The 55695-nt window shown below is 76.1% G+C and carries 46 protein-coding genes and 2 pseudogenes; 19 read left to right on the forward strand and 29 right to left on the reverse strand.

Translation table 11 applies throughout. The features are described 5' to 3' along the window. Positions 1-87: 87 nt before the first annotated feature. Together ACI78V_RS18670 and ACI78V_RS18675 are read right to left on the reverse strand one after the other, a co-directional pair. Positions 88-915 (reverse strand): annotated as a pseudogene (locus ACI78V_RS18670) (mycofactocin-coupled SDR family oxidoreductase). Further along, entirely contained in the window at positions 912-1544 is a 633-nt protein-coding gene (locus ACI78V_RS18675) for a TetR/AcrR family transcriptional regulator (protein WP_456853440.1), read from the reverse strand. The pseudogene ACI78V_RS18670 and the gene ACI78V_RS18675 overlap by 4 nt, the downstream one beginning before the upstream one ends. Before the next feature lie 128 nt (positions 1545-1672). On the opposite strand from ACI78V_RS18675, the gene mftD reads away from it, so the two are divergent. After that, on the forward strand, positions 1673-2902 hold the full coding sequence (gene mftD / locus ACI78V_RS18680; RefSeq protein WP_456853442.1) for a pre-mycofactocin synthase MftD: 1230 nt from the start codon (positions 1673-1675) through the stop codon (positions 2900-2902). A gap of 48 nt (positions 2903-2950) precedes the next feature. Here the strand turns inward: mftD and ACI78V_RS18685 are convergent, their stop codons facing one another. The 4 genes from ACI78V_RS18685 to ACI78V_RS18700 form a co-directional block, all read right to left on the reverse strand. Then, the gene (locus ACI78V_RS18685; RefSeq protein ID WP_456853444.1) at positions 2951-3760 is read right to left on the reverse strand and encodes an esterase/lipase family protein; all 810 of its coding nucleotides are present in this window, start codon (positions 3758-3760) and stop codon (positions 2951-2953) included. 62 nt (positions 3761-3822) lie between these two features. Then, complete coding sequence (locus ACI78V_RS18690) at positions 3823-6687, reverse strand: beta-ketoacyl synthase N-terminal-like domain-containing protein (RefSeq protein WP_456853446.1); 2865 nt, start codon at positions 6685-6687, stop codon at positions 3823-3825. Further along, entirely contained in the window at positions 6684-9932 is a 3249-nt protein-coding gene (locus ACI78V_RS18695) for a non-ribosomal peptide synthetase (RefSeq protein WP_456853448.1), read from the reverse strand. The genes ACI78V_RS18690 and ACI78V_RS18695 overlap by 4 nt, the downstream gene beginning before the upstream one ends. Positions 9933-9943: 11 nt before the next feature. After that, a complete protein-coding gene (locus ACI78V_RS18700) occupies positions 9944-10717 on the reverse strand; it encodes a 4'-phosphopantetheinyl transferase family protein (protein WP_456853450.1) in 774 nt (257 codons plus the stop codon). A 119-nt stretch (positions 10718-10836) separates the two neighbouring features. Here ACI78V_RS18700 and ACI78V_RS18705 point away from each other — a divergent pair. Next, positions 10837-11322: pseudogene (locus ACI78V_RS18705) on the forward strand (HXXEE domain-containing protein); the annotation flags it as partial. Positions 11323-11425: 103 nt separating this feature from the next. Here the strand turns inward: ACI78V_RS18705 and ACI78V_RS18710 are convergent. The 3 genes from ACI78V_RS18710 to ACI78V_RS18720 are packed head-to-tail and all read right to left on the reverse strand — an operon-like array spanning position 11426 to position 15532. Next, positions 11426-13066, reverse strand: coding sequence for a GMC family oxidoreductase (locus ACI78V_RS18710; RefSeq protein ID WP_456853452.1), 1641 nt, complete (start codon positions 13064-13066; stop codon positions 11426-11428). Then, positions 13063-14469, reverse strand: a complete 1407-nt coding sequence (locus tag ACI78V_RS18715; protein WP_456853454.1) for an NAD(P)/FAD-dependent oxidoreductase — start codon at positions 14467-14469, stop codon at positions 13063-13065. The genes ACI78V_RS18710 and ACI78V_RS18715 overlap by 4 nt, the downstream gene beginning before the upstream one ends. Position 14470: 1 nt before the next feature. Beyond that, positions 14471-15532, reverse strand: coding sequence for an SDR family oxidoreductase (locus ACI78V_RS18720; RefSeq protein ID WP_456853456.1), 1062 nt, complete (start codon positions 15530-15532; stop codon positions 14471-14473). 148 nt (positions 15533-15680) lie between these two features. On the opposite strand from ACI78V_RS18720, the gene ACI78V_RS18725 reads away from it, so the two are divergent. After that, positions 15681-16901: an NAD(P)/FAD-dependent oxidoreductase gene (locus ACI78V_RS18725; protein ID WP_456853458.1), complete on the forward strand. Its 1221-nt coding sequence runs from the start codon at positions 15681-15683 to the stop codon at positions 16899-16901. A gap of 159 nt (positions 16902-17060) precedes the next feature. Here ACI78V_RS18725 and ACI78V_RS18730 read toward each other — a convergent pair whose 3' ends face one another. The 3 genes from ACI78V_RS18730 to ACI78V_RS18740 are packed head-to-tail and all read right to left on the reverse strand — an operon-like array spanning position 17061 to position 19295. Beyond that, entirely contained in the window at positions 17061-17279 is a 219-nt protein-coding gene (locus tag ACI78V_RS18730; protein WP_456853460.1) for an acyl-CoA carboxylase subunit epsilon, read from the reverse strand. Next, a complete protein-coding gene (locus ACI78V_RS18735) occupies positions 17276-18994 on the reverse strand; it encodes an acyl-CoA carboxylase subunit beta (protein WP_456853462.1) in 1719 nt (572 codons plus the stop codon). The genes ACI78V_RS18730 and ACI78V_RS18735 overlap by 4 nt, the downstream gene beginning before the upstream one ends. A 40-nt stretch (positions 18995-19034) precedes the next feature. Continuing rightward, the gene (locus tag ACI78V_RS18740; RefSeq protein ID WP_456853464.1) at positions 19035-19295 is read right to left on the reverse strand and encodes a hypothetical protein; all 261 of its coding nucleotides are present in this window, start codon (positions 19293-19295) and stop codon (positions 19035-19037) included. A gap of 245 nt (positions 19296-19540) precedes the next feature. On the opposite strand from ACI78V_RS18740, the gene ACI78V_RS18745 reads away from it, so the two are divergent. The 4 genes from ACI78V_RS18745 (at position 19541) to ACI78V_RS18760 (ending at position 23817) form a co-directional block, all read left to right on the forward strand. After that, on the forward strand, positions 19541-19741 hold the full coding sequence (locus tag ACI78V_RS18745) for a hypothetical protein (RefSeq protein ID WP_456853466.1): 201 nt from the start codon (positions 19541-19543) through the stop codon (positions 19739-19741). Positions 19742-19775: 34 nt separating this feature from the next. Beyond that, complete coding sequence (locus tag ACI78V_RS18750) at positions 19776-19997, forward strand: hypothetical protein (protein WP_456853468.1); 222 nt, start codon at positions 19776-19778, stop codon at positions 19995-19997. 323 nt (positions 19998-20320) lie between these two features. Next, a complete protein-coding gene (locus ACI78V_RS18755) occupies positions 20321-21694 on the forward strand; it encodes a hypothetical protein (RefSeq protein WP_456853470.1) in 1374 nt (457 codons plus the stop codon). After that, positions 21691-23817 (forward strand): tetratricopeptide repeat protein, encoded by a 2127-nt coding sequence (locus ACI78V_RS18760; RefSeq protein WP_456853472.1) that lies wholly within the window; start codon positions 21691-21693, stop codon positions 23815-23817. Before ACI78V_RS18755 ends, ACI78V_RS18760 begins: the two co-directional genes overlap by 4 nt. Before the next feature lie 278 nt (positions 23818-24095). Here ACI78V_RS18760 and ACI78V_RS18765 read toward each other — a convergent pair whose 3' ends face one another. After that, the gene (locus tag ACI78V_RS18765; protein WP_456853474.1) at positions 24096-26420 is read right to left on the reverse strand and encodes an MMPL family transporter; all 2325 of its coding nucleotides are present in this window, start codon (positions 26418-26420) and stop codon (positions 24096-24098) included. Between the two features lie 246 nt (positions 26421-26666). On the opposite strand from ACI78V_RS18765, the gene ACI78V_RS18770 reads away from it, so the two are divergent. From ACI78V_RS18770 to ACI78V_RS18815, 10 genes are all read left to right on the forward strand, one after another. Next, on the forward strand, positions 26667-27695 hold the full coding sequence (locus ACI78V_RS18770) for an SDR family oxidoreductase (protein WP_456853476.1): 1029 nt from the start codon (positions 26667-26669) through the stop codon (positions 27693-27695). After that, positions 27695-28939, forward strand: a complete 1245-nt coding sequence (locus ACI78V_RS18775) for an aspartate aminotransferase family protein (protein ID WP_456853477.1) — start codon at positions 27695-27697, stop codon at positions 28937-28939. Before ACI78V_RS18770 ends, ACI78V_RS18775 begins: the two co-directional genes overlap by 1 nt. Before the next feature lie 51 nt (positions 28940-28990). Then, positions 28991-29494: a type II toxin-antitoxin system RatA family toxin gene (locus ACI78V_RS18780; protein ID WP_456853479.1), complete on the forward strand. Its 504-nt coding sequence runs from the start codon at positions 28991-28993 to the stop codon at positions 29492-29494. Further along, positions 29491-30645: a hypothetical protein gene (locus ACI78V_RS18785; RefSeq protein ID WP_456853481.1), complete on the forward strand. Its 1155-nt coding sequence runs from the start codon at positions 29491-29493 to the stop codon at positions 30643-30645. The genes ACI78V_RS18780 and ACI78V_RS18785 overlap by 4 nt, the downstream gene beginning before the upstream one ends. A gap of 21 nt (positions 30646-30666) precedes the next feature. After that, on the forward strand, positions 30667-31176 hold the full coding sequence (locus ACI78V_RS18790; protein WP_456853483.1) for a hypothetical protein: 510 nt from the start codon (positions 30667-30669) through the stop codon (positions 31174-31176). Between the two features lie 37 nt (positions 31177-31213). After that, positions 31214-32206 (forward strand): phosphatidylglycerol lysyltransferase domain-containing protein, encoded by a 993-nt coding sequence (locus ACI78V_RS18795; RefSeq protein WP_456853485.1) that lies wholly within the window; start codon positions 31214-31216, stop codon positions 32204-32206. Between the two features lie 3 nt (positions 32207-32209). Then, positions 32210-32716: a class I SAM-dependent methyltransferase gene (locus ACI78V_RS18800; RefSeq protein WP_456853486.1), complete on the forward strand. Its 507-nt coding sequence runs from the start codon at positions 32210-32212 to the stop codon at positions 32714-32716. 129 nt (positions 32717-32845) lie between these two features. Then, positions 32846-34435, forward strand: a complete 1590-nt coding sequence (locus ACI78V_RS18805) for a substrate-binding domain-containing protein (protein WP_456853488.1) — start codon at positions 32846-32848, stop codon at positions 34433-34435. A gap of 36 nt (positions 34436-34471) precedes the next feature. Next, positions 34472-34678: a hypothetical protein gene (locus tag ACI78V_RS18810; protein ID WP_456853490.1), complete on the forward strand. Its 207-nt coding sequence runs from the start codon at positions 34472-34474 to the stop codon at positions 34676-34678. 114 nt (positions 34679-34792) lie between these two features. After that, positions 34793-35347, forward strand: a complete 555-nt coding sequence (locus ACI78V_RS18815; RefSeq protein ID WP_456853492.1) for an RNA polymerase sigma factor — start codon at positions 34793-34795, stop codon at positions 35345-35347. A gap of 9 nt (positions 35348-35356) precedes the next feature. Here ACI78V_RS18815 and ACI78V_RS18820 read toward each other — a convergent pair whose 3' ends face one another. Beyond that, positions 35357-38029: a CHAT domain-containing protein gene (locus ACI78V_RS18820; RefSeq protein ID WP_456853493.1), complete on the reverse strand. Its 2673-nt coding sequence runs from the start codon at positions 38027-38029 to the stop codon at positions 35357-35359. A gap of 119 nt (positions 38030-38148) precedes the next feature. Here ACI78V_RS18820 and ACI78V_RS18825 point away from each other — a divergent pair, with 119 nt between their 5' ends. Further along, the gene (locus tag ACI78V_RS18825; RefSeq protein ID WP_456853495.1) at positions 38149-39504 is read left to right on the forward strand and encodes a S8 family peptidase; all 1356 of its coding nucleotides are present in this window, start codon (positions 38149-38151) and stop codon (positions 39502-39504) included. Here ACI78V_RS18825 and ACI78V_RS18830 read toward each other — a convergent pair. After that, entirely contained in the window at positions 39496-39948 is a 453-nt protein-coding gene (locus tag ACI78V_RS18830; protein WP_456853496.1) for a hypothetical protein, read from the reverse strand. The genes ACI78V_RS18825 and ACI78V_RS18830 overlap by 9 nt on opposite strands. A 238-nt stretch (positions 39949-40186) precedes the next feature. On the opposite strand from ACI78V_RS18830, the gene ACI78V_RS18835 reads away from it, so the two are divergent. Next, the gene (locus ACI78V_RS18835; RefSeq protein ID WP_456853498.1) at positions 40187-41221 is read left to right on the forward strand and encodes an alpha/beta fold hydrolase; all 1035 of its coding nucleotides are present in this window, start codon (positions 40187-40189) and stop codon (positions 41219-41221) included. A 177-nt stretch (positions 41222-41398) separates the two neighbouring features. Here ACI78V_RS18835 and ACI78V_RS18840 read toward each other — a convergent pair whose 3' ends face one another. From ACI78V_RS18840 to ACI78V_RS18905, 14 genes are all read right to left on the reverse strand, one after another. After that, entirely contained in the window at positions 41399-42391 is a 993-nt protein-coding gene (locus ACI78V_RS18840) for a helix-turn-helix domain-containing protein (protein ID WP_456853500.1), read from the reverse strand. Continuing rightward, on the reverse strand, positions 42388-43413 hold the full coding sequence (locus ACI78V_RS18845; protein ID WP_456853502.1) for a phosphotransferase family protein: 1026 nt from the start codon (positions 43411-43413) through the stop codon (positions 42388-42390). The genes ACI78V_RS18840 and ACI78V_RS18845 overlap by 4 nt, the downstream gene beginning before the upstream one ends. Then, on the reverse strand, positions 43410-44624 hold the full coding sequence (locus tag ACI78V_RS18850) for an acyl-CoA dehydrogenase family protein (protein ID WP_456853503.1): 1215 nt from the start codon (positions 44622-44624) through the stop codon (positions 43410-43412). The genes ACI78V_RS18845 and ACI78V_RS18850 overlap by 4 nt, the downstream gene beginning before the upstream one ends. Before the next feature lie 47 nt (positions 44625-44671). After that, on the reverse strand, positions 44672-45856 hold the full coding sequence (locus tag ACI78V_RS18855; protein ID WP_456853505.1) for a thiolase family protein: 1185 nt from the start codon (positions 45854-45856) through the stop codon (positions 44672-44674). 118 nt (positions 45857-45974) lie between these two features. Further along, positions 45975-46736, reverse strand: a complete 762-nt coding sequence (gene fabG, locus ACI78V_RS18860; RefSeq protein ID WP_456853507.1) for a 3-oxoacyl-ACP reductase FabG — start codon at positions 46734-46736, stop codon at positions 45975-45977. A 118-nt stretch (positions 46737-46854) separates the two neighbouring features. Next, entirely contained in the window at positions 46855-48096 is a 1242-nt protein-coding gene (locus tag ACI78V_RS18865; protein WP_456853509.1) for an LLM class flavin-dependent oxidoreductase, read from the reverse strand. A 28-nt stretch (positions 48097-48124) separates the two neighbouring features. After that, positions 48125-48430, reverse strand: a complete 306-nt coding sequence (locus ACI78V_RS18870) for an EthD family reductase (protein WP_456853511.1) — start codon at positions 48428-48430, stop codon at positions 48125-48127. A 68-nt stretch (positions 48431-48498) separates the two neighbouring features. After that, entirely contained in the window at positions 48499-49269 is a 771-nt protein-coding gene (locus tag ACI78V_RS18875) for an SDR family NAD(P)-dependent oxidoreductase (RefSeq protein ID WP_456853513.1), read from the reverse strand. Between the two features lie 25 nt (positions 49270-49294). Further along, the gene (locus ACI78V_RS18880) at positions 49295-50068 is read right to left on the reverse strand and encodes an alpha/beta fold hydrolase (RefSeq protein WP_456853515.1); all 774 of its coding nucleotides are present in this window, start codon (positions 50066-50068) and stop codon (positions 49295-49297) included. After that, on the reverse strand, positions 50065-50250 hold the full coding sequence (locus ACI78V_RS18885) for a hypothetical protein (RefSeq protein ID WP_456853517.1): 186 nt from the start codon (positions 50248-50250) through the stop codon (positions 50065-50067). The genes ACI78V_RS18880 and ACI78V_RS18885 overlap by 4 nt, the downstream gene beginning before the upstream one ends. Positions 50251-50283: 33 nt before the next feature. Next, entirely contained in the window at positions 50284-51075 is a 792-nt protein-coding gene (locus ACI78V_RS18890; protein WP_456853519.1) for an SDR family NAD(P)-dependent oxidoreductase, read from the reverse strand. Positions 51076-51214: 139 nt separating this feature from the next. Continuing rightward, complete coding sequence (locus ACI78V_RS18895; protein WP_456853521.1) at positions 51215-52792, reverse strand: ABC transporter substrate-binding protein; 1578 nt, start codon at positions 52790-52792, stop codon at positions 51215-51217. 36 nt (positions 52793-52828) lie between these two features. Continuing rightward, positions 52829-53620 (reverse strand): SDR family NAD(P)-dependent oxidoreductase, encoded by a 792-nt coding sequence (locus ACI78V_RS18900; protein WP_456853522.1) that lies wholly within the window; start codon positions 53618-53620, stop codon positions 52829-52831. A 299-nt stretch (positions 53621-53919) separates the two neighbouring features. After that, complete coding sequence (locus tag ACI78V_RS18905) at positions 53920-55491, reverse strand: ABC transporter substrate-binding protein (protein WP_456853524.1); 1572 nt, start codon at positions 55489-55491, stop codon at positions 53920-53922. Positions 55492-55695: the final 204 nt, after the last annotated feature.

Here is a 55695-nt window from a genome sequence, read left to right on the forward strand (position 1 = left end):
GCCGCCCGCCGGGGGGGCGGCGGGGGGCGGCGCGCCCGGGCCCCCCGGTCGTGCCCGGGTGGCCTCCGGGCACGACCGGGCGGTGGGTCAGAAGTACTGCGCGCCCGCGTCGATCGACAGGTGCTCGGCGGTGATGAACCGGGCCTCGTCGGAGACCAGGAACGCGACGGCGTTGGCGATCTCGTCGGCCTCGACCCAGCCCTGGCCGAGGAACGCGGTGCCCATCGCCGCCAGCTTCGGGTTGCTGGCGTTGGTGCGCTCGATCGCGCCGACCATGTCCCCGCTGCCCATGGGCGTGGCCACGCCACCGGGGTGCACGGAGTTGACCCGGATGTCGTGCTTGCCGAGCTCCGCGGCGAAGGCGCGGGTCATGCCCGTGACCGCGTGCTTGCTGGCCGTGTAGTGGATCATGAACGGCTGCATCTTCTTGCCCGCGTAGGAGCTGGTCAGCACGATCGCCCCGCCGCCGCCGCCGGCGACGAGGTGCGGAGCGGCGGCCATGACGGTGTTCCAGACCCCGGTGACGTTGATGTCGATGGTGTCCTTGAAGACCTGCGGGGTGGTCTCGTCCTAGGTCGCCGGGATGCAGATGCCCGCGTTGGCGACGACGACGTCGAGCCGCCCCAGCTCGGCCACCCCCGCGTCGACGAACGCCTTCATGTCCGCGAAGTCGCGCACGTCGCCCTGGTGCGTGACGATCCGCCGGTCCAGCGCCTCCACCAGCTCAGCGGTCTCGGCGAGGTCGTCGGGGGTGGCCGACTCGTACGGGACGCCGGGCAGCGGCCCGGCCAGGTCGAGGGCCAGGATGTCGGCCCCCTCGGCGGCCAGCCGCAGCGCGTGCGCGCGCCCCTGGCCGCGGGCGGCCCCGGTGATGAAGGCGACTCTGCCCTGCTGACGCTGCGGAACGGTGCTCATGCGGGTGCTCCTCGCTCGGTGGACGGGTCCGGGGAGCCCCGCCGCGGGGCGGCCGGCTCTCCGGGGTCGTGGGGTGGGGGGCGCAGGCCGTCGAGCAGCAGCGCGACGAACCGGTCGGAGGCCTCGACGGCACGGTCACCGGCCCGCCGGACCACGCCCGCGTTGGCGAGCAGCACCAGGGCGACGTCCTCGACGCCGAAGTCGCCGCGCAGCACCCCGGCGGTCCGCGCCCGCTCCAGCAGCTGCCGCAGGCGGGCGACGGCGGCCGGACGGTGGTCGTCGACGTGGTCGGAGGAGGTGACCAGGTCGGCCAGCGCCCGGTGCCCGGCCTGCAACGCGCAGATCTCCGACAGGTAGCCGCTCACGGCCCGCCACGGGTCGGCGACCGCCAGGGCCCGCTCGATCGCCGAGGCGTACCGGCGCATCTCGTCGGCGAAGACCGCCTGGACCAGACCTTCCCGGGTCGGGAACCGGCGGTACAGCGTGGCGTTGCCGACGCCGGCAGCCTGGGCGATCTCGTCCAGGGGCGCGTCCAGCCCGCGCCGGCCCATGACCTCGCGGGCCGCGGCGACGATCGCGTCGCGGTTGCGCTGCGCATCGGCGCGCAGCGGGCGAGGGTGGTCGGGCACGACCCGGACGGTACACCGGTAGTGGGGAGTTGTCCCCGTTTCGGCGGTACGCCGGGACACGGCGCCGGCCTGCGACACGGGGCGGGTACCCCGGGCGGGACGGCAGACGAGGACAGGAGAGTGCGGAGATGGCGAACGCCTGGTTCGAGTCGGTGGCCGAGGCGCAGCGGCGGGCGAAGCGCAGGCTGCCCAAGGGGGTGTACGGCGCCCTCGTGGCCGGTTCCGACCGCGGGATCACCGTCGACGACAACACCGCGGCCTTCGGCGAGCTCGGGTTCGCGCCGCACGTGGCGGGGCTGAGCAACGACCGCCGGCTGGCGACGTCGATCATGGGCCAGCCGGTGTCGATGCCGGTGATGATCAGCCCCACCGGCGTGCAGGCCGTGCACCCCGACGGCGAGGTGGCCGTCGCCCGGGCCGCGGCCGCCCGCGGCGTGGCCATGGGGCTGTCGTCGTTCGCCAGCAAGCCGATCGAGGAGGTCGTCGCGGCCAACCCGCAGACGTTCTTCCAGATGTACTGGGTGGGTGACCGCGACGCGATGGCCGCCCGCATGGAGCGGGCCCGGCGGGCCGGCGCGGTCGGCCTGATCGCCACGCTGGACTGGTCGTTCGCCTACGGCCGCGACTGGGGCAGCCCCTTCATCCCGGAGAAGATCAACCTGGAGGCGGCCCGGCGCTACGCACCGCAGGTCCTGACCAAGCCGCGGTGGCTGCTCGACTTCGCCCGGACCGGGAGGATCCCCGACCTCACCGTGCCGAACATGGTGGCCGACCCCGGCGACCCGGCACCGACCTTCTTCGGCGCCTACGGCCAGTGGAACGCCTCGCCCATGCCCTCGTGGGACGACGTCGCGTGGCTGCGCGAGCAGTGGGGCGGGCACTTCATGCTCAAGGGCGTCATGCGCGTCGACGACGCCCGGCGCGCCGTCGACGCCGGCGTCACCGCGATCTCGGTGTCCAACCACGGCGGCAACAACCTCGACGGCACCCCGGCCGCGGTCCGCGCCCTGCCGGCGATCGCGGAGGCCGTCGGCGACCAGGTCGAGGTGCTGATGGACGGCGGCATCCGCCGGGGCACCGACGTGGCCAAGGCGCTCGCGCTGGGCGCCCGGGCCGTGATGATCGGCCGCGCCTACCTGTGGGGGCTGGCCGCCAACGGCCAGGCCGGGGTGGAGAACGTGCTGGACCTGCTGCGCGACGGGCTCGGCTCGGCGCTGATCGGCCTCGGCCACACCTCGATCGAGGAGCTGGAGCCCGGCGACCTGGTCATCCCGCCGTTCTTCGAGCGGCACCTCGGCGCCCCCGGCGCGGACGCCCCGGCCGGTGCCCGGGCCTCGGGCAAGGCCGGGGGCGCCTGACCGGGGGCGCCCGACCGGGGGCGCCCGACCGGGGGCGCCCGACCGGGCCTAGGCCGCGGCGGGCACGGCCCGACCCGCCGTGGGGCGGGCCGGGTCGCCGGGGCCGTCCCGGTCCCGGGCGGCCACCTCGGCGCGGTGCAGCCGGTCGACCAGGTCGGCGTGCAGCACCGGCGAGCGGAGGATCGACAGGTGGCCCTCGTCCGGCACGAGGACGTTGGTCACCTGCTCCGCCGGCCCCGGGAGGAGCGCCGACCAGGGCCGCACGATGGGGTCGACGTCGGACCAGTAGGACACCCACCGCACCGGGTGCGGGCACTGCGCCCCGTTGACCTCCCGCAGCAGCGCCGAGCCCGGCCGCAGGTCGGCCGCGACCGCGCCGCGCCCCAGCCGCGCCACCGCGGAGCCCAGGTGCGGCGACGCCACGGTCACCCCCACGTCCAGCCAGGCGGCCAGCCCGAGCCGGGTCGCCGCGTAGCGCAGCACGACGCCGCCGAGGCTGTGGCCGACGACGTGCACCCGGCCCGAGCCGGTGTCCCGCATGGCCGCGTGGCACTCCCGGACCAGCCGGCCGGCGATCGCCGGGAGGTCGGTGGTCAGCGGGTTGTAGCGGGTGGCGTAGACGTTCGCGAAGCCGGCGCGGCCCAGGGCGACCTCCAGCGACAGCCAGTTCGACCGGTTGCCGCCGTAGCCGTGGACGAGGACGACGGGGGTCGCCGGCGCCCGGTCGGCCGGGAGGTCCGCGGCCGTGACCGCCAGCAGCCGCGCGAGGTCGGCGTCCCGGGCCGTCGTGAACCCGAACGGGGCCACGACCGCGGCCGAGGCCAGCGCGACCAGCTCCTTGAGGACCAGCGTCCGCACCGCCCGGGACACGCGGCCGGACGACCGGGAGGGCCCTGCCGGCCGCCGGTCGCCCGCCCCGGTCACGACGCCACTGCCGGGACGTCGGCCGGCGGGCCCTCCCGCAGCACCGCGTCGAACGCCCGCGCCACCGCACCGACGTGCCGGGGGTCCCGGAACATCGAGAAGTGGTCGCCGGGCACGGGCACGAGTCGGAGGTCCCCGGCGACGTGCCGGCGCCAGAGCTCCTTGCCGAGGCGCCGGATGCCGAGCCGCTCCAGGTCGGTGTCCTCCTCCTCGGAGGCCCGGAGCAGCACCACGTCGGCACGCACCCGCCCGTCGGGGTAGTGGCGCTTGAGCGCCTCGTGGTTGTGCCGCCAGACGGTGAAGAAGGACTCGAGCTCCCGCACGGTGGAGTCGCTCCACGAGGGGCGGCGGACGGCGTCGATCGCCTCCGCGAGGCTCCGCGGCTCCGGCCCGTCGGGGACCACGACGTCGGGGAACAGGGCTCGCAGCAGCACCGGGAACGCCGCGACGTACCCCGTTCCCTCGACGGCCCCGCCGACGTAGGCCTCCGGCGGGTGCGCGTCGAAGAGCACCACCTGCTCGACCTGCTCCCCCGCCGCCTCCAGCTGCAGCGCCATCTCGACGGCGACGTTGCCGCCGAAGGAGTAGCCCCCGATCAGGTACGGCCCGGACGGCTGGACACCCCGGACCAGGTCGACGTACCGACGGGCCAGCCGGCGGATGCTCGGGGCCTCCTCCGCCCCGGCGCCCAGCCCGATGGCGTACACCGTGTCGTCGCCGGTGAGGTGCCGGGCCAGGTCGGTGTAGCAGACCGTGGTGCCGCCGGCGGGGTGGACGAGGAACACCGTGCGCCGTCCGCTCCCCCGGCGGACGGGCACCAGGCTGCCGAGACGCTCGTCGGCGCGGTCCGGGCCGGCCGGCGGTGCCGCGACCGCCGGCCGGGAGGGCCCGTCCGGCGGCTCGGCCGGGGCGCCGAAGCGGGCGGCGAGCTCGGCGGCGGTGCGGGCCCGCTCGGCGTCCTCGAAGCGGATCGGGATGCCGAGCTCGTCGCGGAGGTCGGTCACGATCTCCACCAGGCTCATCGAGTCGGCACCCAGGTCGAAGACGTCGTCGTCGGCGCCCACCTCGGTCGCCAGGTGCCGGGACAGCACCGCCCGGATCCCGTCGAGCAGCGACGCCGGGGCCGGACCGGCCGCGGCCGGCTCGGCGGGCGCGGGCCGGTCCGGCGCCGGCGGGGCGTCGACCCAGTGCCGGGTGCGGCGGAACGCGCGGCCGGGCAGCGGCACCCGGCGGGCCCGGGAGAGGTCCCCGACGTCCGCGGCCGCCGCGTCGTCCCCTGCGGCCCAGGCCGCCTGGACGTCGTCCTGCGGCGCCGGCTCCCGCCCCTCGAGGAACGCTGCCAGCGCACTGCGCAGGCCGGTCGTGTCGGCGGCGACGAGTGACGTGCGGACGGCCGCGTGCGCCCGGCCCCGGGCCAGGGTCAGCGCGACGTCGTCGATGCGCAGCCCCGGATCGGCGGCGAGCCGTTCGTGCAGCCGGCGTGCGAGGTCCCGCAGCGCGTCCGGGTCGGGCGCCGACAGCAGGACCCGGTACGGCCCGGGCGGCGGCGCGGGCCGGTCGTCGGGGTCGGCCGGGACGAGGACGGCGTGCGCGTTGGTCCCGCCCAGCCCGAACGAGCTCACCGCGGCGGCCCGCAGGGGGAACGGGGCCGGCTCGGTCTGCCGGAGGACGACGTAGGGCGAGCCGTCGAGCTCCAGCGCGGGGCTGACCGTGCGCAGGGTCGGCTGCCCGGGGACCACCTGGTCGCGCAGGACCAGCGCGGTCTTGATCAGCCCGGTCACGCCGGCGGCCGCGTCGAGGTGGCCGAGGTTGGCCTTCGCGCTGCCCAGGAAGCACCGGCTCGGCGGCGCGCCGTCGGCACGGTGTGCGGCCGCGAGGGCGCGCACCTCGATCGGGTCGCCCAGGGCCGTCCCGGTGCCGTGGGCCTCGACGTAGCCGACGTCGGCCGCCGGGACGCCGGCGACCTGCAGGGCCTCCCGGATGACCTCCTGCTGGCCGGCCGGGCTGGGAGCGGTGAAGCCCACCTTGTCCGAGCCGTCGTTGTTGACGGCGGTGCCCCGGATGACCGCGTGGACGTGGTCCCCCGCGGCCAGGGCGTCGGCCAGCGGGCGGAGCACCACCACACCGCACCCGCTGCCCTTCACCGTCCCCGACGCCTCGGCGTCGAACACGCGGCAGTGCCCGTCGGCCGACAGGATGCCGCCCTCCCGGTACAGGTAGCCGCGGGCCTGCGGCACCGAGATGCTGACGCCCCCCGCGACGGCGAGTGAGCACTCGCCCTCCAGCAGCGACTGGCAGGCCAGGTGCACGGCGGTCAGCGACCCCGAGCACGCGGACTGCACCGTGACGCTCGGCCCGGTCAACCCCAGCTTGTAGCTGACCCGGGTGGCCAGGAAGTCCTTGTCGTTGCCCAGCAGCACCGGGTAGTCGACCTCGCCGGGCTCCATCCGCGTGGCCGGGGCGAGCACGTTGACCAGGTACGAGCTCACGCTGGTGCTGCCGAAGACCCCGGTGCGCACCGGGACGCCGGTCGGCGGGTACCCGGCGTCCTCGAGCGCGGCCCACACGCACTCGAGGAACAGCCGGTGCTGGGGGTCCATCAGGCGGGCCTCGTGGGCGGGGACGTCGAACAGGTCGGCGTCGAAGCAGTCGGCGTCCCGCAGCTCCGCGGCCACCGGCACGTAGCCGGGCCGGGTCAGCAGCTCCGGCGACACCCCCGCCGCCCGGAGCGCGTCCGGGTCCAGCGGCCGCACCGACTCGACGCCGTCGCGCAGGTTGCGCCACAACGTCTCGACGTCGTCCGCGCCGGGGAACCGGCCGCCGACGCCGATGACCGCGATCGCGGTGGAGTCCGTGCTCATCGTCCGGTCCCGCCTTCCCTGCCGAGGTCCGAGCCCGGGCCACGCCGGCTCCGGGGTGTGCGATCGGGTGCCGCCGGCCGCGCGGCGCGGACCGGCCGGGCGGCCGGTGCCGGCGGTGCCGTCCCGGCCGCGCCCGACCGCCGGATGCGGTCGGCGAGCGCCGTCGCGGTCGGGTGCTCGAACAGCTCGACCATGGTCAGGTCGTGCGCGCCGAGCTCGTCGGCCAGCCGGCGACGGACCTCCGCGACGTGCATCGACGTCCCGCCGACGTCGAAGAAGTTGTCGCCGGTGCCGACCCGCCCGGCCCCCACGGTCTCGGCCCAGATGCGGGCGACGGCCGCGGCCAGCTCGTCGCCGTCCTCCTCCGGGCCGGCCGGCTCGCTCTCGGGCCGCGGCAGCAGGTGTTCGGCGACCTTCCCGTTCACCGTCAGCGGCAGCCGCTCGAGCCGCACGAACCGCGCCGGGACCATGTAGCGCGGCAGCCGCCGCGCCAGCTCACCCCGGATGGTGGCGTCGTCCGGGACGTCGCCGACCAGGTGGGCGAGCAGCCGCGGCTCGGCCCCCTCCGGCTCGTCGAGGCCGACCACGGCCTCGCGGACGCCGGGCACCGCCAGCAGCGCGGCCTCCACCTCGCCGAGTTCGATGCGGTAGCCCCGGAGCTGCACCTGCTTGTCGATGCGGCCGAGGTAGACCAGCGTGCCGTCGGGGCGCTGGTAGCCCCGGTCGCCGGTGCGGTAGACGACCTCGCCGTACGGCGTGCCGCGCAGGAACCGCTCGGCGGTCAGGTCCGGCCGCCCCCGGTACCCGCGCGCCAGTCCCGCGCCCCCGACCAGGAGCTCCCCCGGGACGCCGAGGGGCGTGCGTCGGAGGGCGGGGTCGACGACGGTGACGGTGAGGTCGCCCAGCGGCCGGCCGATGACGCTCTCCCGCTCGACGCCGACCGTCTCCGGACGGACCTCGGAGAAGGTGACGTGGACGGTGGTCTCGGTGATCCCGTACATGTTCACCAGCCGGGCGGCGGTCCCCTGCGACGCCAGCCAGGGCCGCAGCGTGTCGAAGACCAGCGCCTCGCCCCCGAACACGACCCAGCGCACCGCCAGCCGCGTCCCGGGGTCCAGCACGGCGGTGAGCCGGCGGAACGCCGACGGCGTCTGGTTGAGCACGGTCACCCGTTCCCGCGCGAGCAGCTCGGCGAAGGCCTCGGGCGAGCGGATCGTCGCCTCCGGCACGACCACCAGGCGCCCTCCGTACAGCAGCGCGCCGAACAGCTCCCACACCGAGAAGTCGAAGGCGTAGGAGTGGAACAGGCACCAGGTGTCCTGCGGTCCGACGTCGAGGTGGTCCTCGGCCGACCGGAACAGCCGCATCACGTTCTCCTGGGTCACCTCCACGCCCTTGGGCACACCGGTCGACCCCGAGGTGAAGATGACGTAGGCGAGGTCGGCCCGGCGGTCCCCGGCGGGCGGCGCGGCGGCGTCGTCCGGCGGCTCGGCGAGCAGGTCCAGGACGCGGACGCGGGGCACCGCCACGTCCGGCAGGACGCCGGGGTCGGCGACCAGCAGCAGCCGGTCGAAGGCCCCCACGACGTGCGCGACCCGCTGCGGCGGTGCGGTCGGGTCGATGGGGACGTAGTGGCCCCCGGCGCGCAGCACGCCGAGCAGGACCGCGACCAGGCGGCGGTCGCGGCGCATCGAGACGGCCACCGCCGGCCCCGCGCCCCGGGCCCGCAGGTTGCGCGCCACCCGGTCGGCGGCGGCGTCGAGCTCGGCGTAGGAGCAGTCGCCGTCCTCGTCGGTGACCGCCACCGCGCTGCCCCGCTCGGCGGCGACCGCCCGGAACCACGCGTCCAGGGACTCCGGGGTGTCGTACCGCCGCGGCGCACCGGCCAGCGCGTCCAGCGCCGCCCGGTGCCGGGGGGAGACGACGTCGAGGTCGGCCAGCCGCAGGCGCGGCTCCTCGGCGGCGGCCCGGAGCACCTCCAGGACGCAGGACGCCGGGTCGGCCGCCGCCAGCCGCGGCACGTACTCGAGGGTCAGCCGGTAGGTGCCGTCGCGGTTCTCCACGGTCATGCCGAACGGGTACTTCACCTGCCGGCGGGACACCTCGAGCGACTCCACCGGGCTGCTGCCGAGCCGGGGCGCCAGCCCGCGCTTGTAGTAGGTGAAGACGTTGTCCACCGCGACCGGCCCGGTCTGCGGGCGGCCGAGGACCGCCTCAGCACAGGCGGTCAGGTCCAGGTCCTGGTGCCGCAGCAGCGTGAAGGACCGGGCCGAGACGGCGGCCACCAGGTCCGCGAACGTGTCGTGGTCGTCGAGGTCCACCGGCAGCGGCAGGGTGTTGACGAAGTAGCCGTAGGACCTGCGGGCACGGTGCCCGCGGCGGTTGGCCAGCGGCACCCCGACCACCACCTGGCGACGGCCGGTCAGCACGCCCAGCACCACCGCGTACGCGGCGAGGAAGACGGCGAACGGGCCGTGCCGGGCGATCAGGCCGTCGTCCTCCAGCGCGGCGGCGACCGCTCCGGGCAGCGGCACGGTCTCGTACACCCCCGGCAGGCCGCGGGCGCCGGTGCGGTCGACGTCCAGGGCCTCGTGGCGCAGCGACCCGACGTCGGCGAGCAGGTCCCGGAACACCTCGACCTGGCCCGCGGCGGGACGCTCCGGCGGGCAGGCGGTCACGGCGGGGTGCAGCGCGAGCTGGGCGGCGACGCGCGGCCACGCCCCCGGGGCGTCGTACAGCTCGGCGACGACGTCGATCAGGTTGTAGAAGGTGTACGCGTCGCCCACCAGGTGCGAGGCGAGCAGGGTCAGGTACGTCCCGTGCCGGCCGACGTGCACGGTCACGTCGTAGAGCGGCCACCGGTCGGGGGCGATCGGAACGTCGGCCCGCGCCGAGAGCCACGAGGTCACCGCCGCTCGCTCGGCCGCGACGTCCCCGGCCTCCTCCAGCCGGTGCACGGTCGGGCCGGCGCCATCCGGGTGCAGGACGGCCACGACGTCCGGGCCCGCGTCGTCGAAGCTGGTGTTGAGCCCGACGCAGGCGTCCAGGACCCGGCGCAGGACCCCCGTGAGACGGGGGACGTCGACGTCTCGGGGGAGCGCGAAGGCGTACGCCAGGTTGAACGAGCCGTCGGAGGGGAACAGCCGGTGCTGCAGCAGCAGCCGCCGCTGCATCGGGGTGGCGGGGACGCGGCGGGGCCCGTCGGGCGCGCGGTCGAGCTGGGGGCCGGTCGGACCGAGGGTCATGCGGGCACTCCTCAGGGATGGGCGGGTTCGCGCCGGGGGCCTGCCACGGCGACGAGGTGGCGATCGACGAGGTCGGTCGAGGTGCTGCGGGTGGTCTCGACCCGCCGGTCGGCCACCGTCCCGGGTGCGCAGACGGCCAGCAGGTGCTGCGGGTCCAGGTCGGCCAGCCCGACCTCGGCCGCGGGCCGGTCCGGGAGGCGCACCCGGACCCGGGTGGCACCGATCTCGTCGAGCCGCACGTCGCGGGGGTCCACCGCCAGGCCGGTCCCCAGCCACTTGAGGTAGGCCTCGGTCGCCGTCCAGAGCCGGACGGCGCGGCGGGAGCAGGTCGCCGAGTCCCCGGCCAGCGCGGCACGGGCGGCCGCCCGGGGCAGCATCCCGGCCACCGCGGAAGGGGAGAGCGTGCGGACGACCTCCACGTCGACGCCCACCGCCCGGTCCGACAGTGCGCAGGCCACCCACCGGCCGGCGTGGGCCAGGGAGACGCGGAGGCCGACCGCGCGCGGGTCGCCGACCACGACCGGTGCGCCGCTGCCGCTCCGGACCACGGCCACGTCCCCCGGTGCGACGCCGGTCCGATCGGCGACCAGCAGGGCGGCGGAGACGTCCGCGAGAGCGCCTCGCTCGACGTCCGTGCGGTGGCGGTACCGGCGCAGCCGCGCCCGGCGCTCGGGCGGCAGCGTTGCCAGGACCCGGCCGAGGACGGCGTCCGGGACGCCTCCCGGCTGGAGGTGCACCAGCGAGACGGCGACGTCGGCGGGCGCCGCTCCCGAACTGCGGGACATCGTTCCTCCTCTGCGTCGCCGAGCGGGCCCGGAACTGGCGTGCGGGGGGACAGACGCGCGGCCGGCGGCGCAGATACACCGGGCGCGGGCGTTGTCCGCGGCGGCCCGGCGGCGGGACCATGACGGCCGTGCGCGCCCCGATCGCCCCGCCGTCGGCCGCCCAGGTCATCGCGCTGCGACGGCAGGTGGCCCTCACGTTCCCGCTGGCCTTCCTGCTCCACGACCTGGAGGAGCTGCTGGGCACGCCGCACTGGCAGCGGCACGGCCCGTTCCTGCTGCGGCGGCGCTTCCCGCACCTGCCGGCGCGCGTGGTGGCTCTCGCCGTGCCCGACACCCGGCAGATGGCGATCGCGATCGGCGTGGTGGCGGCGGGCGTCGCGACGGCGAGCGGGCGGGCGCTGGCCGAGCTCGGACGGGCCCGGGCCGAGGCGCCGGAGGGGCCGCCCGCTCCCGCCGCGGCACCGGACCCGGGGGGCGGGACGGTGCTGTTGCGGTCGGCGGTGGCGGCCTTCGGGCTGCACGCGATCTCCCACCTGGCCTCGGCGGCCGCGGTGCGCGGGTACACGCCCGGCGTGGCCACCACACCGTTCGTCGTCGTCCCCTGGTCGCTGTGGGCGTGGCGCACGCTGCGGGCCAGCGGGCTGTCCGCGCGGCCGGGCGAAGCGGTGCGGCTCGGCGTGCAGGGAGCGGCCTCCGCGGCGGGGCTGGTCATCGGCGGGCAGCTGCTGGGGCGGGCGCTGACCCCGCGCCGGCCGGGGCCGGCGCACCCCGGACGAGGTCGGCGGCTCGCTCGGCGACCACGACCGTCGGCGCGTAGGTGTTCCCGCGCGGGATGGCCGGCATGACCGACGCGTCGACGACCCGCAGCCGGTCGACCCCGTGCACCCGCAGCGCGGCGTCGACGACGGCGCCCGGGTCGGTCCCCATCCGGCAGGTGCCGACGGGGTGGAACATCGTGTCGGCCATGGCGCGGACGTGCCGCCGGAGGTCCTCCGGCGCCGTGGAGCGGGGGGTGACGCGGTCCCGCCGGACCGGCCGCAGCGCCGGCGCGGAGCCGATCTCGAGGCAGCGCTCGACGCCGCGCACCAGGGTCTCCTCGTCGGCGGGGGCGCTCAGGTAGCGCGGCTGCACGAGCGGGGGCAGGAGCGGGTCGGCCGACCGCAGCCGGACGCTGCCCCGGCTCTCCGGCTGCAGGCACACGGCCACGACCGCGTACCCGTGCTCGGTCGGCGGCACCACCCCGGAGTCGCGGACGCCGGTGAGCAGGATCGGCATGAGGACCAGCTGCAGGTCGGGGGCGCCGGGCCCGCCGTCCCCGCGCAGGAAGGCCCCGGCCTGGCCGAGGTTGCCGGCCAGCGGGCCGCGGCGTCCGGCGGTGTAGCGCAGCACGGCCGGCAGCCGCCGGGCGTCGAGCATGCTGGCCGGCTCCCGGCTGCGCCACGACACCGGGACCATCAGGTGGTCCTGCAGTCCCGCGCCGACCCCCGGGAGGTCGGTGACCGGCGTGATGCCGTGCGCCCGCAGGTGGTCGGCCGGGCCCACCCCGGAGAGCATCAGCAGCTGCGGGGTGTTCACCGCGCCGCCGCACAGCAGCACCTCGCCGTCGACCCGGACCTCCCGCTCCCGGCCGCGGCGCCGGAACCGGACGCCGCGCGCGGCACCGTCCCGGACCAGCACCCGGGTCACCGTGGCGCCCGGGACGACGGTCAGGTTCGGCCGCGCCCGCGCCGGGCGCAGGTAGGCGTCGGCGGCACTGCACCGGACGCCGTCCCGCTGGGTGAGCTGGTGCAGGCCGACGCCCTCCTGCCGGGCGCCGTTGAAGTCGTCGGTGCGGCGCAGCCCGGTCTGCTCCGCGGCTGCGACCAGCTGCTCGGTGCGCGGGTGCACGTAGCGGGGGTCGGAGACCGCCTGGGGCCCGCCGACGCCGTGGAAGGGCGAGCTGCCGCGCTCGTTGTCCTCGGACCTGCGGAAGTAGGGCAGCACGTCCTCGTAGCCCCACCCGGCGTTGCCGGCGTCCCGCCAGGCGTCGTAGTCGGCGCGGTTGCCCCGGACGTAGACCATGTCGTTCATCGCCGAGCTGCCGCCGAGCATCCGCCCGCGCGGCCACGACAACTGCCGGCCGCCCAGCCGATCCTGCGCCGCGGTGACGTGCCGCCAGTCCCGCGACGTGCCGAACAGCAGCGGGTAGGTGGCGGGGACGGCCACCTCCGGACGGCGGGCGGCGGGGCCGGCCTCGAGCAGCAGCACCCGGGTCGCGCCGTCCTCGCTGAGCCGTGCGGCGAGCACGCAGCCGGCCGCTCCCCCGCCCACCACGACGTGGTCGAAGCCCGCGCTCCCCCGCCGCGTCACCCGGCCACCCCCGCGCGCTCCCGCACCGCGACGTCCGCCGGCGGGCGGCGCCGCCCCCCGCCGACCGCGCTGCGCCGGGTCTGCACCCGGTCCAGCGCGTCCAGGGCCTGCACGTACCGGTGCAGCGCGACCCGGCGCACCGGGCGGGGCGGCAGCTGCGGCGGCCGGTCGCGCAGCCACGGCAGGACCCGCGCGTCCGGGTCCGGTCCGGTCATGCGCTCGGCCAGCCGGGCGGCGGCGCCGACCGACAGGGCCAGGCCGTGCCCGCACCAGGCCCCGGCGTACCAGACGCCCGGCCGGTCGGGGACACGTCCGACGACCGGCAGCCGGTCGAAGGTCGCACCGAACCGCCCCGACCACCGCTCGGTGACCACCGGCGGCCCGCCGCCCGGCAGCAGCGCCGCCAGCTCCGCCTCGATGCGCGTCCAGGCCGCTGCCCGCCGGTGCGGGTCCGGCCCCAGGTGCGTGGTGTCGTGCCCGGCCGGGACCGCGACGCGCGCACCGCCGGCGACCACCCGGCCGTCGTCGGTGACCCGGTAGTAGTCGAAGAAGCGCCGGGCGTCGACCGCGGAGTCACCCGGCCCGAGGCCCAGGGCCGCCAGCCGCTCCGGTGGCAGCGGCGCGGTGCGCACGACGTGCGCCACGAGGGCGGTGACCGCGTCGTCGAGCACACCGGGTCGCCCCGGGTAGCTGTCGGTCGCGACGACGACCCGGCCAGCCCGGACCGCGCCGAACGGCGTCCGTACCCGGATGGGGGCGCCGGGCGAGAGCCCCGTGACGGGGCTGTGCTCGAAGACCCGCACGCCCCGCACCCACAGCCGCTCGCGCAGCCCGCGGCACAGCCGCAGCGGGTCCAGCGTCGCGGCCAGCGGGTGGCGCAGTGCGCCGGCGTGGACGTCGGCGCCGCGCTGCCCGGCCAGCTCCTCCCGCGAGAGGTAGGGGACGTCGAAGCCGAGCTCGGCGAACGCCCGCGACTGCGCCCGCAGCGACCGGGCCTGGCCGGGTGTCCACGCGTGCACGAACTGCGCGCCCGACCGCAGCTCGCAGTCGATCCGCTCCTCGGCGACGAGGTCCTGGACCAGGCGGACGAAGGCCAGCGAGTCGGCGTGCACCGCCCGCGCGACGCCGTCGCCGGACCGGCGGCGCAGCTGGTCGATCGGCCCGCCGATGCCGGGCCCGACGATGCCGGTGCTGCGGCCGGTGCTCCCGGCGCCGACGGTGCGGGCCTCCAGGACGACGACGTCCAGGCCCGGGTCGGTGCGGGACAGGAAGTAGGCCGTGGCCAGGCCGGCCAGCCCGCCGCCGAGGACGGCGACGTCCGCGTCCACGGTGCCCTCCAGCGTCGGCGAGCTGCCCGGGGTGGACCGGCCGTCCCAGGGCGGTGCGGTGGGGTCGGTGCGCACGTCAGCCCAGCCCCCTCGTCCGGGTCTCGGTCCGGGTGGCGTGCCAGTACCGCAGGCCGCGGCTGAGCGTCGTCCGGGGATCGGGCAGCGGTGCCACGCCGATCGCGGCCAGCTCCGGCAGCGAGCTCGGGAACGGCTCGGTGCGCCACAGGTAGTCCTGGAACAGCTTCCGGACCTGGGCCACCGCCTGCCGCTCCGGCTGCCGCAGCAGCTCGACCGCGCCACCGGGCGCCGTCGGCGGCACGAAGCGCGGGCGGCGCAGCGGCACCCCGGCGGCGGCCGCGAACGCGGCCAGGACGTCGACGCCCTCGGCCAGCGTGAGCGCCCGCTCCCCCGCGGTCACCCACACCTGGCCGCCGGCCACCCCGTGCTCCACCAGGCGCGCGATCGCGTCGGCCACCACGTCGCACGGGACCAGGTCCAGGGGCCAGTCCCCGTCGAAGGGCAGCACCGGCAGCTGTCCCCGCAGCAGGGCGTCGGCGACCTGGTAGACGCCCTGGAAGGCCGAGACCGCGCCGGTCCGGCTGTCGCCGACGACGATCGACGGCCGGACGACCACGTGCGGCACGCCGCTGTCCTCGACGACCTGCTCGGCGGCCCGCTTGGTGACCGCGTAGCCGACGGCGCTGTCCGGCCGTTCGGTGCTGTGGTCGGGGTGCAGGAAGGCGGTGCTGACGTGGTGGACGGTGGCCCCGGCGTCCGCGGCGAACTGCAGCACCCGGCGGGTGCCCTCGACGTTGGTCGCCGCGAGGTCCTCGTCGGAGCGATCGAAGACCGTCACCGCCGCCGCGTGCACCACGACGTCCACGGCGTCGGCCAGGTGCGCGTGGTCGCGGGCACCGAGGCCCAGCCGGGGCGCGGTCACGTCGCCGTGTACGCAGGTCACCCCCGGGTGGGCCAGCGGGCGGCGGCGGGTGAGGGCGACCACCCGGGTCGCCGACGGCTCGCCGTCGGGGCCGGGCGCCAGCAGCCGCGGCAGCAGCGCCTGGCCCACCACCCCGGAGCCCCCGGTCACCAGGACGGTGCGGCTGGGGCGGGCACGGAGGTCGGACTCGATCGTCATGGGCGGCTCGCAGACGTCGTCGGCGGGTGCGGGGTCTGCGGTACGGACGGCGGCCGGGCCCGGGAGATACACGCCGCCGGCAGGTATCGCGGCCCGGAGACGCACCTCCTACGGGGGGACGTCCACCGTCCCCGGGGAGGTACACGGCATGACGCCAGCCAGGTTCGACGTCGTCGTGGTCGGCGCGAGCATCGCGGGGTGCACCACGGCGCTGCTCTACGCGCGCCAGGGCCTGCAGGTGGCCCTGCTCGAGGCGCACCGCGACCCGGCCCACCACAAGCGCGCCTGCACGCACTTCGTCCAGGCCAGCGCCACCCCCACGATCCGCCGGCTCGGCCTGGCCGACGAGCTGGAGGCGGCCGGCGCGCTGCGCAACCGGATGGACCTGTGGACCCGGTGGGGCTGGATCCGCGCCGCGGCCGACGAGGACGGCCACGGCTACAACGTCCCGCGCCGCGTCCTGGACCCGCTGCTGCGGTCCCGGGCCGGCGCCGAGCCCGGGGTGACCCTGCTGCTGGGCCACACCGCGACGCGGCTGGTGTACGCGGGCGACCGCGTCGTCGGCGTCGAGGCCCGGACGCCGGAGGGGGCCCGCGTCGTCACCGGCCGGCTGGTCGTGGCCGCCGACGGGCGGCACTCCCGGGTCGCCCGGCTGGCGGGTGTCCGCACCCGGGAACGCCCGCACGGCCGGTTCGTGTACTTCGCCACCTTCGACGGGGTCGACCTCGGTGCCGACGGCGCCTCCCGCACGTGGTTCCTGGAGCCCGACGTCGTCTACGCCTTCCCGAACACCGGCGGCACCGTCCTCAGCGTGATGCCGACCAAGGACCGGTTGCCCGCGTTCCGGGCCGACGTCGAGGGCAGCTTCCGGGCGGTGCTGGCGGGTCTCCCCGACGGCGCCGGCCTGTCCACCGCGCGCCGGGTGAGCCCCTTCTCCGGCGTGCTCGACCACGCCTGCGTGTCCCGGGTGCCCACCGCCCCGGGCCTGGCCCTGGTGGGCGACGCCGCGCTCGTGTCGGACTACCTGTGGGGAGCCGGCTGCGGCTTCGCCCTCCAGTCCGCCGAGGCGCTGGTGGCCGAGACCGCGGCCGGGCTGCGCGACCCCCGGACCCTCGACGAGGGACTGCGGCGGTACCGCCGCCGCCACCGGGCCGCCTTCGCCGGCCACCAGTGGGTCATGTCCGACTTCGCCACCGGCCGGGCCTACAACGCGGTGGAGCGGATGGTCCTCTCGGCGGCCGCCCGCGACGCGGCCACGGCGCGGCACCTGCAGCGCTTCGGCGAGCGCTCCATCGGGCCGCTGCGGTTCTTCGCCCCCGGCCCGCTCGCGCGCAGCGCGCGGGTCTGCCTGGGGGCGGCCCTGGGCTGACGGTCCCGGCCGGGGGTGCGCCACCGCCCATGACGGGCGCGGAGCGAGCCCCTGCCCGGGACCGGCCGCGCCCGGCGGGGAGGGGGTGTCCCGTGCCCCGCCGGGCGGCGGCTCCACGGGCGCCGGGGTCACCGGCGCCGGCGGCTCCCGCGCGCCGGGTCACCGGCGCGGGCGGTCCCACGGGCGCATGCCGGTCACCCAGGCCACCGGCGCCTGCCAGCCGCGGTCCCGCGGCCGCGGCGCCCGGCGCACGGCGGCGCCCGGCCCGGGCCGCCGCGCGACGGTGACGAGCACCGCCACGAGCGCGGCCACCTCCTCGGGGGTCGGCCGGCCCCGCACGACCGCGATGTCGGCCGGGTCCAGGGCCCCGCCGCTCACAGCGGCACGTTCCCGTGCTTGCGCTGCGGCAGCAGCGGCCGCTTGGCGCGCAGCAGCGCCAGGGAGCGGATCAGCACCTCCCGCGTCCGGCGCGGGTCGACGATGTCGTCGACGAGGCCGCGCTCGGCCGCGGCGAAGGGCGTCATCAGCCGCTCGGCGTACTCGGCCACGAGCTCGGCCCGGCGGGCCTGCGGGTCGGCGGCAGCGGCGATCTGCCGGCGGAAGACGACGTCGGCCGCCGCCTCGGCGCCCATCACCGCCACCTCGTTCGACGGCCAGGCGAAGGAGAGGTCGGCGCCGATGGACTTGGAGTCCATGACGATGTAGGCCCCGCCGTAGGCCTTGCGCAGGATCACCTGGATGCGCGGCACGGTCGCGTCGCAGTACGCGTACAGCAGCTTGGCCCCGCGCCGGATGATCCCCGCGTGCTCCTGCCCGGAGCCGGGCAGGAAGCCGGGCACGTCGACCAGCGTCACGAGCGGGATGTTGAAGGCGTCGCAGGTGCGCACGAAGCGGGCGGCCTTCTCGGCGGCGTCGATGTCGAGCACCCCCGCCAGCACCGCGGGCTGGTTGGCGACGATGCCCACCACCTGCCCGCCGAGCCGGGTCAGTGCGCAGACGACGTTGCGCGCCCAGCCGGCGTGCACCTCCAGGTACTCCCCGTCGTCCACGATCTCGGCGACCACCCGCCGGACGTCGTAGGAGCGGGTCGGCTCGGTGGGGACGAGGTCGAGCAGGGCCGCGCAGTCGCGGTCCGGCGGATCCGCGCACGGCACCGCCGGCGGCTCCTCCTGGTTGTTGCCCGGCAGGAAGGACAGCAGGTACCGCACGTCCTCCAGGCACCCGGCCTCGTCCTCGGCGGTGAAGGCCGCCACGCCGGTCCGGGTGGCGTGGATCGACGCGCCGCCGAGCTCCTCGGGGCCGATCCGCTCCCCGGTCACCGCGGCGACGACGTCCGGGCCGGTGATGAACAGCTTGGCCGTGCCCTCCACGGCGAAGACGAAGTCGGTGAGCGCCGGCGAGTAGACCGCACCGCCGGCGCAGGGGCCGAAGACGACCGAGATCTGCGGGACGACGCCGGAGGCGCGGACGTTGCGGCGGAAGATGCCGCCGAAACCGGCCAGCGCGTCCACGCCCTCCTGGATCCGCGCGCCTCCCCCGTCGTTGAGACCCACGATCGGCACGCCGGTGGACTCGGCGAGGTCCATGACCTTGTGCACCTTGGCGGCGAAGACCTCACCGAGGGCGCCGCCGAAGATCCGGGGGTCGTGCGCGAAGACGCACACCTGCCGCCCGTCGACGGTGCCCCAGCCGGTCACGACGCCGTCGGTGTCCGGCCGCCGGTGCTCCATCCCGAAGCCGGTCGCCCGGTGCCGGGCGAAGGGGTCCAGCTCCACGAACGACCCCTCGTCCAGCAGCAGGTCGATGCGCTCGCGGGCGGTGAGCTTGCCCTGGCTGCGCTGCCGGGCGGTCGCCTCGGGGTCGGCCCCGTGCACCGCGTGGTGCCGCCGCTCGCGCACCCGCGCGGCGGCCTCCCGGAGGGACCGCGGCGGCGCGCCGGGTGACGTCGCCGGCGGGCGGGGCGGCGCCGCGGGACGGGGGCGGAGCGGGGTGACCGACGCCGTGCCCACCCGGTCGGCCCGCTGCTCGCGGTGCGGCGGGAACCCGGTCTGCCGGGCGCTCCACCCGAGCGCGTCGCGTGCCTCGTCGTCCATCGTTCCTCCGTCTCGTGGGCCCCGCGCGTGCCGGGCCGGCTCAGACCCCGGACGTCACCTGGGTGTTGACCAGGGCGACGAACTCGACCGGTGTCCGGCACCAGCGGGCCTCGGCCTGCAGCGGCAGGTGGAAGCGCCGCTCCAGCTCGGCGACGACCCGGTCGAACGCCGCGGACGGCAGACCCAGGCAGTTCCCGGCCGGGACGGGGTCGGCCGCGGCGGGCGGTGGGGTGGAGCCGCGCCGGCACACGGCGGCGACCACCTCGGTGAGCTCCAGCAGCGTCAACGGGCCCGCGATCATGCTCGGCTGCGCCTCCGTCCGGCGTCCTCGGCACTGTCACGGAGGCAGACGCCGGCGGCCGGCGGCTGATACGCGGGAGGCCGACGCAGCGCGTCCCCCGGGCGCTGTATCAGCGGCCGGGGGACGCGGTTCTGCCAGGCAGGTCCGCGAAGCCGACGGCTTCCCCCCGGAGCGGATGCCCACCCGGGCCACCGCCGACCCCGCGAGCCGACCGATCCTCCCGACCCGCACACCGAGGACACCCCATGGCTCCGACCTCCCCGTGCACCCGGCACACCCGCGCCTGGATCGCCAACTGCGCCGACTGCACCGCCTGGCACCTGCCCCGCCAGATCGCCCGCCGCGCCAGCGCGGCCACCGGGCCGGCCCGGCTGCGCGCCGTGCCGTCGCTCTCCCCCCGCCCGGCCGTCGCGGCCGTGGCGGCACCGCTCCGCCGCACCGCCTGACCCGACCGCCTCGTCACCCGTCCCGGGAGCCGTCATGACCACCACGACCACCGGCGTCCACGAGCAGCTGCTCGACGACCTCGCCGGAGCCTGCGCGGACCTCGACGCGGCCCGGCTGCGGCAGGCGCAGAAGGACACGCCCACCCACCGGGCCGACGTCGCGGCCTGCCGGGAGCGGATCGACGCGCTGCTGGACCTGCACCTCTCCCTCGGCGGCGGCCCGGTCCTGCGGCCCGCCCCGGCGGGGTGCCGCTGACCGGTCGAGGACCGGTCCGGACGGCCGTACCGCGGCGTGTATCACCGCCGCCGTCCGGCGCTCTGTACCCCGTCCGCCACGTCCCCGGGAGGGGGTGAACAGCCCCGATGAAGAAGATCCCCGTCCGCAAGGCCGGCGAGATCCGCCTGACCGCTCGCAGCTGCTACTGCTACTGCTGCTGCTGCTGCGGCAGCGTCGCCCAGATGGCCTGACCGCGCCCCCGGGCGCCGCCGGCGGGCGCGGTCCTGACCGCGCCCGCCGGCTCTCCCCCGTCCGGACCCCTCCCCGTCCGGTCCCCGGCCACCCCAGAGAGGTGCCCCGGCATGCCCACGGCCGGCGATCCGGCGACGCCGAGCGGGAAGTGCTCGGGCCGGTCGCTGCGCTTCCCCCCGCTGACGTTCCTCGACGAGGGCGAGGACGTCGTGGTGGGCCGTCCCGACACCGACCTCTACGTCGTCCTCCCCGTGGACGGGGCCGCCCTGCTGCGGCGGTTGCGCGACGGCGCCGACCCCGCCGAGGCCGCGGCCTGGTACGCGCGGGAGTACGGCGAGCCGGTCGACCTCGACGACTTCGTCGCCTCCCTGGGCGAGCTCGGTCTGCTGGCCGACGGCCCCGGTCCGGACGCCGACGGCGCGGCCGCGGGCCCCGGTGCCGGGGGGTCGCCCGGCACCGTGCGGTTCCAGCGGCTCGGCGCCGCGCTGTTCTCGCCCCTGGCGTGGCTGGCCTACCTGGCCGTCGTCCTCGCCGGCGTGGCCGCGGTCGTGGCCGACCCGGACCTCGCGCCCCGCCACGAGCACGTCTTCTTCAGCGACTCGCTGGTGGTCGTGGAGCTGAGCCTCTTCGCGCTGCAGTTCCCGCTGGTGCTGGTCCACGAGCTGGCGCACGTGCTCGCCGGCCGCCGGCTGGGCCTGTCGACCTCGCTGCGGGTGTCCCGGCGGCTGTACTTCCTGGTCTTCGAGACCGTCATGAACGGGCTGGTCAGCGTCCCCCGCAGCCGGCGCTACCTGCCGATGCTCGCCGGGATGCTCGCCGACCTCGTGCTGGCCGCCGCCCTCACCGGCGGGGCCTGGCTGCTGCGTGGGCCGGTCGCCGACGTCGGCTGGCTGTCCGGGCTCTGCCTCGCGCTGGCGCTCACGACCCTGCTGCGGATCGCCTGGCAGCTCTACTTCTTCCTCCGCACCGACGTCTACTTCCTGGTCACCACCGTGCTGGGGTGCGTGGACCTGCACGGGGTCACCCGGCAGTACCTCGCCAACGCGGTCAACCGGCGGCTGGGCCGCACCGACCGGCTGGTCCCGGAGGACGGCTGGCACCCGCGGGACCGCCGGGCGGCGCGCTGGTACGCGCCCCTCGTCGTCTGCGGCTACGCCCTCGCGCTCGGCCTGCTGGTCGTCGTCGCCCTGCCGATCGCCTGGACGTTCCTCTCGGAGGCGTTCGGCCGCGTCTTCCTCGGCGAGGCGTCCTCGGCCGGGCGGTTCTGGGACTCCGCCCTCCTGCTGCTGCTCAACGGCGCCCAGCTCGGCGCCGCCGCGTTCCTGGCCGTGCGCGAGCGGCGCCGCACCGCCTACCGCGGCCGGCACCGCGCCCCCCGCGGTCGCCGGGCCCGCGCGCACCGTGCCGACCGCGCGGCCCCGGCACGGCGCCGGGCCCCCGTGTCCCCGTCCGTCCCGACCGCACCCGCCCTGGAGAGCACATGACCGCTGCCCGCCCCCTGACCTCGCCACCCCGCCACCTCTGGGTCGTCGCCGACGGCCCGGAGGTGGCGACGCTCGACACCGCCGGACTGGACCTGCCGCCGGCGCTCGCCGTCGTGAGCGCGCACCGCCGCCTGCGCGGCCCGTACACGGCGGCGGGCGAGGTGGTCCGGACACTCTCCCGCGCGGTGCTGGCCAGCACGCCCGAGCTCGCGGCCCGGCACGACGTCGAGCTGCTGGCCGTCGCGCCGGAGCTGTCCCCGACGCTGCGCTGCCTGCGGGCGCCGCTGAGCTCGGTCACCGCACCCGTCAACCGCACCCGCTTCCACCCGGGCGGCCGCACCACCCGGCTGGCGCACGGGCTGGTCGAGTTCCTGGTGGAGTACGTGCAGCTGCACGGCCGGCCGCGCAGCGTCGTCGTCACCGACGTCGACGACGCGGAGCCCACCGACCTGGAGTGGCTGGCCGTCCTGCTGCGCCGCACCGACCCGGCCCTCCTGCGCGTGGCCGTGCACACCCGCGGCACCGACCTGCCCGCCCCCCTGGGCACGGCGCTGCGGCGCTGGGCGCACCGGGTCGACCGCCCCGCCGGACCGCCGACCGGGACCGTCGCGGGCGACCCGGCGACGCTCGCCGCCGCCCACGTCGCCGGCGACTGCACCTCCCGCGACCCGGCCCGGCGCGCGGCGTACGAGGCGGCCGACCCGGCGGTCCGGGCCGCCCTGCACGACGCGCGGGCCGACCAGCTGGCCGCGCTGGGGCAGCGCAGCCTCGCCCTCGGCGCCCTCGCCCTGCACCGCGAGCGCGGCAGCGACCCGACCGGCGCGGGGGCGCGCGCCCTGCTCGACGCCATCGAGCACTGCGTCCTGGAGGGGTTCTACGACGCCGTCGTCGAGCTCGCCCCGCGCTGCCTCGCCGTCCTGGACTGGCGGACCCGGCCGACCGACTGCTGGCTGGTCGTCGCCAAGGTGACGACGGCGTGCACCGCCCTGGGCCGCCCCGCGGAGGCGGAGGCCTGGTACGACCTGGCCTGCGCGGCCACGACCGACCCGAGCGTCCACCTGCAGTCGGCGTACGGCCGGGCGATGCTGTTCACCCGCTTCTACACCGACACCCGCCGGGACCACCGCCGGGCCAAGTCGTGGGTGAACACCGCGATCTCCATGTCCGCCCTGCTGCCCGACGAGCAGCGGCGCACGTTCAACCTGACGTTCAACGAGAACGGGCTGGCCCTCGTCGAGATGCACCTCGGCGACCTGGACGAGGCGCTGCGGCTGGTCGAGGCCGGCCTGGCCCGGCTGGACGCCGCCGGCGAGGACGAGCGGCACACCCAGCACCGCTCCGTGCTCGCCTACAACCGGGCCCAGCTGCTCGCGGCGACCGGCGCGCTGGAGGCCGCCCTCGCCGAGTACGACGCGGTCATCGCCGCCGACCCGCACCACTCCGAGTACCACTTCGAGCGGGCCTCGGTGCTGCGGCGGCTGGGCCGGCTCGACGAGGCGATGCGCGACCTCGAGACCGCCATCCGGGAGAGCCCGCCGTACCCGGAGCCGCACCACAACCGCGGCGACCTCGCCGCGGCCCTGGGTGACGTGCCGACGGCCCTGGCGGAGTTCTCCTACGTGCTCGAGCTCGACCCCGCCTTCCTCGACGCCCGGGTGGACCGGGCGCTGCTCCGGCTGCAGACCGGCGACGTCGACGGCGCGGCCGAGGACGTTGCCGCCGGCCTGGAGGTGGCCCCGGACTCCGCCCGGCTGGAGTGCCTGCGCGGCCTCGTGGCCATGGAGCGGGAGGACGCGGTGACGGCACGGACGGCACTGGACCGCGCCCTCGCCCTCGACCCCACGCTCGCCGAGGCCCTCGCCAACCGCGCGGTCCTGCGCTTCGAGGACGGTGACGTCGACGGGTCGCTCGCCGACCTCACCGCGGCGCTGGAGGTCGCCGAGGACCCGGCCGTCCGGGGCAACCGGGCGCTGGCCCTCCTGGAGGCCGGCCGGCCGGCCGAGGCCCTCGCCGACTGCGAGCGCGCGCTGGCCCACCCCGACGCGGACACCGGGTCGCTGTCCGAGCTGCTCGCCCGCGCGACCGCCGCCCTGGACGAGGGGGGTCTGACGGCGGCGGCCTGAGGGAGCCCGCCGGACGACGACGGCCGGTGCGGGCCCGACCCCGGGGCCCGCACCGGCCGTTCCCGTGTGCCACGGACGGGGACCGGCGCCGGCCGGCCGTCGGCACACGGCGGTCCCGGAGCCGGCCCGCACGCCGCGGCGCGGTCCCGGTCACCGGGGGTCGGCGATGGTGCGTGCGGCCCGCATGCGGTCCTCCCGCGAGGAGCGGGCGCACACGGACGGCCCGAGGCCGGGGCCCGTCCCTGCGTCGGACCCCGGCCTGCTGAGCCGTCGCGGGCTCAGCCCCCTGCGGGCGCCACCGCCACCGCCGGCTCGGCCGGCTCCGGCCGCACCCGCTCCTCCGCCCCCGGCGCCCCGGGACCCGCGGGCGGCGCCCCCTCGCTGAACCCCCAGCGCTCGTGCACCCGGCGCAGCAACGGCGGCGCCCACCAGTTCGCCGACCCGGCCAGCCGCATGAAGGCCGGCACCAGCAGGGCGCGGACGAGCGTGGCGTCCACCAGTACCGCCAGGGCCAGCCCCACGCCGAGCAGCTTGAGCACGGCCAGCCCGGAGGTGGCCAGCGCGGCGAGGACGACGATCACGATCGCCGCGGCCGAGGTGATGATCCCCCCGGTGCGCTGCAGGCCGAGCGCCACCGACTGCTCGTTGTCGCCGGTGAGCTCGAACTCCTCCTTGATGCGGGACAGGAGGAAGACCTCGTAGTCCATCGACAGGCCGAAGGCGATGCAGAACATCAGGATCGGCGTCATCAGGTCGAGCGTGCCGGTCACCTGGAAGTCCCCCACGACGCCGCGCAGGTGGCCGTCCTGGAAGCCCCACACCATCACGCCGAACGCGGCGGTGAGGCTCAGCAGGTTCAGCACCACGGCCTTGAGCGGCAGCAGGACGCTGCCGGTGAACAGGAACAGCAGGACCAGCGTGCTCAGGCCGACGATCGCCGCGGCCAGCGGGAGCCGCTCCACCAGGCTGTGCTCGGTGTCGACCAGCTGGGCGGCGTCCCCGCCGACGAGCACCTCGAAGGGCGACCGGACCTCCCGCAGGTCCTCGACCAGCCGCCGCCCCTCCTCCGTGGGCCCGCCGGCCGCCGTCCCGACCGACAGCCAGACGGCCTCGCCGTCCTCCCCGACGAAGCGCCCCGCGCCGGGCGCGTCCCCCACCCGCGCCCCGTCGACGTAGACGCCGGTGACCGTCTCGACCCGGTCCACGCCCGGGACGTCGGACAGCGCGGCCGCGTAGGCCCCAAGCTCGGGGGCACGCTCGAGGACCGGGACGCCCGACTCCGGCACGACGGCGAACACCGGCTGCACGGGCACCGCGGGGAACTCGTGGCGCAGCGCCTCGGCCACGACGTGCGGCTCGCTGCCCACCGGGAGGCGACGGTCGTCGGGCAGGTCGAAGGACGCGCCCGCGAAGGGCAGCCCGAGCACGACGAGCACGCCGGTGACCGCCAGCGCGACGGGAGCCGGCCGGCGCATCACGAACCGGGCGACCCGGTGCCAGGCCCCGTGGCCCGCGCGGACGCCGCCGGCGGAGCGTCGCGGACGGGCGTGCCGTCCCCGCGGCGGCCGGCGCAGCGACCACGCGTCGACCCGGCGGCCCAGCAGCAGCAGCACGGCGGGCAGGACCACGACCGCCGCCGCGGCCGCCAGGCCCACCACGGCGATGCCGCCGTAGGCGAACGAGCGCAGGTAGTACATGGGGAAGACCAGCAGCGACGCCAGCGACACCGCCACGGTGAGCGCGGAGACGAGCACCGTCCTGCCGGCGGTCGCCACGGTGGCGACGACGGCGTCGGGCACGGCCCGCCCGGCGTCGAGCTCCTCGCGGAACCGGGTGACGACGAACAGCCCGTAGTCGACGGCGAGGCCGAAGCCGAGCGCGGTGGTGATGTTGAGGGCGAAGACCGAGACGTCGGTGACCGTGGACAGCGCGGTGAGCACGCCGAGGGTGCCCAGCACCGCGAGCAGCCCCGCGCCGATGGGCAGGGCCGCGGCCACCGCGCCACCGAACACGACGAGCAGGCACAGCAGGACCGCCGGGCTGGCCGCCAGCTCGCTGCGCCGCAGGTCGCGCTCGCTCTGCTCGACCAGCTCCTGCATCGCCGCCGGCTGACCGCCCACCCGGACGGCGAGCCCGTCGTCCCCGGGGGTGCCACCGGTCGAGTAGTCGTCGCCCAGCTCGGCCGCGCGTTCGCCGACCGCCTCCGCGTCGCCGGCCAGCCGGGCCAGGACCAGCGCGGACCCGCCGTCCTCGGCCCGGAGCGGGTCCGGACGCCCCGGGGACCAGTAGGACACGACCGCCGTGACCCCCGGTTCGGCCGCGAGCCGCGCGGTCAGCTCCCCACCGGCCGCCACCGCGGCCGGCGAGTCCACTCCCCCGTCGGCGGCCACCAGCAGCACGAGGTTCGCCGGCCCCTGCTCGAACGCGGTCTCCACCAGCCGGGCGGCCCGGGTGGCCTCGTCGTCGGCGGCGTGCCACCCGCCGGTGGCCAGCCGGTCGAAGACGCCCAGCGCGCACACCGCACCGATCAGCAGCACCAGCGGCGCCACGGTCAGGACCACCCACGGCCGCCGCGCCACCCGACGTGCCAGGGACTCGAGCATCGCCCACCTCTTCCCGCCGGTTCTCCGGTGGACGGAGACCGGACCGGGCCGCGCAGATACCGCGGACGCGACTCCCCGGGGAAGAGCGCGTGCACCTCCGCGGCCGGGCCCGCGGAGGGGGCGGGGAGCGCCGGGACCCGGTGCCCGTGCCGGCGGTGTATCTGCCGGGCGGGCCGGCGCTCTGCGGTGTGGACACCACCCACCGGCGCCCCACCGCGGCCCGGCCGACGCTGCCCAGGAGGACCCATGGACCCGTCCCCGGTCGTGCTGCTCACCGGCGCCTCCGGCCTGGTCGGCCGCGGGCTGCTGCGCCGGCTGCGCGGCCCGGTGCTGGCGGTGACCCACCGGACGCCGGTGGCCGGCCCGGGCGTCGTCCCGGTCCGCGGGGACGTCGCCCGCCCCCGCTTCGGGCTGGACGAGGCGGCGTGGCGGGCGCTCGCCGGCCGCGTCGACGTGGTGGTGCACGCCGCCGCGGTGACCGGCTTCACCGGCGCGGGCGAGGACCTGACCCGCACCAACGTCGAGGGCACCCGGCACGCGCTGGAGCTCGCCGCCGCCGCCGACGCCCCGCTGGTCCACGTCAGCACCGCGTTCGTGCACGCCCGCACCGACACCGAGCGGGGGCGGGCCGCCGTGCGGTACGCGGCCACCAAGCGAGCGGGCGACGAGCTGGTCGCGACCAGCGGGCTGCGGCACACGATCGTGCGCCCGTCGGTCGTCATCGGGGACGCCGACACCGGCGAGGCCACGGCCTTCCAGGGGGTGCACCACGTCGCCGAGGCCATCGTCCGCGGGCTGGTGCCCATCATCCCGTTCGACCCGGACTGGTGGCTGGACGTCGTCCCGCGCGACGTCGTCGCCGACGGCATCGCGACCCTCGTCGAGCAGGGACACGTGGGCGGCGAGGTGTGGCTGACCAGCGGCCCCCGGGCCCTGACGCTGCGCGCGGCGGTCGACACCCTCGTCGAGACCGCCGCCCGGCTCGGACGGCCGGTGCCACCGCCCCGGTTCGTGCCGCCGGAGCTGTTCGACCGGCTGATCGCGCCGGTGTTCCTCGACGCCCTGCCCGAGGACGTCGCCCGCACGGTCACCCGCCTGCTCGACGTCTTCACCGCCTACCTGTCGGCCGGCGAGGCGATGCCCAGCTCGCTGCCCGAGCTGGCCGCGCGCGGCGCCCGCCCGCTGCCGGACCCCCGGACCGCGCTGCGGGCGAGCTTCGCCTACTGGCTGCGGACGACGGGGCTGGCCGGCGCCGACACGGAGGAGGCGGCCTGATGCAGCGCGACGAGGTGCTCTCGCTCTACCGGCGGCACGTCAACCGGTCGCTGGCCGCGCTGGCGCAGCTGCTGGGCAGCCCGCTGGAGGTCTCCTCCGCCGGGGCGTGGGTGTACGACGAGCACGGCACCGGCTACCTGGACTGCGGCGGCTACGCCGTCTTCCTCCTCGGCCACCGCCACCCGCGGATCGTCTCGGCCGTCCGCCGACAGCTGGACACCCACCCGCTGGCCACCCGCCTGCTGCCCAGCCCGCCGCTGGCCGACGCGGCCGCGACCCTGGCCGGGGTGGCCCCGCCCGGGCTGGACCACGTCTTCCTCACCAACTCCGGCGCCGAGGCGACCGAGCTGGCGCTCAAGCTGGCCCGCCTGGGCGGGTGCACCCGCGTCGTCGCCGCACTCGGCGGGTTCCACGGCAAGACCCTCGGCGCGCTCAGCGTCACCGGCCGGGTCCAGTACCGCGCCCCGTTCGCCCCGCTGCTGCCCGACGTGGAGTTCGTCCCCTTCGGGGACGTCGCCGCGCTCGAGGCCGCCCTCGCGACGGACGGGCGGCGCACCGCCGTGCTGCTCGAGCCGGTGCAGGGCGAGGCCGGGGTGGTGCTGCCGCCGCCGGGGTACCTGCGGGCGGTCCGCGCGGCCTGCACCGCGCACGGCGCGCTGCTCCTCGTGGACGAGGTCCAGACCGGGCTGGGCCGGCTCGGCCGCTGGTGGGGCGTCGACGCCGAGCAGGTCCGCCCGGACGTCGTCCTGGCCGGCAAGGTGCTCAGCGGCGGGGTGGTCCCGGTCGGGGCCGTGCTGGCCACGGGCGAGGTCTTCGCCCCGCTCGACGCCGACCCGCTGCTGCACTCCTCCACCTACGCCGGCAACCCGCTGGCCGCGGTGGCCGCCGCGGAGACGGTGCGGACGATCGCCGACGAGGGGCTGGTCGACCGCGCCGCCGAGCTGGGCCGCACGCTGCTGGCCGCCACGCATGAGATCCTGGCGGCCGGCTGCCCCGGCCTGGTCCGCGAGGTCCGGGGGGAGGGCCTGCTCATCGGGATCGACTGCGTCACGCCCGACCTGGCGGCCGAGCTGATGATGGCGCTCCTGCAGCACCGGGTCATCACCTCGTACTCGCTCAACACCCACACCGTCCTGCGGCTCACGCCCCCGGCGGTGCTCGAACCCGGCGACGTCGCCCGGCTGCAGGAGGCGCTGACCGCCGCCGCCCGCGACCTCGCCCGCAGCCACCGCGCCGCGGCCTGACCGGCCCGCCGCACCTCCCCCCGCCCGCTCCGCACCGACATCGAGGCCCCCATGCGCAGCGTGACCCTGACCGCGCACGTCCCCGTCCCCGCGGACGCGGCCTATCGGCGGCTCCGCGACTTCGCCGCCTACCCGGCGCACTGCCCCGCCGTCCGCACGGTCACGGTGACCGACGTCGACGGCGACGCCGCCGTCTCCCGGTGGGAGGCCGACTTCCGCAACGGCGTGCTGCGCTGGACCGAGCAGGACACCTTCGACGACCCGGGGCGGCGGATCTCCTTCGTCCAGCTCGAGGGGGACGTCGACGTCTTCCGGGGCAGCTGGCGGTGCCGGCCCGGCGACGGCGGCTGCCGGATCACCTTCACCGCGGAGGTCGACCTCGGCATCCCCACGCTGGCCGACGTCCTGGAGCCGATCGCCGTCCGCGCGCTGGCGGAGAACACCACGTCCATCCTCACCGGGCTGTTCGGCCCCGCCGTCCGGGTGCTGGCCTGCCACGACGCCGTCCCCGCCGCAGCGCCCGGTCTCGCCGCGACCGCCGAGGGAGCCCGATGAGCAGCGACCTGTTCCGCACCGAGCGCGACGTCCTCGACGCCCACCTGCCCGGCCTGGACGCGCAGCTGAGCGAGGTCCCGCTCGCCGAGCTGGAGAGCGCGAGCGGCCCGGGCCCGGCGCTGTTCCGCGCCGCCGGTGGCCCCGGCCTGCTGGTGCCGCGCGAGCACGGCGGCGCCGGGGTCGGTGCCGTCGAGGCGGTGCGGGTCCAGCGGGCCGTGGGGGCGCGCTCACCGTCGCTGGCCGTGGCGACCACGATGCACCACTTCTCCACCGCCTCCCTCGCCGAGCTCAACGCCGTCTCCGAGGGGCTGGAGTGGGCGGTGCTGCAGGCCCTGGCGGAGAACCGCTGGCTCATGGCGTCGGGGTTCGCCGAGGGCCGGCCCGGCCGGCACATCCTCGACCCGGCCATGAGCGCGGTCCCGGCGGACGGCGGGCTGCGGGTCACCGGCGTGAAGCGCCCGTGCAGCCTCACCTGGTCGATGGACGTGCTCAGCGCGAGCGTGGCCGTGCGCGACCCGGCCCGCCCCGGCCCGGGCCACCTCGCGGTCGTGCTGGTGCCGGCGACCAGCCCCGGCATCACCCGCCGGCCGTTCTGGGCCAGCCCCGTGCTCGCCGGCGCGGAGAGCGACGAGGTGGCGCTCGAGGACGTGTTCGTCGACGACCAGCTGGTCTTCACCCCCGCCGAGGGGCCGCACACCCAGGCCGTGCAGACCCGCGGCTTCGTGTGGTTCGAGCTGCTGGTCACCGCCTCCTACGTCGGCACCGCCTCGGCCCTCGTGGAGCGGGCGGTGAGCGCCGGCCGGGGGTCGGCCCGGGAGCGCGCGGCCCTGCTGGGCGACCTCGACACCGTGATGGCGGCGCTGGAGCGGCTGGCCGCGGTGCTCGACGAGGAGGGACCGGCGACGGGGTGCGGCCGGTCCGACGACGACCGGCTGGCCCGGGTCCTGGCCGTGCGCCACTCGGCCGAGCGGACGGTCAACCGGGTCGCCGGCGAGGCGGCCGGGCTGCTCGGTGGCACCGCCTTCCTCGGCTCCCCCGACGCCGCCCTGCTGCTGGCCGCCGCCCGCCCGCTGGCCTTCCACCCACCGTCGGCGGCCGCCGTGGCCGACGCCATGGACGCCTGGTTCGCCGGCGGCTCCTTCCGGTTCTGACCGCACCCGGGGAGGACGACCGTGGACGCGCACAACCCCTTCTGCACGCCGGCCACCTTCCGGCTGCTGCGCGCCGAGTACGGCGCGGCCCTGGTGGCCTGCGCGGTCCTGCTCGCGCTGCACCTGGACGAGGTGCGGTGGTGGGCCTTCGGGGCCCTGTTCGCGGTCGTCGACGTCGTCGGCTACCTGCCCGGACACCTGGCCTGGCGCCGCCGCACCGGTGCCGTGCCGCGCCGGTACTACGTCCTCTACGACACGATGCACAGCTTCCTGACCGCCGGCGCGATCGCCGGCGCGTGGGCGCTGCTGGCCGGTCCGGAGTGGGCGCTGCTGGCCCTCCCCCTGCACCTGTGCGGCGACCGGGCCCTGTTCGGCAACTTCCCGAAGCCGTTCGGGGTGGCCTTCGAGCCCCGGACCCACCCCGCCTACGCCTCGTTCCGGAGGGACTATGAGCGTTCTGCCGCAGGTGCCGGCCCCGGCGCCGACGACCGCCCCGCACCGCCCTCCGCCCGGCTCGCGGCCGCCGGCTGACGCGGCCCCCGCCACCGGCCCCGGGGCGCAGCCGACGGTGGACGAGGTCATCGGCGTGCTGCAGCGGCACGCCCACCACCCCTCGGCGTTCTACGCGCTCAACCGCGGGGTCCACCTCTTCCGCCTCCCCGGAGTCGACGGGCTGATCGCCTCGCGGCCGGCCGGGAGGCGCCACGTCGTGCAGCTCACCGGGGTGGTCGGCCCCGAGGCCGACGCCGACCGGCTGCTCGACGCCTTCCTCGCCCGTGCCCGGGCCGAGGGGCGCCGGGTCGTCGCCGTCCAGCTGCTCGCCGCCGACGTGGACCGCTACGTGCGCCGCGGGTTCCGGGTCGAGCAGTTCGGCGTCGACTCCGCCCTCTCCCTGCCCGGCTGGGCGCCGCGCGGTGGCCGGTTCGTCAAGCTGCGCAACAAGGTCTCGCGCGCCCGGCGGGCGGGGGTGACCGTGCGCGAGGTCGGCCCCGGGCAGGCCGGGGACGCCCGACTGACGACCGCGCTGGCGGAGCTGGAGGAGCGCTGGCTGCGGGCCAAGGGGCCGCACGCCCGGCGGCTGGAGTTCCTGGTCGGGGAACGCGGTGGCCCGGCCGACGTCCACCGGCGGTTGTTCGTGGCCGAGGTCGGCGGGGAGGTCGTCGGCGACCTGAGCCTCTCGCCGGTGTACGGCCGGCACGCGGGCTGGCTGCACGACCTCCCGCGCCGCCGTCCCGACGCGCCGCCGGGGGTCTCCGAGCTGCTCACCGTCACCGCCCTCGAGCGGGTGCGCGCGGAGGGCGCCGGCTGGCTGCACCTGGGGCTGACCCCCTTCACCGGGCTGGCCGAGGAACACCGCGTCCCGGCCGCCGGCAGCCCGCTCGCCCGGCGGACCGTGCGGCTGCTGGCCGAGCACGGCGCGTGGCTCTACCCCGCCGCCGACCAGGCCGCCTACAAGGCCAAGTGGGCCCCCGACGTCGTGCAGCCCGAGTACGTCGCCTTCCAGGGCCGCGTGACGCCCGGCGCGGTCTGGGCGCTGGCCCGCCTCACCAACGCGGTCTGAGCCGTGGCCTCCCGGAGCCCGGCGCGGCTGGCCCGCTGGACGATCCCGCACCTGCGGGTCCGGCCCGACGACCGCGTGCTCGGCCTGGGCTGCGCGAGCGGCGCCACGCTCGGCCGGCTGAGCGCGGCCGCCTTCCTCTCCGAGGTGGTCGGCCTGGACCCCTCCCCGCAGCGGGTGCGGCGGGCCGCCCGGCGGCACCGGCGCGCCCTGCGGGACGGGCGGGTCCGGATCGGCTGCGGTGACGCCGTGGACCCGCCCGAGGCCGACGCGTCCTTCGACCGGGTGTGCCTCGTCGACCTGCTCCCCGGCCCCGACCGGCTGCACCGCCTCCGCGAGGCGTACCGGGTGCTGCGCCCGGCGGGGCGGGTGGCGGTCGCCGTGCGGGCGGGCGGCGGGTGCGGGGCCGAGGTCGCCGCGCTGCTGTCCGCGGCGGGGTTCCGTGACGTCGACTGGGTGGTGCACCCGGGCCGGTGGCGCGGCCGGCTGTGCGCCTGGGGCACGAAGGGCTGAGACCGCTCCTCCCACCCGTATCACCGGGCCCGCCACCGGCTCCGAGCAGGTACAGCCCACCGGTGGCCGGGCACGTCGGCCGGCACCGGGCTGGAGCAGGCCCACGCGCCCTCCGGAGGTCGACCCGCCGTGCAGACCACCCTCGTCCGGCCCCGCCGGTCCCTGCCGCGCCGCGCCCGGCGCGCCGCGGTCGCCCTCACCGTCCTCGCCGCCACCGGAGGCGCCGTCGCCGTCGTCGCGGGCGGGGACGCCTGCCCCACCGGCGACCGGCCCCTCGAGGTCGTCGTCGCCCCCGAGCTCGCCCCCGCCGTCGGTGAGGTCGTGACGGCGGTCGGGGTGGGCTCGTGCTCGGTGGCGGTCACCGCCGGGGAGCCCGCCGACGTCGCCGAGACGCTGTCGGGCCCGGCGGACTCCCCCGACGTGTGGATCCCCGACTCCTCGATCTGGCTGGCCCGCGCCGGGGCCGACGCCGTGCCGGACGCCGCCCCGTCGGTGGCGCGCAGCCCCGTCGTGCTGGCCGTGCCCGCGGGCGCCGCCGAGCTGCTCGCCGCCGGCGACGGCCCCGACCTCGGCGCGCTCGTGCTCGGCACACCCGCGCACGGGCCCGTGCCCCTGGCCCTGGCGGACCCGCGGCGGTCGGCGGAGACCGTGGCCGTGACCCTGGCCGTCCGCGCCCTCGTCGCCGGCCGCGCCGAGGAGCACGCGGTGCTCACGAGGCTGCTGCGGTCCGCCGCGCCCGACCTCCCGCCGGACGCCGCCGCGCTCCTCGCCGGGGCCGCCGGCGACACCGCCGTGCCGGTGCCGGAGCAGGCGCTGCGGACCTCCGGCGCCGAACCGCCGACCGTCGCGGTGCCGCTGGGCCCCGACGCGGTGCAGCTGGACTTCCCGTACGCCGTGCTCGCCGACGAGGCGGGCGAGAAGGCCACGGCCACCCGGCTGCTCGACGCGCTGCGCAGCGAGGAGGGCCAGCAGCTCCTCGCCGACCGCGGCTTCCGGGCGGCCTCCGGCGGCCCCGGGGCCGCCGCACCGCCGACCCCCGAGCCGGCCGTCGTGGCCGAGGTGGTCGAGCAGTTCGCCGTCCTGCACCGGCCCTCCCGCCTGCTGGCCGTGTTCGACGTCTCCGGCTCCATGGCCTCACCGGTGCCCGGCACCGGCGGCTCCCGCCTCGACGTCACCAAGGCCGCGACCCTCCGGGGACTGCAGGCCCTGCCCCCCGACAGCGCCGCCGGGCTGTGGATCTTCACCACCGGCCTGCCCAACGGCAGCGACCACGTCGGCCTGGTGGACGTGGGGCCACTGGGCCCGCGCCCCGACGGCACCACCGGCCTGCAGGCGATGGCCGACGCGCTGGCCGCCGTCCGCCCCGACCCCGCCGGCGGCACCGGCCTGTACGACACCACGCTGGCCGCGGTCCGCAGCATGCGCGCGGACTGGGACCCGGAGCGGGTCAGCGCCGTCCTCCTGCTCACCGACGGCCGCAACGACGACCCCGACGGGATCGGCCTGCCCCAGCTGCTGGACACCCTGCGCACCGAGGCCGACCCGGCCCGCCCCGTGCCGGTCTTCGCCATCGCCTACGGCCCCGACGGGGACCTCGCGGCGCTCAGCGAGATCGCCGCGGCGACCGGGGGCGCGGCCTACGCATCGCAGGACCCCGCCGGGATCGGCCAGATCCTGCTCGACGCGGTCGGCCGGCGGCTGTGCCGTCCGAACTGCTGAACACACCCCACCCCTCCACCCGGATCGAGGACCCCGATGACCGACCTGCTGACCACGGCCACCTCCGAGTCCTTCGCCCACCTGACCCTCCGGGAGAAGCTGGAGCACCTCGACGTCCTCACCGACGTCGTCCACGACATCCAGGTGGAGCTGGCGCGGGCCGAGGCCGAGCGGGCCGCGCTGCTGCGCAGCCTCGAGGCCGGGTCGCACACCGGCGGCGCCCGCGGGTCCGCGGCCGCCTGAGGTGCCGGACGGCGGCCTCCCGCGCGCTCCTCCCGCGGGCGTCCCCGCCGCTACGCTGGCCCGCACCGTCAGCCCCGGTCGAGAGGGGGTGGACCGTTGGACCCCGACGGAGACGTGAACCCGGTACCCCAGCTGGTGGCGGCCGCGGTCGCCGGTGACTCCGCCGCCTGGAACGCCCTGGTCGAGCGGTACACGCCGCTGGTGCTGTCGGTCGTCCGCCGGTACCGGCTGGGCAGCGACGCCGACGACGTGGTGCAGACGGTGTGGCTGCGGCTGGTCGAGAACCTCGCCAGCGTGCGGGAGCCCGCGGCCCTGCCGGGCTGGATCCTCACCACGGCGCGCAACGAGTGCCTGCACGTGATCCGGCGCAACCGCCAGACCACCCCCGCCGACCTCGGCGAGGAGGGGTGGCCCGAGGGCAGCGGCGAGCCCCCGGTCGACACCGACCTGCTCGCGCTGGAACGCCACCAGACGCTGCTCCTGGCCCTGGCCGAGCTCCCCGACCGGCAGCGGTCGCTGCTGCTGCTGCTCATCGAGGACCCACCGCTGCCCTACGAGGAGATCAGCCGGCGCCTCGGCCTGCCGGTGGGCAGCATCGGCCCCACCCGGGCCCGCGCGCTGGCCCGCATCCGCGCCTCGCAGGCGGTGCAGGCGCTGCTCGACGCCTGACCGGCGCGCTCAGCCGGCCCCGAGGCAGACGAACGCGGCGGCGGCGGCCCGGCCGGCGGTGTCCGCGGGGTCCAGACCCACCTGGGCGTCGGCGAGCGCCTCCGCCGGCGACCGCCCGGCCCGCAGCCCCTGGTGGTAGGCGCGCATCAGCGGCACCGTCGCGGCGTCGGGCACCGGGACCACCGGGGCGACCAGCGTGGCGGTGCCGCCCCCGAGCAGGGCGGCGCCGAAGCCGAGGACCTCCTCACCGGCGACGATGTGCGGCCGTCCGGTGTCGCAGGCGGCCAGGACGACGGAGAACGGCGGGCGGGCCAGGCGCTCCAGCTCGTACACGGTGAGCGGTCCGTCGGCCAGGGCCAGCGCGGAGAACAGCGCGTTGTCGGAGCGGACGTTGCCGTGCGCGGCCAGGTGCAGCATGGCCGCGCCGTCGGTGCAGGCCACGAGCCCCGCCGCGGTCGCCGCCGGGCCGGACAGCACCGTGGCCCCGGGGTAGAGCTGCCCGATCGTCGCGGCCTCCAGCGACGCGCCCGGCAGGCCGGGCCCCGCCACGACGACGACCGCGGCGTCGGCCGCCGGTCGCGGGCGGGTGACCGCCTGGTGCCACATCGTCGCCGACGGGCTGACCGTCACCGGCCGGCCGCGGCAGGACGGCAGCACCGACCACGGCAGCGACTGCAGGGGGCCGGTCGGCACCACGACCAGCGGCCGGTCCCCGACGTCGGCCCGCAGCGGACGCAGCAGCAGCTCGTCGTGGACGGCGGCCGCCCGCTCCAGCACGGCCACCGCGGCCGCCTCCCGGCCGGCCGGCCCGGCCCGCGGCGCGGCCAGCCGGTGCAGCGCGAACGGCACGTGGGTCAGCGCCTGCCGGACGGCGTCGGCCCGACCGAGGGGGTGCAGGCGCACCCTGCTCCCGACGACGGTCACCGCGTGCAGGTCGCCCTCCGACTCCACGTACTCCACCAGCGCGGCGTCCCCGAGGGGCCCGGTCAGCTCCGCCGCGGACCGGAGCCGGCGGGGCGCGCCCTCCCCGGCCTCGAGCGTCCGGCAGCGGTCGCGGATGCGGCGCTCGAGCACCACCTGGTGGGCGACCAGCGGCTCGTCCGGCCGGCCCTCGGCGCGGGCCTCCTCGATCTCGGCCATCGTCGAGCGCAGGTCGGCCAGGTCGCGGGCGAGCTCCGGGTGCTCCGGCGGCTGGGCCGGCCGCAGCCGCAGGGCGCTGGCCCGTCCGCGCTCGGCCCACCACAGCACCCGCCGCGGGTCCCGGTCCTCCAGGGCCATCCGCAGCCCGGTCCGGGCGATGGCGCCGCGCTGCAGGCTGACGTGCGCCCGCAGCTCCGTCGCCCCGAGGGTGGCCTGGTGGTCCTCGACGATCCGCAGCCCGGCCCGCAGCGCCGACAGGGCGGCGGCGCGGCGCCCGTCGGCGCGGCGGAGCAGCGCCTCCGCCAGCCAGGCGCGGGCGCGCGCGTCGGCGGGGCCGGCGTGCCGGGCGCGGCTGGCGGTCTGCAGGTGCCGCCGGGCCACCGGGCGGCGGCCCTGCTCCAGGGCCATCCGCCCGGCCAGGACCCGCGCCTCCAGGGCCGGGACCCGCCAGCCCGCGGCCTCCAGCTCCTCGGCCAGCTGGGCCGCCCGTTCCGGGCCGACCCCTCCGGGGTCGGCGGCCACCTGGGCCTGGAACCGGGCGAACCGGGCGAGGGCGAGGGAGTCGGCGCGGCCGAGGCGGCGGAACCCGCGGACCGCGGCGTCCGCGCTCGCCGCCGCCGTCGCCGTGGCGCCCTGCACCAGGGCCACCGTCGACAGCAGCAACTGCGCCTCGGGCAGGTGGACGCCGCGCCCGTGCCGCTCGCAGGCGGCGACGGCGGCCTCGGCGGTCTCCCGCGCCTCGTCGAGCAGGCGCACCGACAGCAGCACCTGGGCCCGGTCCACCAGCAGCGACGGCTCGACGACGTCGTGCCGCGCGTAGTGCTCCTCCGCCGCGTCGAAGTGCCGCAGGCAGGCCGGGACGTCGCCGCGGGTGGCCTTGACACAGCCGAGGTTCTGCTCGGCGTAGGCGACCAGCAGGTCGAGCTGGTGGTCCTGGCACAGCCGCCGCGCGTCGAGCAGGTCGGCCTCCGCGGCGCCGAAGGCGCGTCGTCCCAGGTGGATCAGGCTCCGGTTGTTCAGCGCGCGGGCCGCCCACTGCGCCTCGCCGGCCTGCCGGAGGACCGGCAGTGTCCGGCGCAGCTCCTCCAGCGCGGCGTCGTACCGGCCGAGCTCCTGCAGGATCGCCGCCCGCTGGACGCGCGCGCGGGCGGCCTGGACGCCGTCGAGGTCCCGCACCGCCGCGTCGATCTCGCGGAACGCCTTGCCCGTCTGGCCCCGCAGCGTGAGCGCCGAGGCGAGGCTCATCCGCGCCTCCCCCACCCGGGTGCGCGACCGGGCCCGGCGTCCCGCCGCGACGGCGGTCCGCAGGTGGGTCACCGCCCGGTCGATCTCGCTGAGGTTCATGGCGGCCACGCCCAGTGCCCGTTCGGCGATGCTCAGGGCCGACCACGCGCCGTGCTCGCGGGCCGGGCCCACGACCGAGGACCCGAGCGCCCGCGCCTCCCCGGGCCGCAGGCTGGCGACCTCCATCGCGCGGACCGCGGTGACCTCCAGCTCGGGAGCGGGCGGCGGCCGGTCCGGGAGGTCACGCACGGAACCCACGCGACGACGGTCCGCTCCCCACCCGGGCGAGTCAACGGGTCCAACGGCCCGTGCGGTTCTCGCCGGCGCCACGGAGCGCCACACTCGCCGCACTCAGCGCGCCCACGGAGGGGGGACCGGTGGACGGCAACACCCGGCCCGAGGAACGGCGGGGCCCCCGCAACGCCTACTACTACCCGGAGCTCGTCGTCGCCCTGGAGCACGTCGACGTGGTCGCGGGGACGCTGCAGAACCGGCTCGGCGTGCCCATCCGGTCGATCGAACGCAGCAGGGACCTCGGCCTGGCACTGGTGCGCCTCGAGGGCACCGACGAGGAAGCGGCCGACCAGGTGGAGCGCGCGCTCGCCGGGAAGGCGGGCACGCAGGCGACGGCCGCGCAGCAGGCACCTGCGGCGACGCCGTCGGCCAGCCCGATGGACCGCGTCCTGCACGGGTTGCGGCGCCACTTCGCCGACGAGTACGCGGAGTGGACGCCGACCATCGGCAAGAACCGGCTGGTCGGCAACGTGCAGGGTGGCGGGCACATCTCCCACGGCGGCGGCTCGGACCCGGAGATGTCGACCTGGACGCCCGACCTGCGGGTGGCCCGGCCCGGGCTCGGCACCCGGGTCGGGGTGCTGGACACCTCGGTCTCCGAGCACGACTGGCTCACGGGACGCTGGATCGGCTCCCCGCGGGACGTCCTCCCCACGCTGCGGGAGGGCCGGGCGTACCCGGCGATCGCCGGGCACGGCACCTTCGTCACCGGCCTGGTCCTCCGGATGGCGCCCGGCTGCATGATCGAGGCCCGGCAGATCCTCTCCCCAGAGGACGGGGAGGCCGAGTCGTGGGCCGTGGCCAATGCGATCGTGGAGCTGGGCCGGGCCGGTGTCGACGTCCTCAACCTGTCGATGGTCTGCTACACCGAGGACGGCCAGCCGCCCCTCGCCCTCGCCGCCGCGATCGACCGGCTGGACCCGGAGATCGTGGTGGTGGCCGCCGCCGGCAACCACGGGAGCATGCGGGGGAAGCTCGACGACCTCACGGAGCAGGACCTGCGCAAGCCGGCCTGGCCGGCGGCCCTGGACGACGTCATCGCGGTCGGCGCCGCCGATTCCCGCGGCGCCGAGGCCGGGTTCACCCCGCGACAGGCGCCGTGGATCGACGTGCTGGCCGACGGGGTGGACGTCGACTCCACCTACCTGCACGGCCCCGTGCGGGTCGACCTCACCCTGGAGACCGACACCGTCACGGAGTTCGACGGGTTCGCCAGGTGGAGCGGTAGCTCGTTCGCGGCGGCGCTGGTGAGCGGGGCGATCGCGGCCCGGATCGTGCCCGGACGCACGACCGCGCGCGCCGCGTGGGAGGCGCTGCTGGCCGAGTTCCCCGACGAGCCGGTCCAGGCCCAGGAGAGCAGGCCGCGCCGGGTGCCGCGGTTCCTGCCGCTGCTCGGCCCGGTCAGTCCGCCCGAGAGCGCGCAGAGCGCCTCACAGTGAGAACCACTCGGTCCGCAGGACGCCGGAGGAGGTCCCGCAGCGCAGCTGGACCTCTCCTCCGGCGGGTTGCTCGAAGGTGAAGCAGCCCACCTCGTCCACGGTGGTGTGGTCCAGGACGCCGTCCCGGCTCAGCAGGGTCACCTCACCCTCGGCCGGCGGGACGAGCTGACCGACCAGGCCCTCCTCGGTCACGCTCAGCTCCACGGCCAGTTGACCGCCCTCGAAGACGAGGGTGCGCGGTACCGCGGCCGCGCTGCGGACCAGTGCCGCGTCGCCGGCCCGCGAGTCGTGGGTCAGGGCGGCGAGCTCGGCGTCCACGGTGCGCCAGGACCAGGCCGCCTCGCCGGCGGCGAGCATCGCGGGGGTGATCGGTCCGACCGACCGGACCGCCTGACCCAGCAGGTCCAGGAGCCGGTCGTCCTCGTCCGGACCGGGCGTCGTCATCGGGGGTCACCTCCCTCCGCCTCGTCGGGTCTGCCGTGCATCGTCCACCCCCACCCGCCGGACCACCAGATCGCGCCGGGCCGGCCCCGGCCGCTCCTCCTCCGGCCTGTCTCGATACGGACCCGCGGGAGGCCGCCGGGATACACGATCCCGGGAGTTCCCTCAACCGGTTTCCGGGCCTTGCGGTCGGCGGACCCGGGCGAGCAGGCTGGCACCCCCTCACGAGGGAGGAGCCGCTGTGCCCGCGCCGACCGACCACGAGCTGTTCGACCTCGGGGACCTCCCGCTCCAGAGCGGCGCGACCCTGCGGGGTGCCACGCTGGCCTACAAGACCTACGGCACGCTCGACGACGACCGGTCGAACGTGATCGTCCACCCCACCTGGTTCAGCGCGTGGCACGACGCCAACGAGTGGTCGTTCGCCCCGGGCACGGCCTGCGACCCCGGGCGGTACTTCATCGTCGTGCCGAACCAGCTCAACAACGGCCTGTCCAGCTCCCCCAGCAACACGCCACCCCCCTTCGACGGGCCGCACTTCCCGGCCGTGACGTTCTACGACCAGGTGGAGGCCCAGCACCGCCTGCTCACGCAGAAGTGGGGCATCGAGTCCGTCGAGCTGGTGGTGGGTTCGTCGATGGGGGCCGGGCAGACGTACCAGTGGGCGGTCAGCCACCCCGAGATGGTCAAGCGCGCGGCGCCGATCGTCGGCTCGAGCCGCACCAGCGAGCACAACCAGGTGTTCCTCAAGAGCCTGCGCGCGACGCTGACCCTCGACCCGGCGTTCAAGGGCGGCCACTACGCGCCCGACGCGCTGCCCACCGCCGGGCTGCGCGCCTTCGCCCGCATCTACGCGGGCTGGGGCCTGTCCCAGGCGTTCTACTGGCAGCGCACCTACCGGGAGATGGGCTACTCCTCCCTGGAGGACTTCCTGGTCGGCTTCTGGGAGGGCTTCTGGCTCGACGACCGCGACCCCAACAACCTGCTCGCGATGCTGTGGACCTGGGAGAACGGCGACGTCGGCAAGACGCCGGGGTTCGACGGCGACACCGAGGCCGCGCTGCGCTCGATCCGCTGCCCGCTGATCGCCATGCCGGCCCGGACCGACCTGTACTTCCCGCCGGAGGACGAGCAGTGGGCCTCGCAGTTCATCGAGCGGGGCGAGGTGCGGGTCATCGACACCATCTGGGGGCACTTCGCCGGTCTCGGCATGAACGCCGCCGACAACCGCTTCGTCGACGACACCCTCCGGGAGCTGCTCGGCCGCCCGGCGTGAGGTCCGCGTCAGTCGTCCCCGTCGTGACAGGTGCACGAGCACTCGTGGGTGCAGAACGTGTGGTTGCCGTGGTCGCAGGGCGTCGTGTGCACAGCCCACTCCCCTCGTCGTCGGCTCGCCGGACGGTCCGGCGGCGGCTTCCGTGCACGGGCGCCGGGGCGCCGGGGCACGGATCGGTCAGCTGGTCCCCCGCGGGGGTCCGGACGGGAGCGTCCCGGCCGGGAGGCCGAGGACCGCCTCCAGCCGACAGCACGTCTCCGGCCGGGGGCTCCGGTGCCCGGTCTCCCAGGCGCGGACGGTCTGGCCCGACCGCCCCACGGCGCGTCCCAGCGCGGCCCGGGTGAGCCCGGCGGCGGCGCGGGCCGCCCGGATGCCCGCGGGCACGTCCGGCGGTCGCCACGGTCCGCCCTGCGGGAGCGGCGGCACGTCGATGCCGCAGGCGCCGAACACCTCGCCGGTCGTCCGCCGGTACACGACGGCCATGCGCCGGGCCACGGCGACGGGGGGACGCCGCTGTCCCGCCTCGTACCGCGCCAGCGTCCCCAGGGCGATCCGCAGGTGCGCCGCCGCCTCCCGCTGCGACATGCCGGACTCCCGGCGCAGCCGGCGCAGCGGCCGGGCATCGTCGCCGGCCGGGCGCTGCGCGGGTCGCGCCGCGAGGGTCCGCACGTCGGTGTCCAGGACCCGGGCCAGCTCGGCTGCGACACCGGAGGGCACCCGGACGCCGGCGGTCTCCCACATCGACAGGGTCGTGGGCGCCACCGCCACCAGGCGCGCCAGCGCGCGGCCGGTCAGGCCGGCCCGCCGGCGGACCACCGCCAGTGACGGCAGCGGTTCGCCGTCGAGCCGGGCCGGGGGGTGGTCGGCGAACAGGGCGTCGACCCCCTCGGGGGGCAGTGCCAGGAGGGCGCCGAGTGCCGGCCAGTGACCACGCACGGGCCGGCGGACCCCCTTCTCCCACGCGGACACGGTCGGCCGGCTCACCAGCAGCGCCCGGGCCAGCCCGCCCGCGGTGAGCCCGACCGCCGCCCGCGCCTCGGTCAGGGTCCGAGGGCAGTCACCCCCCACCTGCCCCGCTGCGCCCGGCGCGGTCCGCGGGACTGCCCTCCGCCGGCCCTCCCGGATCGCGGCCGCCCGGTACGTGGGGGGCGGCGCCAGCGCGCCGGTCATGCCCGGCCGAGGGCGGCGAGCCCGGCGGCGACCAGGTCGGGCACGGCCTCGGCCGCGCGGCGGGCGTCCCGGCCGGCGTCGGCGCCGGCGTGGGCCCGGTGGGCGATGCCCTCGGCGATGACCGCGAGCTTGAGGTGGGCCAGGCCCAGGTAGAACGGCCAGTCGCCGAGGTCGCGACCGGAGCCGCGGGCGTAGGTCTCGGCCAGCGCGTCGGGCGAGGGCAGCCGGGGGCTGGTCCACGCCGCGGGGATGCCGAGGACCACGTCCAGCGCCGGGTGGCGGTACACGCACATGAGCGCCACGTCGGTCAGCGGGTCGCCGAGGGTGGACAGCTCCCAGTCGACGACGGCACGGACCGTCGCGGGGTCGGCGCGGTCGAGGATGGCGTTGTCGATCCGGTAGTCCCCGTGCACGACGGCGACCTCCGACGACGCCGGGACCCGGTCGGCGAGCAGCGCGTGCAGCCGCTCGAGGTCCGGGAACTCACGGGTGTGGACCTGCTCCCACTGGCGGCGCCACAGCGCCACCTGGCGGGTGAGGAAGCCCTCCGGCCGGCCGAAGCCCGTCAGTCCCACGGCCTCGACGTCGACCGCGTGCAGCGCCACGAGCACCTCGACCAGCCCCGCGGTGGTCCGGCGGACGGCGTCGTCGGACAGGGCGGCGAGCTCGTCCCGGTCGCGGACCACCACGCCGTCCACCCACTCGACGACGGTGAAGGGCGCGCCGAGCACCGCCTCGTCCTCGCACAGGCTGACCGGCCGGGCGACCGGCACCGTCGTGCCCTCCAGCGCGCTGGTGACCCGGAACTCCCGGGCCATGTCGTGGGCTGACGCGGTGAGGCCGGCCAGCGGCGGGCGGCGCACCACCCACCGGGAGGCGCCGTCGGTCACCGCGAAGGTCAGGTTGGACCGGCCGCCCGCGATCAGCTCGCCCTGCAGCGGTCCGGCCGGCTCGACCCCGCGGGCGACGAGGTGGGCGTGCAGCGCGTCCAGGTCCAGGCCCGGGAGCCGGGTGCCGGTCATGCCAAGGACCGCGCCCGGGCGGCCTTGACCGCGCGCTTGGCGATGGCGAACCGGTGCACCTCCGAGGGGCCGTCGTAGACCCGGAACGGCCGCACCTCGCGGGCGATGCGGGCGATCGGCAGGTCCGCCGACACCCCCAGCCCGCCGCACAGCTGCATCGCCCGGTCCACCACCCGTCCGATCGCCTCCCCACCGAAGGCCTTGGCGATGGAGGTCTCCTGGCCCGCCGACGACCCGGCGTCCAGCGCCGCGCACGCCACGTCCAGCAGCGCCCGCGTGGCGGCCAGGTCGATCTCGTTGTCGGCGATCAGCTGCTGCGCCAGGCCCAGGTCGGCGATGGCGCTGCCGAAGCCGCGGCGGGCCGCGGCGTGCTCCACCGCCACCTCGTGGGCCCGCACGGCCGCGCCCAGCCATCTCATGACGTGGGTCATGCGCGCCGGACCCAGCCGGACCTGGGCGTTGGCGAAGCCCTGGTCGACCTCGCCGAGCACCGCGTCGTCACCGACGACCAGCCCGTCGAAGACCACGTCGCAGTGCCCTCCGACCATCGAGCGGTCCATCGTGGGCACGTGCCGGCCCACCTCGATGCCCGGGGTGCCGGCCGGCGCGAGGAACATCGTGCCGCCGCCGCGCTCCCCCGGGGAGCCGCTGGTGCGGGCCATGATGATGAAGAAGCCGGCCCCGTCGGCGCCGGTGATGAACGTCTTGCGCCCGTCGATCCGCCAGCCGCCCGCCACCCGCGTCGCCGTCGTGGCCAGCGCCGCCGGGTCCGAGCCCGCCCCGGGTGCCGGCTCGGTCATCGCGAACGCCGAGCGCACCTCCCCGGCCGCCAGCGGGGCCAGGAACTCCGCCCGCTGCGCCGGCGTCGCGACGTGGGCCAGCAGGTGCACGTTGCCCTCGTCCGGCGCCGCGGCGTTGATCGCCAGCCCGCCGAACACCGAGTACCCCGCCGCCTCGAACACCCGCGCCCGCTGCACCATCGACAGCCCCAGCCCGCCGACGTCCACCGGCGCGTGCGGCGCCAGCAGCCCTCGCCGCCGGGCGCCGTCCTGCAGCTCGCGGCGCAGGTCGTCCCCGCCGGCGGCCGTCACGTCGCCGTCGAACCGGTCCTCCACCGGCAGGACCACCTCGCGCACGAACTCCCGCGTACGCGCCACCAGGTCGGCGACGTCGGGCTCGGTGCCGGCGGACACCGGCGTCAGGGTGGTCACGACGAGTTCTCCTCGGGTCGGGGCGGAGGGCGGTGCCGGCGGCGCGGTCAGCCGATGCGGCGGAAGAGAGCGGCCAGTGCCTGGCCGCCGCCGATGCACATGGAGGCGACGCCGAGCTCGAGGTCGCGGCGGAGCATGTCCTGCACCACGCGCAGGGTCAGGATCGCGCCCGTCGCGCCCACCGGGTGGCCCAGGGCGATGGCCCCGCCGTAGGGGTTGGTGCGCTCGGGGTCCAGGCCGGCATCACGGATGCAGGCCACGGCCTGGGCGGCGAAGGCCTCGTTGAGCTCGGCGGTGCCGATGTCGGCCGGGGTGGTGCCGGTCTGCTCGAACAGCGCCTGGAGCGCGAGCACCGGGGCGTAGCCCATGAGCTCCGGCTCCAGCGCGGCGGTGGTGACCGCCTCCAGGGCGACCAGCCCGGTCGCCCCCCGCTCGCGGGCGATCTCCTCGGTGGTGAGCACCAGGGCGGCTCCACCGTCGTTGATGCCCGACGCGTTGCCCGCCGTGACCGTGCCGCCCTTCTCGAACGCCGGCCGCAGCTCCGCCAGCGCCTCGAGCGTGGTGCCGGGCTTGGGGTGCTCGTCGACGGCGACGGTGGTCGGCCGGCGTCCGCCGACCGACACCGGCACGATCTCCTCGTCGAACGCCGCCTTCGCCTCGGCCGTCGCGGCGCGGCGCTGCGACTCGAGGGCGAACTCGTCCTGCTCGGCGCGGCTGATGCCGTACTTGTCGGCGACCCGCTCCGCGGTGACGCCCATGTGGATGTCGTGGAACGGGTCGGTGAGCATCATGACCGTGCCGTCGACGAGGGTGCGGTCGCCCAGGCGCCAGCCGTTGCGGGCGCCGAAGTCGTAGAACGGCATCCGCGACATCGACTCGTCCCCGCCGGCCAGGGCGATCCCGGCCGCGCCCCAGCGGATCTGCATCGCCGCCGACCAGACCGCCTGCAGGCCCGAGCCGCACAGCCGGTTCACCGTGTGCGCGGGGGTCCGGGCCGGCAGCCCCGCGGCCAGCGCCACCCGCCGGGCGTTGTAGGCGTCGGCGCCGACCTGGCCGATGCAGCCCATGACGACCTCGTCCACCTCCGCGGGGGCCACCGAGGTGCGCTCGAGCGCGGCCCGGGCGGCCGTGGCGCCCAGCTCGTGCGCCGGCACGTCCTTCAGTGCGCCGCCGAAGCTGCCCACCGGGGTCCGGGCGCCGCCCAGCACGACGATCCGACTGTTGTCCGACATGTCCGTCCTTCTTCTTCCGAGATCTCTGACCCAGGTACGCGGGGCGCGCTCCGGGAGCGTCGGTCCACCGCGTGGAGCACCCGCCGCCGGCTGCCCCCGTGCCGGCCGGACGCGGTGCTCAGGTGCGCGGCCCGCCCGCGACGTAGACGACCTGCCCGGACACGAAGCCCGCGCCCTCGCTCGTGAGGAAGGACACCACGTGCGCGATGTCCTCGGGCTGTCCGACCCGCCGCACGGGGATCTCCGCGGCCGCGGCGGCCATGAACTCGTCGAACGGGACGCCCACCCGCTCGGCGGTGGCCCGGGTCATCTCCGTCTCGATGAAGCCCGGCGCGATCGCGTTGGCGGTGACACCGAACTTGCCCAGCTCGATGGCGAGGGTCTTGGTGAAGCCCTGCAGGCCGGCCTTCGCCGCCGAGTAGTTGGCCTGGCCGCGGTTGCCCAGCGCCGAGATGCTCGACAGGCACACCACGCGGCCCCACCCGGCCTCGATCATGTGCTTCTGCACCGCGCGGGTCATCAGGAACGCACCGCGCAGGTGCACGTCCATCACGGTGTCCCAGTCCGCCTCGGTCATCTTGAACAGCAGGTTGTCGCGGGTCACCCCGGCGTTGTTGACCAGCACCGTCGGTGGGCCCAGTTCGGTGGCCACCTGCTCGACGGCGGAGGCGACCGCCTCGGGGTCGGCCACGTCGACGGCGGCGGCGAACGCCCGCCCGCCGGCACCCACGATGGCCTCCGCGGTCTCCTTGGCACCGCGCTCGTCGAGGTCCAGCACGCCGACGGCGAACCCGTCCTCGGCCAGCCGCCGGGCCACGGCCGCCCCGATCCCGCGGGCCGCGCCCGTCACCACTGCCGTCCGTCCGTTGCCGCCGCTCATCGTCCTCACTCCGCTCCTCGTCCCGCTGACCCGTCATCCGCCGGGGCCCGGCCGGGTGGCCGGACGACGCACGCGGCGTCGTCCGGCCACCGACGTCGGCCGGGACCGGCGTAGCCGCCTACTGCGGCAGCCCGCTGCCGAACTTCGCGGCCACCCGCTCCTGGGAGACCTTCGGCGTCCAGCGGTCCTCCTGGTCGGCCCAGAGGTCCCGCAGCTGCGGCATGACCTCGGTGCCGAACAGCCGGTTGTTCTCCGCGGCCACCTCCTCGGGGAGGTTGCCGACGTGCATGCAGGTGATCAGCTGGCCGATCCGCAGGTCGGTCGCCAGCGCCCGCACGCGCTGCGCGACCCGCTCCGGGGTGCCGGCGATGATGTAGCCCAGCTCGTCGTACTCCCAGAAGCTGAGCTCGCCGCGCGCGGCCTTGAGCCGCTCCTCGTTGCTGATCACCTTCGCCCGTTCGAGGGTGCTCCGGATCGACGCCGGGGTGTTGTACCCGGGCGGGGTCGCGAACTCGATGGCGGTCGGGTTCTGCCGGTAGAAGTACTTGACCGCCTCGGAGTACTGCCGCTCGGCCTCCTCGTCGGTGTCGGCGCAGCAGATCACCTGGGTGAAGGCCATGCGGTTGGGGTTCATGTTCGCCCCCTGGCTCTCGGTGTAGTCCCAGAACCCCTTCACGATGGGCTCGGCGCTCTGCTTCCCCGAGAAGGACAGGTAGCCGTAGCAGTAGTCCAGGGCGTTGACGACGTCCCAGGTCTCCGGGCTGCCGCTGCCGGGGATCCAGACCGGGATGTCCTGCTGGATCGGCCGCGGCCAGGTGTTGACGTACCGCAGCTGCGTGTACTTGCCGTTGAAGGCGAACGGCTCCTCGGCCTGCCACGCGCGGGTGATCAGGTCGCGCGCCTCGTGGAAGCGCTCGCGCAGCTCGATCGGCGGGACGCCGTAGGCGAACGCGGTGTCCATCGGGGTACCGAAGACGATGCCGGCGATGATCCGGCCGCCGGAGAGGCAGTCGAGCATCGCGATCTCCTCGGCGACCCGGATCGGCGGGTTGTACAGCGCCAGGGAGTTGCCGCACAGCGCGATCGCCGCGTTCTCCGTGGTCGCCGCGAGGATGCTGGCGATCAGGTTGGGCGACGGCGTCATGGCCAACGACGTCTGGTGGTGCTCGTTGAGCAGCAGCGAGTCCCAGCCCAGCCCGTCGGCCTGCTGCATCAGCCGGATGTACATGTGGTAGTCCTCGCCGACCTGGGTGGGGTCGGCGACGGAGATGGGCGCGGTCACCCAGGAGCTCCGGTTCACGTCGCCGTAGTCCTGGGGGAGCTTCGTGTAGTACTCCTGCGCGAACCAGTGGAACTTCATCGCGGTGTCCTCTCCCTGGCCGGGTCGCTCAGGCGACGACGCCGATGAGGTGGGTGGACGACGTCGTGCCGGGGAAGTTGGCGACGTCGGCGCCGAGCGCCTTGCCCTCGGGCGAGCCCAGGCCGGCCTGCATGGCCTCCGGGTCGTCGAAGGTCAGCTCGGCCATGAGGTGGTACTTCGGCAGCGAGCCGTCGGGGCCCGGCTGGAACAGCGTCACCTCGATGTCGTTCAGCCCGGGCACCTTGCGGGCGAGCGGCACGTGGTTGGCCAGGTAGTAGGCCTCGAACGCCTCCACGTCGGAGGGGCGGTCGTACAGGACGGTGAGCTTGATCATGGGGCCCTCCTCGGGCTCGGTGGCGGGTGGTGCGGATCGGGGGTGCGGTGGCCGGCGGCCGGGCGTGCTCAGCGGCCGCTGGAGCCGGCCTCCATCGCGCCGCCGTCGACGCGGTAGGTCTCGCCGTTGACGAAGGCGGACTCGTCCGAGGCGAGGAACAGCACCATGTTGGCGATGTCGCTGGGCAGGCCCACCCGGGGTGAGGCGACCGTGGCCAGCGCCGCGGTCGGCAGGTCGGGCACGGCGTCGAGCAGCTGCTGGGTCTGGATGACCCCGGGGGCGATCGCGTTGCAGCGCACCCCCTGCTTGCCGTGCTGGGCGGCGATGTACCGGGTCAGGCCGATGACCGCGGCCTTCGTCGTCCCGTAGGCCGTCAACGCCGTGCTGCCGCGCAGGCCGCCCACCGAGGACATGTTGATGATGGAGCCGCCGCCGGCCTCGACCATGTGCGGCAGCGCGTACTTGCACATCAGGAAGATGCTGCGGACGTTGGTCGCGAAGGCGCGGTCCCACATCTCGACCGAGGTGTCGATCACCGTCGAGTCGGTGAACCAGGCGTCCGGCCCCACCAGGGCCGCGTTGTTGTGGATGACGTCGACCCGGCCGTGCTCGCCGATGACCGCCTCGACCAGGTCCTGGATCGACTGCTGGTCGGTGGCGTTGAAGTAGATCGGGGTAGCGGCGTCCCCGATCATGGCGGCGGTCTCCTTGGCGCCGTCCAGGTTCAGGTCGGCGATGACCACCCGCGCGCCCTCGCGCGCCAGGGTGACCGCGGTCTCCCGACCGATGCCCGCCGCGCCGCCGGTGATCAGCGCGACCTTGCCTTCGACCCTGCCCATGTCGTCTCTCCTCCGTCGATCCTGCTCAGGCGTCCAGGAACTTGCTGACCACGGACACGAACTCGTCCTCCTGCTCGACCATCGGGTAGTGGCCGGCTCCCTCGATGAGGGCGAGCTCCGCGTTCGGGATCAGGCGCACGAACTCGTCGGCGTAGGACACCGGCAGCAGGCCGTCGGAGGTGCCGTGGACGACGAGCGTCGGGGCGTCGACCAGCGGCAGCCGGCGGCGCAGCCCCCGGTCGGCGATCGGCCACATGAACTTGGTGGCCGTGCCCAGGTTCTGGGCGCTGAAGAGGATGGCCCCGTGCGGGTCGTCGGGGTCGGGCACGAAGTTCGTCGGCTCGTTCTTCGGCGCCTCGCCGTGCCACTTCGCGGCCTTCACCGCGGCCGCCTCGCCGAAGGGGTCCAGCGTCGGCTCGTCGTCCAGCCAGATGCCGAAGGGGTTGACCAGCACGAGCCGACGGACCAGCTGCGGGGCGATGGCCGCCAGTTCCGCGGCGAACATCCCGCCCAGCGAGTGGCCGACGACGTCGACCTTGTCGACGCCCAGGGACTCCACCAGCTCCCGGTGGTAGAGGGCCACGTCGATGACGTCGGTGAAGTTCTCGAAGCCGGTGGACTTGCCGTACCCGGGCAGCTCGGGCGCGAGCACCCGGCGGCTCTCGGCCAGCCGCTTGAGGAAGCCGGCGGCGCCGGGGTGGCGCTCGTACCCGTGCAGGTACAGCAGCGGCGATCCGCTCCCCTCCTCCAGCAGTTCGATGTCGAACGTCCCGATGTTCGGGATCTCCAGCGTGGTCATCGCGTGCTCTCCTGACGACTCGGAACGGGGATCCGGGGCGCGTGGGCCGCGACCCGGTGCTGACTGACCGCGGGGGTCGAGTGGTCCTCGTGGTCGGCCCACAGATCTCGCAGGTACGGCGCCACCTGGGTGCCGAACAGCTCGTTGTTCATGGCGGCGGTCTCCTCGGGGAGGTTGCCCATGTGCATGCAGGTGATCAGCTGGCCGCCCTCCGCTCAGAAGTCCGGGCCCAGGCCACCGATCGGGGGCATCCCCGAGTGCGCCCACAGCCCGCCGTCGGCGACCAGGTGGGTGCCGGTGATGAAGCTCGACTCGTCGGAGGCCAGGAACAGGACGGCGTTGGCGATCTCCTCGGCGCGCCCGTAGCGGCCCATCGGGATGGCCTCCCGGATGGCCTCCCACGTCGCCGGCGCGGCGTCGTGCAGCCGGTCGATCGGCGGTGTCCCGATCGGGCCGGGGCAGACGGCGTTGCACCGCACGCCCTTGCGGGCGTACTCGATGCCGGTGACCCGGGAGAGGTTCACGACGCCGGCCTTGAGCATGTTGTAGGCGCCGAGGCCGAAGTCGCCGGCCAGCCCGGAGACCGAGGCGGTGTTCACGATCGACCCGCGGCCCTGGGCCAGCATCGGCTCCAGGGCCAGCTTGATGGCGTACCAGTAGGAGACCAGCCCGACGTCCAGGGAGCGGCGGAGTCCGTCCCACGTGAGGTCCCCGATCCGCCCGGCCTCGAACGAGACGTGGTTGTTGTGCAGGACGTCGAGGCGGCCGTGGGTGCTGGTCGCGAACCCGATGACCCGCTCGAGGTCGGCCCGCTCGGAGGCGTCGGCCTCGAGGAAGTCGATGGTGGCACCGCCGGCGCGCAGCTCCTTGGCCACGGACTCACCCGCGGCGCCGTCGATGTCGGCGATGACCACGCGGGCGCCCTCGCGGGTGAACGCCTGCGCCGTGGCGGCGCCGATGCCGGAGCCGCCGCCGGTGATGACCGCGACCTTGCCGTCGAGACGCATGCGCTGGCTTCCTCTCGGTACGGCGGCGCAACGGTGCGCCGCCGGGATCGGTGGTCCTGGGGGTGTGTCGCCGTGCTGACCGGGCCGGTGAGGGCCGGGCGCGGGCGGGTCTCGTTCCCCGTCCGCCCGCGCCCGGGGGTCAGGCGGTGACGCCGACGCCGCGGAAGGTCGGGGCGTAGGCCGGCTCGTAGCCCTCGGGGAAGACCGCCCGGTCGGTCCAGGCGCTGGGCGGGAAGTGCGCGTGGAGCGGGAAGGAGATCATGGTCTTCTTCTCCTCCTCGACCATCCGGTGGATGGCCGGGACACGGGCCTCCGGCGTCGTCCCGGACAGCGCGTCCAGCCAGGCCTGCTCGAACTCCGGGCTGGAGACGTTCCACGGGTTGCGGAACGCACCGGGCAGGTAGTTCTGGTACTGCACCGTCGGGTCGGCGAACGGCGCCCCCATGCCGTTGTAGACGTTGCCCTCCTGGCGGCCGTAGAAGGTGACCGGCGTCGTGGGCGACTCGATGACCCGCGTGTTGGCGGTCATCCCGGCCTCGGCGAGCATCGGCACCAGGGCCTCGGCCACGGCACGGTGGTCGTCCAGGCTCGGCACCAGCCACTCGAACTCGACGCCGTCGGGGTAGCCGGCCTCGGCCAGCAGCTCCCGGGCCCGCTGCGGGTCGTAGCCGTACTCGTCGTTGTCGGGGGTGACGTCGGGGTTGTAGGCCCAGTGGTCCGGCGGCATGAACTGCGCCACCGGCTCGCCGAGGCCGAAGAACACCCCGTCGACGATCGCCTGCCGGTCGATGGCGTGCTGCAGCGCCTGGCGCACCCGGATGTCGTCGAACGGCGCCTTACCGGCGTTCATGTTGATCGACATGACCGACAGGCTCTTCGACGGCGCGGAGTTCAGCCCCGCGGTCGCGGCCTGCTCGGCCTGCGAGGGGTCGAGGTAGGTCAGCTCGGCCTGACCGGTCTGCAGCATGTTGAACCGCGTGGTCGCCGAGGTCTGCACGATGATCTCGTAGTGCGCGGCCTTCGCCGCCTCCGGGTCCCAGTACTCCTCGTTGCGGTCGTACCGCGACACCTGCCCCGGCACGTACTCCACCAGCGTGGCCATGCCCGAGCCGACCGGGTTCTGGTCCAGGTCCGGGTTGCCGAACGCCGCCGGGCTGATCATGCTGCCCAGCCGGTCGGTGAACAGGTTGGGCAGGTCACCGCCGGGACCGTTGAGGTTGAGCCGCACGGTGAACTCGTCGACGACGTCGATGGTCTCCACCCGGGCCAGCTGGCCCTTCAGGGTGCTGGTCTCCAGCGTCTTGGCCCGCTCCAGGTTGGCCTTGACCGCCTCGGCGTTGAACGGCGTGCCGTCGATGAAGGTGACATCGTCGCGCAGCTCCATGACCAGCGCGGTCTCGTCGTCGACGAACTCCCACGAGGTGGCCAGCTGCGGCGCGAGCTCGTCGTTCTCGTCCAACATGATCAGCTGGTCGTAGACGAGCCGGAAGAAGATCATGTCCCAGGCGTTGCCCGACCGGTGCGGGTCGAACGTCGAGGGGTTCTGCACGAACACGTAGCGGAAGGTGCCGTTCGGGTCGATCTCACCGGCGCTGCCGCTGCCATCTCCGGCCGTGCTGCCGCCGCCACAGGCGGACAGCACCAGGGCCAGCGCCGAGAGCAGGCCGATCCACAGGCGTGGTCGCCGGGGCCTGCGCACGGATGTCGTACCGCTCACTACGTACCTCCAAGACGGGGTTGGCCGGGGCGTGGCTCAGTCGGTGAACTGGCCGCCGGCCGGGTGCAGGATCTGGCCGGTGACGAACGAGGACTCGTCGCTGGCGAGGAACAGGCAGGCTGCGGCCTGCTCCGCCGGGGTCCCGTTCCGGTGCATCGGCGTGATGCTCATGGCCCACTGGTGCGAGGGGCTGTCCTCCGCGACGTCCCACATGGGCGTGGTGGTGAAGCCCGGGCCCACGGAGTTGACCCGGATGCCGGTGCCCGCCAGTTCCAGGGCCATGACCTTGGTCAGCATCCAGACGCCGGCCTTGGAGACGCAGTACGGAGCCGCGCCGGCGATCGGGATCTTCGCGGCGGTCGAGGCGATGGTGACGATCGAGCCGCCGGTGCCTTGCGCGAGCATCTGCCGGGCCAGCGCCCGGCTGGTCATCATCACGCCGGTGACGTTGATGTCCATGACCCGCTGGAAGGCCGCCGTCGACAGGGTGGTCACGTGGCCGGCGTCGCTCTCCAGCCGCGCCACCCGGTCGGCGTCGGACGCCGCGGACGAGACGCCGGCCGAGGCCACGCCGACGTCCACCCGGCCGAACTCGGCCACCGCGGCGGCGACGAGACCGTCGCAGTCGGCCTCCACCGTGGTGTCGGTGCGCACGTACAGCGCCCGCCGGCCGGCCTTCTCCACCAACCGCAGGGTCTCGTCGCCGGGCTGGATGTCGCCGATGACGACGTCGGCGCCCTCCTCGGCGAACCGGACGGCGGTGGCCTGCCCGATGCCGCTCGCGCCGCCGGTGATCACCGCGACGCGGTCGTGCAGTGCCTGCCCCATGCCGTCCTCCTCAGCGCCGGCTGCCGCCGACCGCATCGCTTCTGGTGGCTCTGAATCTGCTGGCTGCGAGTGACCCGGACAACGGAACGTCGACCACCTTCGGAGGCCGGGTCATGTTCCACGTCACACTGCCGACGACGGCCCCTCCCCCGCCCCGCACCGCTGTTCTCCGGCCCCTGAGCAGGGCACTCACCCACCTGCAGCAGGGACGACGACGGCCGGGCGGGGAGTGCACCCCGCCCGGCCGTCCCGGTGCGTCGTCGGCGGAGGCGGGCCGCCAGGGCCCGCCCGCGCCTCGGTCAGGCGGTGACGCCCACCCCCCGGAAGGTCGGCGCGTAGGCCGGCTCGTAGCCCTCGGGGAAGACCGCCCGGTCGGTCCAGGCGCTGGGCGGGAAGTGCGCGTGGATCGGGAAGTTCTTCCGGATCTTCTTCTCCTCCTCGACCATCCGGTGGATCGCGTCCACCCGCGCCTCCCGGGTGGCCCCGCTCAGCGACTCCATCCAGGCCTGCTGGAACTCCTCGGTGGTGGTGTTCCAGGGGTTGGAGAACTGGCCGGGCAGGCTGGCCTGGTAGGGCAGCGTGGGGTCGGCGAAGGGGGCACCCATGCCGGGGAACACGTTGCCCTCCTGCCGGCCGTAGAAGGTGACGCCGGTGGTCGGCGACTCGACCACCCGGGTGCTGGCCCTCAGCCCGACCTCGGCGAGCATCGGCACCAGGGCCTCGGCCACGGCACGGTGGTCGTCGAGGCTCGGCACGAGCATCTCGAAGTCGACGCCGTCGGGGTAGCCGGCCTCGGCCAGCAGCTCCCGTGCCCGCTCGGGGTCGTAGCCGTACTCGCCCTCAGGGGTCACGTCGGGGTTGTAGGCCCAGTGGTCCGGCGGCATGTACTGGGCCACCGGCTCGCCGAGGCCGAAGAACACCCCGTCGACGATCGCCTGCCGGTCGACCGCGTGCTCCATGGCCTGGCGCACCCGGATGTCGTCGAACGGCGCCTTGCCGGTGTTCATGTACATGGACATGATCGACAGGCTCTTCGACGGCGCGGAGTTCAGCCCGGCCGCCTGCGCCTGCTCGGCCTGCGAGGGGTCGAGGTAGGTCAGCTCGGCCTGGCCGGTCTGCAGCATGTTGAACCGCGTGGTCGCCGAGGTCTGCACGAGGATCTCGTAGTGCGCGGCCTTCGCCGCCTCCGGGTCCCAGTACTCCTCGTTGCGGTCGTACCGCGTGACCTGACCGGGGACGTACTCCGCCAGCGTGGCCATGCCCGAGCCGACCGGGTTCTGGTCCAGGTCCGGGTTGTTCAGCGCGGCGGGGCTGATCATGCTGCCGGCGGTCGCGGAGAAGAGCGCCGGCAGGTCACCGCCGGGGCCGTTGAGGTTGATCCGGACGGTGAACTCCTCGACCGCCTCGACCGACTCGATCCGGGCCAGCTGGCCGCGCAGCGTGCCGGTCTCGAGCGTGCGGGCGCGGTCGAGGTTGGCCTTGACCGCCTCGGCGTTGAACGGCGTGCCGTCGATGAAGGTGACGTCGTCGCGCAGCTCCATGACCAGCGCGGTCTCGTCGTCGACGAACTCCCACGAGGTGGCCAGCTGCGGCGCGAGCTCGTCGTTCTCGTCCAACATGATCAGCTGGTCGTAGACGAGCCGGAAGAAGATCATGTCCCACGGGTTCGCCGACCGGTGCGGGTCGAACGTCGAGGGGTTCTGCACGAACACGTAGCGGAAGGTGCCGTTCGGGTCGATCTCACCGGCACTGTCGTTGCCCGCCGCGGCCCCGCCGCCACAGGCGGACAGCACCAGGGCCAAGACCGACAGCAGCCCGATCCACCACCGAGGTCGTCCTGACCTGCGGGGGGACGTCGTCGTACCGCTCACGTGCACCTCCAAGAGAAGTCGGACCCACGCCGATTCGTGGCAAGGAACCTGGTGTGTCCGGGTGGTCGGCGACAACGGGAGTCCGACCACCCCGAGGGACCTCCATGTGGTCTCTGTCACACATGGCCGGTCCAGGCGCCGACCGTCTGACCAGGGCAGACGGTCGGAGACGCCGACGCGCCGGGCGGGGAGCCTCGGCTCCCC

This window comes from Geodermatophilus sp. SYSU D00742, from assembly GCF_054049935.1.

What these genes read in the sequence shown, in the direction of transcription:
- mftD (WP_456853442.1), top strand. Translation starts at nt 1,673, where the DNA reads ATGGCGAACGCCTGGTTCGAGTCGGTGGCCGAGGCGCAGCGGCGGGCG.
- ACI78V_RS18690 (WP_456853446.1), bottom strand. Translation starts at nt 6,687, where the DNA reads ATGAGCACGGACTCCACCGCGATCGCGGTCATCGGCGTCGGCGGCCGG.
- ACI78V_RS18695 (WP_456853448.1), bottom strand. Translation starts at nt 9,932, where the DNA reads ATGACCCTCGGTCCGACCGGCCCCCAGCTCGACCGCGCGCCCGACGGG.
- ACI78V_RS18700 (WP_456853450.1), bottom strand. Translation starts at nt 10,717, where the DNA reads ATGTCCCGCAGTTCGGGAGCGGCGCCCGCCGACGTCGCCGTCTCGCTG.
- ACI78V_RS18720 (WP_456853456.1), bottom strand. Translation starts at nt 15,532, where the DNA reads ATGACGATCGAGTCCGACCTCCGTGCCCGCCCCAGCCGCACCGTCCTG.
- ACI78V_RS18725 (WP_456853458.1), top strand. Translation starts at nt 15,681, where the DNA reads ATGACGCCAGCCAGGTTCGACGTCGTCGTGGTCGGCGCGAGCATCGCG.
- ACI78V_RS18735 (WP_456853462.1), bottom strand. Translation starts at nt 18,994, where the DNA reads ATGGACGACGAGGCACGCGACGCGCTCGGGTGGAGCGCCCGGCAGACC.
- ACI78V_RS18740 (WP_456853464.1), bottom strand. Translation starts at nt 19,295, where the DNA reads ATGATCGCGGGCCCGTTGACGCTGCTGGAGCTCACCGAGGTGGTCGCC.
- ACI78V_RS18745 (WP_456853466.1), top strand. Translation starts at nt 19,541, where the DNA reads ATGGCTCCGACCTCCCCGTGCACCCGGCACACCCGCGCCTGGATCGCC.
- ACI78V_RS18750 (WP_456853468.1), top strand. Translation starts at nt 19,776, where the DNA reads ATGACCACCACGACCACCGGCGTCCACGAGCAGCTGCTCGACGACCTC.
- ACI78V_RS18755 (WP_456853470.1), top strand. Translation starts at nt 20,321, where the DNA reads ATGCCCACGGCCGGCGATCCGGCGACGCCGAGCGGGAAGTGCTCGGGC.
- ACI78V_RS18760 (WP_456853472.1), top strand. Translation starts at nt 21,691, where the DNA reads ATGACCGCTGCCCGCCCCCTGACCTCGCCACCCCGCCACCTCTGGGTC.
- ACI78V_RS18765 (WP_456853474.1), bottom strand. Translation starts at nt 26,420, where the DNA reads ATGCTCGAGTCCCTGGCACGTCGGGTGGCGCGGCGGCCGTGGGTGGTC.
- ACI78V_RS18770 (WP_456853476.1), top strand. Translation starts at nt 26,667, where the DNA reads ATGGACCCGTCCCCGGTCGTGCTGCTCACCGGCGCCTCCGGCCTGGTC.
- ACI78V_RS18775 (WP_456853477.1), top strand. Translation starts at nt 27,695, where the DNA reads ATGCAGCGCGACGAGGTGCTCTCGCTCTACCGGCGGCACGTCAACCGG.
- ACI78V_RS18780 (WP_456853479.1), top strand. Translation starts at nt 28,991, where the DNA reads ATGCGCAGCGTGACCCTGACCGCGCACGTCCCCGTCCCCGCGGACGCG.
- ACI78V_RS18785 (WP_456853481.1), top strand. Translation starts at nt 29,491, where the DNA reads ATGAGCAGCGACCTGTTCCGCACCGAGCGCGACGTCCTCGACGCCCAC.
- ACI78V_RS18810 (WP_456853490.1), top strand. Translation starts at nt 34,472, where the DNA reads ATGACCGACCTGCTGACCACGGCCACCTCCGAGTCCTTCGCCCACCTG.
- ACI78V_RS18830 (WP_456853496.1), bottom strand. Translation starts at nt 39,948, where the DNA reads ATGACGACGCCCGGTCCGGACGAGGACGACCGGCTCCTGGACCTGCTG.
- ACI78V_RS18840 (WP_456853500.1), bottom strand. Translation starts at nt 42,391, where the DNA reads ATGACCGGCGCGCTGGCGCCGCCCCCCACGTACCGGGCGGCCGCGATC.
- ACI78V_RS18845 (WP_456853502.1), bottom strand. Translation starts at nt 43,413, where the DNA reads ATGACCGGCACCCGGCTCCCGGGCCTGGACCTGGACGCGCTGCACGCC.
- ACI78V_RS18855 (WP_456853505.1), bottom strand. Translation starts at nt 45,856, where the DNA reads ATGTCGGACAACAGTCGGATCGTCGTGCTGGGCGGCGCCCGGACCCCG.
- fabG (WP_456853507.1), bottom strand. Translation starts at nt 46,736, where the DNA reads ATGAGCGGCGGCAACGGACGGACGGCAGTGGTGACGGGCGCGGCCCGC.
- ACI78V_RS18865 (WP_456853509.1), bottom strand. Translation starts at nt 48,096, where the DNA reads ATGAAGTTCCACTGGTTCGCGCAGGAGTACTACACGAAGCTCCCCCAG.
- ACI78V_RS18870 (WP_456853511.1), bottom strand. Translation starts at nt 48,430, where the DNA reads ATGATCAAGCTCACCGTCCTGTACGACCGCCCCTCCGACGTGGAGGCG.
- ACI78V_RS18875 (WP_456853513.1), bottom strand. Translation starts at nt 49,269, where the DNA reads ATGGGCAGGGTCGAAGGCAAGGTCGCGCTGATCACCGGCGGCGCGGCG.
- ACI78V_RS18880 (WP_456853515.1), bottom strand. Translation starts at nt 50,068, where the DNA reads ATGACCACGCTGGAGATCCCGAACATCGGGACGTTCGACATCGAACTG.
- ACI78V_RS18885 (WP_456853517.1), bottom strand. Translation starts at nt 50,250, where the DNA reads ATGGGCAACCTCCCCGAGGAGACCGCCGCCATGAACAACGAGCTGTTC.
- ACI78V_RS18890 (WP_456853519.1), bottom strand. Translation starts at nt 51,075, where the DNA reads ATGCGTCTCGACGGCAAGGTCGCGGTCATCACCGGCGGCGGCTCCGGC.
- ACI78V_RS18900 (WP_456853522.1), bottom strand. Translation starts at nt 53,620, where the DNA reads ATGGGGCAGGCACTGCACGACCGCGTCGCGGTGATCACCGGCGGCGCG.